The following is a 49,756-nucleotide window of genomic DNA, read 5'->3' as shown; positions in this document are numbered from 1 at the left end:
CGCGCTCGGCGACGACGGCCCGCAGCGCGGCGGGCGCGGCGAGCGCCGCGGGCCCGGTGTCGAATACCCACCCCCCCTCGTCGATGCGGTCGTCGCCGGGGAACGGGCTCTCCCAGGCGACCCCCTTGCGCACGAGCAGGATCCCCACGCCGGCCGGCCCGCCCCACTTGTGCGCGCTGCCCGCCACCGCCGACCAGCGTGCGGGCAGCGGAATCCGTCCCAGGGAGGCGCAGGCGTCCACGAAGACCGGCACGCCCGGCCCGGCGACCGCCTCCGCCACCTCGTCGACCGGCTGCAGCGTGCCGACCTCGTGGTTCGCGTGCTGGACGGCGACCACGGCCGCGTCGCCCGCGCGCCGTCGTACGCGCTCGGGGTCGACCCGTCCGAGATGGTCGACGGCCACGACCGACGGCTCGCCCCACCAGTGGGCGGCCTGGAAGACCGCCTGGTGCTCGACCGCGGTGTGGACGACCTGCCGCCCGGCGGCGGCTCCGCGTGCCTGGGCCAGGCCCAGGAGGCCCCGGTGGACCGCCTCGGTCCCCGACGAGGTGAAGGTCACCTCGTCGCGCCGGACTCCGAGTGTCGAGGCCACCACCTCGCGGGCGTTGTCGAGCAGGAGCCGCGCGTCGCGGCCCGGTCCGTGGAGGCGGCGGGGGTCGGCGTACCCCCGCTCGTAGGCCGCCATCAGGACCTCGCGCGCGGCCGGGTGCAGGGGCTCGGAGGAGGCCGCGTCGAGGTACACCGGAGGAGCCGCCACCGGGCAAGAGTAGTTCGCCGACACAGCCTCGATTCGGGGTACCCGATGGGCCGCGACCTCTCAGGTTCCGCTAATGTGCCAGTCGTGGAATGGAGTGCTGTGCGACGAGGATCGCGGCGCCGTCTGGTGGGCTCGAGCCTGCTGGTCCTGGCGGCCGTGTCGCTCACCGGGTGTTCGTCGGAGACCGCTGGCGAGTGGAAGCGCATCGCGATGCCTCCCGCGGCCACCGAGGAGGGCACGCACAACCTCGCGTTGTGGCAGGGCGCCTGGATCGCCGCGATGGTCACCGGCGTGATCACCTGGGGCCTGATCTTCTACGTGCTGTGGCGCTTCCGCCGCCGCAGCGCCGACGAGGTGCCGGTGCAGACCCGCTACAACCTGCCGCTCGAGATCTTCTACACCATCGCCCCGGTGCTGATGTGCATCGTGTTCTTCACGCACACGGTCACCACCGAGAACAAGCTGCTCGACGAGAGCAAGGCCACCAACACGATCGAGGTCGTGGGCCAGCAGTGGTCGTGGACGTTCAACTACGGTCTCGGCGAGCGCGATGCCGCCGCCGACGACTTCACCAGCGTGCAGAAGTCGTTCCCCTATGACGACTACGTCTACGAGGCGGGCACGGCGTCCTACATCCCGACCATCTACCTGCCGGTGAACGTCACCACCCGCTTCAACCTGCACAGCCCCGACGTGATCCACGACTTCGGCGTGCCCGCGTTCCACATGCGCATGGACGTCGTGCCCGGCCGGGTCAACCACTACGCGGTGACGCCGACCAAGATCGGCGACTACGACGGCAAGTGCTACGAGCTCTGCGGCGTCTCGCACTCGCGGATGCTGTTCAAGGTCAAGGTCGTCAGCCAGGCCGACTACGACGCCTACCTCCAGAAGCTCGAGGACGAGGGTCAGACGTCGGAGACCCCGCTGCTCGGCGGCGAGGACGCCTACACCCAGGCTGGCCTGGAGGGAGAATCAGAGTGACCGCCACCGCGACCCCGTCGACGGCGACCCCCAGCGGACGCCGCCCGCTCGGCCAGCAGGTCTACCGCCTGCTCACCACGACCGATCACAAGCTGATCGGCAAGATGTACTTCGTCACCGCGTTCTCGTGGTTCATCATCGGCGGCATCATGGCGCTGCTGATCCGCGCCGAGCTCGCCTTCCCCGGCTCGCAGGTCGTCAACGACGAGCTCTACAACCAGCTCTTCACGATGCACGGCACGATCATGCTGCTGCTCTTTGCGACGCCGCTCTTCTTCGCCTTCGGCAACGCGATCATGCCGCTGCAGATCGGCGCGCCCGACGTCGCGTTCCCGCGACTCAACATGTTCAGCTACTGGCTGTTCCTCTTCGGCGGCCTCATCGCCGCCTCGGGCTTCCTGACCCCACTCGGCGCCGCCGACTTCGGCTGGTTCGCCTACACCCCGCTCTCGGATGCCGTGCGCTCCCCGGGCGCCGGCGGCGACCTGTGGATCATGGGCCTGTGGATGGCCGGTCTCGGCACCATCCTCGGCGCGGTCAACTTCATCACCACGATCATCTGCATGCGCGCCCCCGGCATGACGATGTTCCGGATGCCGATCTTCACCTGGAACACGCTCATCACGTCGCTCCTGGTGCTCATCGCCTTCCCGGTGCTCGCCGGCGCGCTGCTCTCGCTCGAGGCCGACCGGCAGATCGGCGCCCACGTCTTCGACGCCGCCCACGGCGGCTCGGTGCTGTGGCAGCACCTGTTCTGGTTCTTCGGGCATCCGGAGGTCTACATCATCGCGCTGCCGTTCTTCGGCATCGTCTCCGAGATCCTCCCGGTCTTCAGCCGCAAGCCGATCTTCGGGTACGTCGGCCTCGTCGGCGCCACGCTCGGCATCGCGATCCTCTCGGTGGCCGTGTGGGCCCACCACATGTTCGTGACCGGCGCCGTCGACCTGCCCTTCTTCTCCGGCATGACGTTCCTCATCGCGGTGCCGACAGGCGTGAAGTTCTTCAACTGGATCGGCACGATGTGGGGCGGGTCCATCTCGATGGACTGCGCGATGCTCTACTCCATCGGCTTCCTCGTGACATTCCTCTTCGGCGGCCTCACCGGCATCATCCTGGCCAGCCCGCCGCTGGACTTCCACGTCTCGGACTCCTACTTCGTGGTGGCCCACTTCCACTACGTCGTCTTCGGCACCGTGGTGTTCGCGATGTTCGCGGGCTTCTACTTCTGGTGGCCCAAGATGACCGGCAAGATGCTCAACGAGCGCCTCGGCAAGATCCAGTTCTGGCTGCTCTTCATCGGGTTCCACACCACCTTCCTCGTCCAGCACTGGCTGGGCGTGGAGGGCATGCCCCGCCGGTACGCCGACTACCTCCCGGACGAGGGCTTCACCACTCTCAACCAGATCTCGACCGTGGGCGCATTCCTGCTGAGCCTCTCGATGATCCCGTTCTTCGTCAACGTCTGGATCACCCGGAAGTCGCCCAAGGTCACCGTCGACGACCCGTGGGGCTGGGGCCGCTCGCTGGAGTGGGCCACCTCCTGCCCGCCGCCGCGGCACAACTTCAACACCATCCCGCGGATCCGCTCGGAGTCCCCGGCCTTCGACCTGCACCACCCGGAGATCGCGGCCCTCGAGCTCGAGGACAACCTGGACGAGCCCGGCAACCTCGACGACGACGGCATTCCGCAGAAGGGTGACGCCCGATGAAGTCCATGAAGATCGAGACCTGGATCTTCATCTCCTGCACGATCTTCCTCGTGCTGGTGACCCCGGCCTACTACTTCGTCACCTCCGCCTCGGACCACGGCACGGACTGGACCGGCACCTCGGCGCTGACCATGTGCACGCTCCTCGTGGCGATGGTGTCGTTCTACCTCGGCTTCCACGCCGTCACCGACCCGCCGCGCCCCGAGGACCTCGAGGACGCGGAGATCGCGGACGGCGCCGGCGAGCTCGGGTTCTTCCCGCCGTACTCCTGGTGGCCGCTCTGGGCCGCTCTGACGCTGAGCGTGATCACGTTCGGCGGCGCCATGGGCGCCTACTGGCTGATGATCATCGGCGGTGTCCTCGGCGCCCTCGCGGTCTCCGGCTGGATCTACGAGTTCTACCGCGGAGAGCACGCGCACTGACGCTGTCTCGTCCCATACGACGAAGCCCCCCGGTCGCCTGGCCGGGGGGCTTCGTCGCCTCCTCGGCGTGTCACGATCGTGCATTTGCTCGACGACACGCCGGCGAGTGCCCTCAGCCGAGCCAGCTCGCGGACGCGGGGGACGACCTCGGGAAGCGGTACTCGGCGGCGGGCACGACGCTCTCCGGAGAGCCGCCGACGGCCACCCAGGCCGTGAACGGCGTCTCGGGCGGGGGATAGACCACCGCGTCCACCAGAGGACGCACCGAGCCCTCCCAGCGCACCCGGCCCTCGGCGACGACGTCGCGGATCACCTGGGCATGCGACGGCGGGGCCCCATCCGTGCCGGATGGGACCCCGCTCGATGCGTGGCGAGCCCGAAGTCGATCAGTGGTGGTCCCGATCGCTTGGCGGCAGCTCGTACGCCGCGTCGTCGCCGTCGAGGATGTGCCCGTCGTGGGCGCTGTCGTGGCCGTGCGCGAGGTGCGCCTGCGCCTCGTCGTACTCCTCCAGCGTCGGCTTGTCGACGTCGTCGGCGTAGTAGATCTCGCGCAGCTTCCCGCGGAGCTTGCCCAGGCGGCTCTCGTCGGTCCCGTCCTCGGCCTCGAGCGCCTCCAGCGTCGCGGCGCTGTCGTCACGGACCGTGATCGCATAGGCCTTGTCGGTCGGCAGCGGCAGGTGCTTCTCGTAGTACTCGCCCTCGGCCGTCCGCATCAGCACGCCCGACTCGTAGCCGTGGAGCAGCATCTCGTTGTCGTGACGCTGCAGCGAGATGCACCAGCGCCTGGCGATGATGAACGCGATCAGCGGGCCCACGAAGACCAGCACCCGCAGGTAGTAGGTGATCTGGTTGATCGAGGCGTGCAGCTTGATGGCGATGAGGTCGTTGCCGCCGGCCATCCAGGCCATCGCGTAGAAGGTCATCAGCGAGACCATGAACGCGGTGCGGGTGGGGGCGTTGCGCGGCCGCTGGAGCAGGTGGTGCTCCCGCTTGTCGCCGGTGATCCAGGACTCCACGAAGGGGAGGAGCAGCAGGAGCGTGAACATGATGCCGGGCGTCAGGATGACGGGCACGAAGACGTTCCACGACCAGGTCGAGCCCCAGAAGTGGGACTCCCAGCCCGGCATGATGCGGAGCAGGCCGTCCGGCCAGCCCATGTACCAGTCGGGCTGCGAGCCGGCCGTGACCTTGGTGGGATCGTACGGGCCGAACTTCCACACCGGGTTGAGCGTGAGGATGCCGCCCATGATGGCGGTGACGCCGAAGACGATGAAGAAGAAGCCGCCCGCCTTCGCCGCGTAGACCGGGAGCATCGGGTAGCCGACGACGTTGGTCTCGGTGCGGCCGGGGCCGGGCCACTGCGTGTGCTTGTGGTAGACGAGCAGCAGCATGTGCGCGGCGATCAGCGCGAGCAGCAGGCCCGGGATCAGGAGCACGTGGATCGTGTAGAGCCGGGGGATGATCGACTCGCCCGGGAACTCACCGCCGAAGAGGAAGAACGAGACGTACGTGCCGACGACCGGGATCGACTTGATGAACCCGTCGGCGGCGCGGATGCCGGTGCCCGAGAGCAGGTCGTCGGGGAGGGAGTAGCCGGTGAAGCCCTCGAGCGTGCCGAGTAGCAGGAGGAGCGAGCCGATCACCCAGTTGAGCTCGCGGGGCTTGCGGTGCGCGCCGGTGAAGAACACGCGCAGCAGGTGGATCATCATGGCCGCGATGAAGAGCATCGCCGCCCAGTGGTGCATCTGCCGCATGAGCAGGCCGCCGCGGACGTCGAAGCTGATGTGCAGCGCCGACGCGAACGCCTGCGACATCTCGATGCCGCGGAACTGGTCGTAGGAGCCCTGGTAGGTCACCTCGGCCATCGACGGCTGGAACCACAGCGTGAGGAACACGCCGGAGAGCAGCAGGACGACGAAGCTCCAGAGCGCGATCTCACCGAGCATGAACGACCAGTGGTCCGGGAAGATCTTGCGGAGGTTCTTCTTGCCCATGGCCGCCAGGCCGAGGCGGTCATCGGCCCATTCGGCGGCCTTGCCGACCTTGGTCGTGGGGGTGCCCGCGGAGGCGCCGTGCGGTGCGGTGGTGGTCATCAGATGCCCGCCTTCTTCTGGACCTCGTCAGGGGACTCGGTGTTGCGCTGCCAGTACGACGGCCCGACAGGCTCCGGGAAGTCGCTGAGCGCCACGAGGTAGCCCTCGTCGTCGACCCCGAGCGGCAGCTGCGGCAGATGGCGGCCGGCCGGGCCGAAGACGACCTTGCCGGCGTCGGCCAGGTCGAAGGTCGACTGGTGGCACGGGCACAGCAGGTGGTGGGTGGTCCGCTCGTTGAGCGAGATCGGGCAGCCCACGTGGGTGCAGATCTTGGAGTAGGCGACGATGCCCTCGACCGACCAGTTGCGGGTCGCGTCGCTGACGATGTCGTCCGGGTCCATGCGGAGCATGACGATGGCGGCCTTGGACTTGGCGATCTGGAGCTCCGCGCCCTCGAGCTCGGGCTGGCCGTTCTCTTCGGTGGGGAAGATGGCCTCGGGCTCGGCGTTGAAGAGGTCGCCGATCTCGACGTCGGAGACCTTGATCGGGGTCCCGACGACGTCGCGGACGACGCGCATGTTCTTCTTCCAGACCGTGTGCTCGAGTCCGGCGCCGTCGTACTCGCCGACGACCTGGTTCGGGAGGGGGCCGAGGTCGCGCAGCATGACCACCGCGGGGGCGGCCAGCAGGGTGACCGCGCCGAGCAGCGAGTTGCGCACGAGCGGCCGGCGGCCGATGCCCGACTCCTCGAGGCCGGCCTCGAGCGCGGCCAGGGTCGCCGAGCGGTCGGCGGCCGACGAGGCGGCCGGGTGGCGCTCCTCGGCCAGCTCGACGTCGGCCATGAGCTTGCGGGCCCACTGGATGATGCCGATGCCGATGAAGAGCAGCGCCAGGCCGAGGAAGACGCCGAGGGCGACGTTGGAGGCGCCCAGGCCGATGAAGGTGTCGCCGCCGACGCCGTTCTTGATCGCGAAGTAGGAGACGACGAAGAGGACGGTCGACAGCGCGGACAGACCGAAGAGGACGGCGACCTGGCGCTCGGCCCGCCGCTCGGCGTACGGGTCGACGTCGGTGGGCCGCCACACGTGCTCGTGCAGGCCGGGGTCGGGGAGCAGCGCGTCGGTCGACGCGTTGATCTCCTGGTGTGACTCGGTGTGCTCGTCGATGCTCACGCGATGGTCCCCTTCCGCTTGCTGGAACGCGTGGTGTGGGCCGCGATCCAGACCGCGAACCCGACCAGGATCCCGATCCCGAAGAGCCAGGCGAACAGGCCCTCGCTGACCGGGCCGAGGTTGCCGAGGCTGAAGCCGCCGTAGCCCGGCTGCTCCTTCATCGACTTGACGTAGGCGATGACGTCGCGCTTCTCCTCGGGCGAGAGGTTGCCGTTGGAGAAGGTGTCCATGGACTGCGGGCCGGTGAGCATGGCCTCGTAGATGTGCTTCTCGGAGGTGTCGAGGATCTTGGGCGCGTAGCCGCCGCGCGGCATGGCGCCGCCCTCGCCGGTGAAGTTGTGGCACGCGGTGCAGTTCGTGAGGAAGATCTGGCCGCCGCGGACGATCGCCTCCTGCTTCTCGTCCTCGCTCAGGCCCTCGGTGGAGTAGTCCTTCGCGGTGGGGATCGACGGGCCGGGCGCCAGGGAGGCGACGTAGGCGGAGATGTCGGCGATCTCCTCGTCGGTGTAGACCTGCTTCTTCTTCGCCGGCGCCTGCTGGCCGGGGGCGGCCAGCGGCATCCGGTTGGTGCCCATCTGGAAGTCGACCGAGGCGGCGCCGACGCCGATCAGGCTCGGGCCGATGTTCTGGCCCTTGTCGTCCTTGAGGCCCTCGGCGTTCTGGCCGTGACAGAAGGCGCAGCCGACCAGGAAGAGCTCGCGGCCCTTGAGCGCGTCGCCGGTCGACGCCGTGTCCTCCGCGGACGAGGCGGGGGAGAAGGCGGCGTAGAGCCCGCCGGAGAGCAGCAGGGCGCCGAGCAGCAGGACCAGGCCGGCGAGGCGACCGCGGCGGTGCCGCGAGAGACGACCGGCTGAGCGGTTCAGGCTGCGCTTGAGGAGGTGCACGTTCGTTCGATCCTTGCTTCTCATCGACATGATCTCGTCGGCCGGGTCACTTGAGGATGTAGATCGAGGCGAAGAGCCCGATCCACACCACGTCGACGAAGTGCCAGTAGTAGGACACCACGATCGCACTGACAGCCTGCTCGTAGGTGAAGCGGCGGGCGATGTAGGTCCGGCCGAGCAGCAGCAGGAAGGCGATGAGTCCGCCGGTGACGTGGATGCCGTGGAAGCCGGTGGTCAGGTAGAACATCGTGCCGTACGCCGAGGAGGGGATCGTGATGCCCTCCTGGATGAGCGTCGCGTACTCCGTCGCCTGACCGGCGATGAAGATCGCGCCCATGACGTAGGTGAGGACGAACCACTCCCGCAGGCCCCAGGTCAGCGGGTTGAGCACCGATCCGTCGCGGCCGACCTTGCCCGCCTCGGCCTTGAAGACGCCCATCTGGCAGGTCACCGAGGACAGCACCAGGATGATCGTGTTGGTCAGCGCGAACGGCACGTTGAGGTGCTCGGTGTTCTGCGGCCAGAGCTCCGGGCTCACCGAGCGGATCGTGAAGTACGCCGCGAAGAGCGCGGCGAAGAACATCAGCTCCGAGGAGAGCCAGATGATCGTGCCGACCTGGACCATGCTCGGTCGATCGTGCTGCCCGTGTAGCCGGGATGCCGGGAGTGCGGAAGCTGTGGTCGCCACGAGGCTCATTATGTCGGTAGTTCTCAGGTTCGCCATGTCGACCCCCCGTTCCGGCGATCTCCCGCGGCGGCTCCTACAGTGGAGGCGTGCCCGATCTGCCCCCCTTCGGCTGGGCGGCCCTCTTCACGCAGTGGGGACTGGCGCCGATCCCGTTCGTCGTGACCGCCTGGGCGGCCGGTCTCTACCTGTGGGGAGTCGCCGTGCTGCGGCGTCGCGGGGACCGCTGGCCGGTGGGCCGCACGCTCTCCTTCGTGGTCCTCGGCATGGGCAGCTTCTACCTCGTCACCTGCTCCGGATGGGCTGCCTACGACACCACGCTGCTGTCGGTGCACATGGGCCAGCACATGGTGCTCTCCATGCTCGTCCCGCTGGCGCTGGCCCTCGGGGCGCCGGTGACCCTCGCCCTGCGGACCCTCCCGCCGACGCCGCGGCGCTGGCTCCTCGGCGTCCTGCACTCACGGGTCGTGAAGGTGCTCAGCTTCCCGCCGCTCACCTTCGCGCTCTACGTCGTGTCGCCGTGGGCGCTCTACTTCTCGGGGTGGTATTCCGCCTCGCTCCACCACGAGTACGTCCACGAGATGATGCACCTCCATCTCGTCCTGGTCGGGTCGCTCTTCTTCTGGCCGCTCATGGGCGTCGACCCGGTGCCGGGGCGGGTCAGCCATCCCTTCCGGGTGCTGCTCACGGTGCTGACGCTGCCCTTCCACGCCTTCCTGGGCATCTCGGTCATGAGCCTCTCCACGCTGCTCGGCGGCTCGTGGTACCCGTCCCTGCACGACGGCCCCATGGGCGCCTGGCTGCCCGACCCGATGGCCGACCAGCAGCTGGCCGGCGGCATCCTCTGGGGCGCCGGCGATCTCGTCGGGCTGGTCTTCTTCGGCGTGCTGTTCACCCAGTGGGTGCGGGCCTCGATGAGGGAGGCGGCGCGGGAGGACCGGAGGCTCGACCTCCTCGAGGCGCGCGAGGCTGCGCGTGAGCGCGCCGCCGCCGAACAGGCCGCTGCCGAGCGGGCCGCGGCGGAGTAGAGTCCGCCGGGTGACCGCAGCGAAGGCATCGTCGGGAGCGCGCGAGACCTTGAGGGTGCTCGTCTACAGCGACGACATCGACACCCGCCAGCAGGTGATGCGCGCCCTCGGGCGCCGGCCGCATCCGAGCCTGCCCGAGCTCGAGTACCTCGAGGTCGCCACCGAGCCCGTCGTGATCCGGTACGCCGACGAGGGGGTCGACCTGATGATCCTGGACGGCGAGGCCGTGCCCGCCGGGGGCATCGGGATCGCCAAGCAGCTCAAGGACGAGCTCGAGAGCTGCCCGCCGATCGTCGTCCTGACGGGGCGGCCGCAGGACTCCTGGCTGGCGTCGTGGTCCCGCGCGGAGGCGGCGGTGCCGCAGCCGATCGACCCGCTCGAGCTGGCCCGCACCGTCGTGGCGCTCCTGCGCTCGAAGGTCCCAGCGACGGCATGAGCGACGCCGTCACCTGGCCCGACGTCCTCGGGTCCCTCCTCGCGCGCACCGACCTGACCTCGGCCCAGGCCGAGTGGGCGATGGGCGAGATCCTCGCCGGCGAGGCCACCCCCGCTCAGATCGCCGGCTTCGCCGTCGCCCTGCGCTCCAAGGGCGAGACCGCCGCCGAGCTCGGCGGGCTCGCCTCCGGCATGCTGGCCCGCGCCACCCCCATCTCCGTCGCCGGGCGGCTGCTCGACATCGTCGGCACCGGCGGCGACCGCTCGATGTCGGTCAACATCTCCACGATGTCGGCCCTCGTCGCCGCGGGCGCCGGCGCGAAGGTGGTCAAGCACGGCAACCGCGGCGCGTCGTCGAAGTCCGGCTCCGCCGACGTGCTCGAGGCGCTCGGGATCCGGCTGGACCTCCCCGTCGCCCGGGTGGCCGAGCTGGCCGACGAGGTCGGCATCACCTTCCTCTTCTCCGCCGCCTTCCATCCGGCGATGCGGCACGCGGCGGTGCCACGACGCGAGCTGGGCGTGGCCACCTCCTTCAACCTGCTCGGCCCGCTGACCAACCCGGCGCGGCCGGGAGCCTCGGCCGTCGGCTGCGCCGACGCCCGGTCGGCCCCGATCATGGCCGGCGTCTTCGCCGACCGCGGGGTCGACGCCTGGGTCTTCCGGGGCGACGACGGGCTGGACGAGCTCACCACGACGTCGCTGTCGACCGTGTGGGCGGCGCACGGCGGGGTCGTGGCGGAGCACCGGATCGACCCGGGCGACTACGGGATCGCGCTCGCGACGGCCGACGACCTGCGCGGGGGCGAGCCGGCGTACAACGCCGCGGTGGTCCGCGCGGTGCTCGCCGGCGAGAGCGGGGCGGTCCGCGACGCCGTACTCCTGAATGCGGGGGCGGGCCTGGCCGTCCACGCCGCCGAGGGCCTGCCGCCCGAGGAGGCGCTGGCCGCCGGGATCGCCCGCGCCGCCGAGTCGATCGACTCGGGGGCCGCTCAGGGCGTGCTCGACCGCTGGGTCGCCGCCTCCGCCTGAGCGCGCCGGTCCGGCTGCTCCGGTGCGGCCAGGCTCAGTCCAGTCCGAGCGAGAACGCGGACTCCAGGTCGTGCTTGGAGTAGGCCCGATAGGCGATGTGGGTCTCGGTGTCGACGATGCCCGGGACCTTGTTGAGCCGGTCGGCGACGACGAGGGCGATCTCCTCGTGCGTCCGCACCCTCACCATGACGATGAGATCGGTCCGGCCGGTGGTGGAGTAGACCTCGCTCACGCCCTCGAGGTCCGCGATCGCCTGCGCGACCTCGGGAATCCGGGCGGTCTCGGCCTGCACGAACACGATGGCGGTGATCACAGGCTCACCGTAGCGGCTGGTGCATGGTCGGGAGCGCTCGTCGGTCGCCGAAGGGGACGAGCGTGCGCCGCGACTCCTCGACCGCGTCGTGGGCGGCGAGATGCCGGCCGGCGCCGCGCACCGGGCAGGTCCACTCGCCGTCGACGTCGACCAGCCGGACGCCGTCCGTCTCCAGCCATCGCAGGATGAGATCGCTCTCCTCGGCGGAGGCGGCCGGCGCGGGGCCGAGCCCGCCGAGCACCGTCTCCGCGCCGGCGCAGAGCTCACGGACGAAGTCGTGGGCGTCGGCGCCGCGGGGGATGACCCCGGCGGCCGCCAGCCGGCCCCGGCGGACCACGTGGACCACCCAGCGGCCGTCCTCCTCGCGGCGCGCGGCGACGAGCTCCGGGCACGCGGTGAGCGCGGCCAGGCGCTGCCCCTTGGCGGCGCTGCGGACGAAGGTCGCCAGCCGGTCGCGCTGGAGCCCGGCCTCCTCGAATCGCTCCTCGGCGGCCAGCGTCACCATCCGGGCGGCGAAATGATCGACCAGTGGGTCGGCGTCGAACCGCATCGCCGCCCGCACCCGGCCGACGACGCTCGCGTAGTCCTCCGCGCTCGCGGTGCCGTCGCAGGGGGAGAGGCAGCGCGCCATCTCGGCGAGCACGCAGGCCGAGCGCGACGGCTCGCGCCCCATGCGCTCCGAGCACTGCCGGATCGGGAACGCCTCCTGCAACGCCTCCAGCACCCGCTCCGCCGTACGCCGGGAGCCGAACGGCCCGAGATAGTCGGCGCCGTCGTCGAGGACCCGCTTGACCAGCGACAGGCGGGGCCACGGCTCCACGGTCAGCTTGACGTAGTGCACGCGCTCGGGGAACCGCGAGCGGCGGTTGTAGCGGGGCTTGTGCTGGGCGATCAGGCGCAGCTCGCGGACCTGCGCCTCGAGCGTGGTCGCGCAGGTCACCGACTCGACCCGCTCGGCCAGGTTGACCATCTCGCCCATGCGCGTCCGCGTCTCGGACGCGGTGAAGTAGGTGCGCACGCGCGTGCGCAGGTCGCGGCTGGTGCCGACGTACAGCACGCGACCCTCGGCGTCGGTGAAGAGGTAGACCCCAGGAGCGTGGGGGAGCGCCTCGGCGAGGTGGCGCTTGCGCCGCTGAGCCGTGGAGACCTTGCCCGAGAAGGTCTGCAGCTCCTCGATGGTGTGGACCCCCAGGCCGCCGAGGCGCTCCATCAGGCCGTGGAGCACGTCGACCGTCGCGCGGGCGTCGGAGAGCGCGCGGTGGTTGGGCGCGGTGGTCGCGTGGAAGAGCTGCGCGAGCGAGGACAGCTTGCAGTTGGGCGCGTCGTCGCGGGTGATGACGCGGCGCGCGAGCTTGGCGGTGTCGAGCACCTCGAAGTCCGGCCAGCGCAGCTCCTGCCGGGCCGCGAAGTGCTTGAGGAAGCCGACGTCGAACGGCGCGTTGTGCGCGACGAGGATCGACCCGGCGGCGAACTCGAGGAACGCGGGCAGGGCGGACTCGATCGGTGGCGCGTCGGCGACCATCGGGTTGCTGATGCCGGTGAGGACGGCGATGAAGGCGGGAATCGTCGTCCGCGGGTTGACCAGGGTCTGGAACTCGCCGAGGACCTCTCCGCCGCGGACCTTCACGGCGCCGATCTCGGTGATCATCGACCCGCCCTCGGCCGATCCGCCGGTGGTCTCGAGGTCGACGACGCAGAACGTCAGGTCCCGCAGCGGCCGGCCGAGCTCGTCGAAGCTGCGCTGCGACTCCCACCGGCCCGGGGCGGGAGTGCCTGCGCCGACGGTGCTGCTCATGTCCACGACGCTAAGCCCGGTCGCCGACAAAACCCCTCAGGCATGCCGGACGTGGTCTTGAATGAGCCCGTGGGGAGGTCGCGGTCGTGGTGGTGGATCCCGGTGGGCGTCTTCGGCCTCAGCCGGGTCGTGGACGCTGTGCTGCTGATCGTCCTCGGCCACCAGCAGCTGGCCTTCCACGACGGCATGGGGGCCTACGTCTACGCCGACAAGCCCGCCGACCCGGGCTACTGGTCGCTGCTGACGAACTGGGACGGCCAGTGGTACCAGGAGATCGCGTCCGAGGGCTACCCGGGCGAGCTCCCTCGTGACGGGTCGGGCGCCGTCGTACAGAACGCGTGGGCGTTCTACCCGCTCTACCCCGCGCTCGCCCGGCTGGTCATGGAGGCGCTCGGGCTGTCGTTCCCCGTGGCGGCGTCGCTGGTGAGCCTGGCCTTCGGCGCGGGTGCCATGGTGGTGCTCTTCGACCTCGTCAGGGAGACCGGCGGGCGGCACACGGCCGCCGTCGTCGTGCTGGCCCTGTGCTTCTATCCGGCCGCCCCGGTGCTGCAGGCCGCGTACGCCGAGAGCCTGGCGCTGTTCCTGATCCTGAGTGCCCTCTGGCTGCTGCGCCGCCGCCGCTACGGCGCCGTCGCCGTCGTCGGGGTCCTGCTCTCGCTGGCGCGCCCGATCGTGCCGGCGCTGGCCGCGCTCATCCTCCTCCATGGCGTCATGCGGTGGCGGGGTCGCCACCGGGAGCCGTTCCCGGCCCGTGAGCGCGTGCGATGCCTCCTGGCTGCGCTCGTCGTCGGGACCAGCTTCCTCGTCTGGCCGCTGGCGGCGGCCGCGGTGACCGGGGAGATCGACGCCTACCCGCTCACCCAGCGCGCGTGGATCCTGGACGGCTCGCACGGCTGGTCGACGTGGCTCACGGCCCTGGTGGGCCTCGACGGGGTGCTGCCGGTGCTGCTGGTCGTCGTCGCGGGCGGCCTGCTGCTGTTCGTCGTCCTGCGCCCGCAGGCGAAGCTCTGGGGATCGGATCTACGCGCGTGGGCCCTGCTCTACGTGCTCTTCCTCCTCGGCTCCGCCCGGATGACGAGCAGCATCATCCGCTACGCGATGGTCGCCGTCGTGCCGTGGTGGCCGTTGCCGGAGGTCGCATCGCAATCGCGGCTCGCCCGGTGGTCCGTGATCGGGTGGATCGTCGTCGCGGGGACGATCGGGCAGCTCTGCTGGCTGCGATTCTTCTTCGTCGTGACCGAGGCGAGGGTGCTGTACCCGTAGGAGGCGGCGATCAGGTGCTCGGCCAGTCCGCCGGGGCGCGCAGCATCTCCAGGTGCTCCGAGCGATGGACGACGCTCCAGCCCTTCTCGTGGGCGAGGCCGTAGGCCAGCGACGAGTCCGGGGCGAGGAAGGCGACGCGCGCGCCGGTGGCGACGACGGTCCGGTCCCATCCGGGCGCCATCCGGGTCATCGCGTCGATCGCGGCGAGCTCGCGGTCGGTGTAGACGTCGAAGTAGCCGTGGGGGACCACGTCGAGCTGCGGATAGCGCCACAGGACGTAGCCGCCGAAGGCGACGTCGCCGAGGATCGGGGTGCCGCGCGGAAGTCCCGACAGCTCGCTGCTCACCCACGCCGGAGTCGGGTGCGGTCGAGCGGCGGTATGGGGGACCACCGCCGTGAACACGGTCAGCCCGACGGCCACGGCGGCGGCGATCGTCACGACCTCCGCCCTCCCGACGGCGGCCCTGGTGCGGAGCATCCTCTCCAGGCTCGTCGCCGCGAAGGGGACGAGCGTGACCATGGCGAGCGCGACGGTTCTCTGGGAGTAGACGCTCAGCCCGAGGACCGCCACCAGCATGAGCACCTCGAACCAGCTCAGCCGGTCGCACCTGAGGGCCGCGACGAGGGTGATCACGACGATCGCCAGCAGGGCCGCAGGGCCGTACGACGTGAAGTCGGGCGGACTCCACTCGGGCAGGTAGTGCCCGCGCGAGCCGACGAGGAGGGCGGCGGCGTACAGACGCGGGCCGACCGGCGTGAGCCCGGCCGCGACGAGCTGGGCGACCGGGACGAGCGCGAGCGGCAGCAGGCGGCGCGCGACGTCGCGGGCTCCCGTACTGCGGTCGGCGGCGATGCCGACGGCCGCCACGAGGCCGGTCGCGACCCCGACCGGCCAGAAGCCGTGCACCGTCGCCCACACCCAGGTGACCGGGATCAGCGCCCAGGGTGGGCGACCCGTCCGCCGCGCGCGGAGCCACGCCACGACCACCAGAGCCTGCAGGACGAACGAGACCGTCTGCGGACGCATGCTGAGATTCGGTCCGAGCGCGAGCATGGTGAAGGCCATGATCACCGCGGCCACCAGGGTGCTCGTCTCACGTCGCGCGACGACGTACGCCAGCAGGGCGAGGCTCACGAAGAGGACGCCCTGGAGCCAGGCGACGCCCGGCAGTCCGAAGTGCCGCTCCAGCCAGGCGAGCACGATCTCGGTCGACCACTGGGTGGGCACCCAGCGGTTGTGCTCGAAGGAGCTGATGTGTCCGGGATGCCACGGACGCCAGGCACCGCTCAGGAACTCCTCCCCGAACCGGAGGTGGAAGAAGACGTCGGCGTTGGCGATGGGGAGCGAGGCGTTGCGCAGCAGGTTGGCCACCACCCCCACGACCATGAGCAGCGGGACGACCGTCCGGACCAGGCGGGTCACGAGGTCGGCTCCCGGCTCCACGTCGGCCTCGCCCGGATCCGTGGGTGGGGTCCTCGTGGTCATCTCGCCTCCAGACTGAGCGGTCGAAGGCTATCCCGCCCCGGCCGAACATCGGCCATAGTCCGTTCGGGCCAGTCGACGCCGTACGGGCGACGGTGCCCGTGCGGACCACGCCCGCCCTAGCCTCGCATCGTCGCCACGGAGGTGACCTCGAGCGAGCCCGGGGGTGCGCATGCTGCTCCAGATGAAGCCGGACGTGGTTGACGTCTCGTTCCTGATCCCCTGCCTGGACGAGGCGGAGTCGCTGGAGCACGTCATCGGCGAGATCCGTGCGGCCTGTGCCTCGTCGGACCTCTCCTACGAGGTCCTCGTCGCCGACAACGGCTCCAGCGACGGCTCCCAGGAGATCGCCCGGCGCTGTGGCGCGAGGGTCGCCGACATCGAGGAGCGTGGGTACGGATCGGCGCTGCGAGGCGGGATCAAGGCGGCCGCCGGCGAGTGGGTCGTCATGGGCGACGCGGACGGCAGCTACCAGTTCGCCGATGCCCTGCCGATGCTCGACCGACTGCGCGACGGCGCGGACGTCGTGATGGGCAACCGCTTCGACGGGGGCATCGAGCGGGGTGCGATGCCTCCCCTGCACCGCTATCTGGGGAACCCCGTCCTCTCCTGGCTGGGGCGGTTGCTGTTCGGCGTGCCGGTCCGGGACTTCCACTGCGGACTGCGTGCCTTCAATCGGTTCGAGATCGAGCGGCTCGGCCTGGAGTCCGACGGGATGGAGTTCGCCAGCGAGATGCTGGTGCGGGCGCACAAGGCCGGGTTGAGCATCGAGGAGGTGCCGGTGCGGCTGCTTCCCGACCTGCGCTCCCGCCCGCCGCATCTCCGGTCATGGCGTGACGGCTGGCGCCATCTGCGCTTCCTCCTGCTTCACGCGCCGGCGTGGACCTTCGCCCTGCCGAGCTCCCTCGCGGGGTCGTTGGCCGTCCTGCTCGCGCTGCTCGGTCCGCTCCACCTGGGCTCGGTCGAGTTCAGCTACCGGACGGGAGTCCTCGCCTCCGCGCTCGCCGTCGTCGCCCTGGTCGGAGGGTGGTCGGCCCACCTCGCGCACATCGTCCTCGGGCAGGCTCGGCGGGTGTGGTCGACCGAGGCCATGCTCGCGGTGTCATGCTCGCTGCTGGCCGTCGGCGTGGTGGTCGTCGGCGCGCAGTTCCTCAGCTGGGAGCAGTCCGGATTCGGCGAGCAGCCCGTCGGTCGCGCCACCCTCGGTATGATCACGGGGTCGCTGGCCCTCGCCGCTGGAGGCATCTCCTTCTTCTTCTCGCTCTTGGTTGGAACGGTCAGGAACCTGCGGTGACGACATGGGTCGACGGTCCGGTGATCGTCGGCTCCGGACCTACCGGCGTGGCCGTGGCCGCTGCCCTGATCGCGCGCGGGCTCACTCCGGTCCTGCTCGACGGAGGCCTGACCGCCGACCGGGTCGCCCGCGACCGTCAGGACGCCCTCCGCCACGGCGCGGACCCGAGTGCGGTTCCCGCGGCGCACCGGGCCGACGACCCCGGCCGCAAGACCTGGTTCGGCTCGAACTTCGCCCTGGACCCCGCGGAGCCCTCGCTGCTCCTCAGAGACCCTCGCGTGCTCGCCCACGAGAGCTACGCCGTCGGCGGTCTGAGCCGGATCTGGGGCGGCACGTTCGCCTTCTTCTCCCGGATCGGCCGATGGGACCGGGCCGTGCGACCCGAGGAGCCGGACCTGGCGGCGATCCGGCAGCTGGTTCCTCACGCGCGGACGTCCTTCGGCGACGGCGGACTCGCCGGGGACGCGGCCTCGGCGGCCGCCTTCGAGAGGTTTCGGCGCTCCGCCGGGAAAGCGTGGTCGGTGACGCCCTCGACGGTCGCGATCGACACCGAATCCGGTTCGGCCCAGCGCTGTCGCTTCGCGGGCGTGTGCCTGGACGGCTGCCCCCACGACTCCGTCTGGTATGCGGGAGACCAGGTCCGTCGCTGGGCGCGATCGGGCCGCGTGCGGCATCTGTCCGGGCACGTGGTCACCGAGATCCGGGAGTCGAGGGACCGCGTGGCGCTCCTCGTCCGAGCAGGCGGTCGTGACTCCACGATCGAGACCGGCGCGGCGTTCGTCGCTGCCGGGTCACTGGCCACCGCAGGCCTCCTGGTCCGGTCCGGGATCCGCGATCGCATCGCCGTGCGGGACACGGCCACCGCGTTCGCGGCCGCGATCCAGCTGCGACGCACGGGGGTGAGCGCACGACCCGCGCACGGACTCTCGCAGTGGTGGGCGACGCAGGCGGACGGCGGCTTCGCGGCTCAGTTCTACCCTCCGACCGCCGGCAACGCCGACCGGCTCGTGGCGAGGCTCCCCGCGCTCGCGCGCTCGGGGAGCCTGGTCGACTCCCTCGCTGCCCGGCTGCACCCGGTGGTCGCCTATCTCGACCCGGCGCTCTCCGATCCGATGCTCGTCGTGAGACGCGGCTCGGAGGTCGTGATCAGTGCCGAGCGCACACGGGCGGCACGAGGCGCGATGCGACGCCGGCTGTCGGAGCTGGCTCGGCCGCTCGTGCGGGCGGGATATCTCCTCCCCACCCTGGCCGCCGAGATCAGCCCACCCGGGACCGGCTACCACAGCGGGGCGTCGATGCCGCACCTCCGGCAGACCGACCCCTGGGGCCGGCCGAGCGGCCTGCGACGGGTGATGCTGGCCGACGCCTCGGTGCTCCCCGAGCTGGAGGTCGGCAGCATCACCCCGACCGCGATGGCCAACGCCCACCGCATCGGCCGCACGTGGAGCCAGGAAGCATGACGACGATCGGCATCACCGGCTTCACCTCGGGGATCGGCCGTGCCGTCGTGGCGGAGGCGGTCGCCCGAGGGCACGAGGTGGTGCGTCTCGGACGCGGCGCCTCCGCGGATCGCGGGTACGACCTGGCGGCCCCTGAGGCCACCGGCTCGGTCGACGGGCTCGACGCCGTCGTCCACCTCGCCTGGTCGTGGTCCGAGGCCGAGCTGAACGTCCCGGCGGGGGAGCGGCTGGTGCGCGCCTGCGCCGCCGCCGACGTACGGCCGGTCCTGCTGTCCACCTTCTCGGCCTTCGCCGAAGGCTCGCGGTACGGCGCGGACAAGTCGCTCCTCGAGCGGCGCGTCGCGGGGGTCGGCGGAGCGTCCGTGCGCGCCGGGCTGGTCTGGGGCGCCGAGCCCTCGGGCATCGTCGCGACCTTGCTGCGCCTCGCGGGCGCCCCCGTCCTCGCTCCACGGCTCCGGCCCGACCCGGCGCTGTACCACACCTCCCTCGCTCGGCTCGCCCGGGCGCTCGTCGCCGAGGCGGCGGGCGCCGACGAGGCGACCGGGAGCGTCGCGTTGGCCGCCTACCCCGTGCCCGTGATGCTCTCGACGCTCCTCGATGGGCTGCGCGCCGGTCCGGGGCTCGCCCTTCCGGTGCCGATCCGGAGCGCGACCGCCGTCGCCCGGGCGGCCGAGCGCCTCCGCCTGCCCCTCCCGGTCAGGTCCGACTCCCTGGCGGCCCTCGGACCGGGGGTGGACGGCGCGCTCGCAGCCTCCACGCTGCCGTGGCTCGACGGGTTCGAGCCGACCGAGCAGTTCCTCCGGTGGGCTCGGAGCGTGGCCTAGGAGTCCCCTGACGCCACCCGGCAGGTCATCAGGGCCACTCCGTCCTGCTCGCTCTTGCCGGCGCAGTCGATCCCGTGCTTGACGAGCTCGGTGGGAATCGCCGCGATGCGCTCGAACAGGACGTCGTAGCCCCAGTCTGCGGGGTCTCCGGTCGCCTTGGTGGGTCGAGGCAGTTGCGCGAAGGCGTAGAGGAACAGACAGGGCTCTCGGAGCTGGCGAAGGTCATCGGCCAGGGACGCGACGTACCCGTCGTAGTCGACGAAGATGGCGCTCGTCACCGAGCTGGCGGCACCCGAGCGCGACGTGTCGTCCGTGAGATCGACGAGTGGTGGCATCCCGCTGATGGTGGGCGCGTAGATCTTCGCCATCGCGTCGGTGTTCTGCACGACCACGACGCCGGAGCAGTGGCCGACCGCGTGGGCCAGCACGGGCCTCGGAGAGTTCACCACGACGGCGCCCCCCAGAGGCGCCAGCAGGGCGGCCACGGCTCCGAGCGACCATGCGAGACGACGCTGCGGACGTGCCCCGGCACGCCACAAGGACAGCAGGGCGCCCAGCGTCTCGCCCAGCGCCATCGCGAGGAGGGGGAGCACGAACAGGAGGTGGCGGCCCTTGTCGAAGGAGACGAACCCCGAGGCCATGAACAGTCCGAGCGTCGCCGTGGCGGCCACGACCGCATGCCGCGGGAACCGACCGAGCCGCCGAGACGACCAGGCCACGGCGTACGCGAACCACCCGAGGAGCACCAGGGTCACGATCAGCCCCGTCCTGGTCTTCACTCCCAGCAGGTCGATGTAGGCCAGGAGAGTCGGCCCGAGCCCGGGCGACTCGTACAGGGGCACGGTCTGGTTGATGGCCAGCGCCGGATGCGCGACCGTGGCGTACCAGGCGCCGAAGACCGCGGCCATGATCGCGGCGGACGTGAGCGCAGGGACCGAGGACCGCAGCCATGCGCCTCGCCTCGCGACGAGCTCTCGCAGCACACCGGTCGCCGCCACCGCCAGGCCGGCGAAGATGACCGTGTTCGAGAAGGGGATGAGCGCCACCGTGAGCGCGGTCAGCACCGCGGCACCGCGCCAGCCGCGGTCCATCGCGCGGTAGCCGACGACCGCGACCACGGCGGCGGCGAAGGCCTCGTAGCCGTAGTGCTTGAAGCTCGTCATCTGCTCCGTGAGCGTCGGGTTCACACACAGGAAGGTCACCGCCGCGAGGGCCGCGACGGCGCCGGCGATCTTCGCCGTGTGTCGCCAGGTCACCCACGCGGTCACGACCAGCAGCAGGTACTCGGGCGTGCGCAGCACCCGCTCATGGAGGCCGAAGGCGGTCACGAGGAGCTTGTCGATGACGTAGTCGCCGTACGGCAGCACCTGCTCGTAGTGGGCGAGGGGGACGCCGGGCCTGACCCAGCCCTGGTCCTTGAGGGCGACGAAGAGCATCGCCTCGTCCGTCCAGAAGTTCCGGTTGACGAGGAGCGCCAAGGCGATGACCAGGGCGACGGCCGCGATGGCGAGGTAGCGCGCGATCCAGCCGGTCGACTCCTCGTAGCGATCCTCGTCGTCCACCGGCGGGAGACTACCCAAGAGGAGCGGCCATGTCAGACGAACCGAGCTGATGCCACCGGCCTCCGGAGTCGGTCGCCCCGGTTCTGTCGGTGGCGGCTGCCAGTCTCGTCGCATGACGACACGGATCGACTGCGACTCCTGCGTGGTGCGGGGGCTCGCGTGTGATGACTGCGTGGTGACGGTGCTGCTGGGTCCACCTCCGGAGCTGGCCTTCGACGACAACGAGCGCCGGGCGCTCGACGTCCTCGCCGCCGGTGGACTGGTGCCGCCGCTGCGGATGGTGGACCCCCGTCCCGGCCCGGTGATCGAGTCGGCATGACCCGGATCACCCCGAACCACCCGAAAGGCGGATTGGCCTGGCTCCGGATGGCTGGGTAGGGTGCCCGGGTGCTTGTCGCAAAGGTTCGCCATCGCGCGGTCGCGGCGGTGGCGGGTCTGACGCTCGCCGGATCGCTGGGCCTCGCCTCGGTGACCCCTGCCGACGCGGAGCCGGACATCAAGGACGTCCAGGCCAAGGTCGACAAGCTCTATCAGGAGGCCGAGCAGGCCACCGAGGACTACAACGAGGCCACGATCCGGCTCGACAAGCTCCAGACCGAGCTCGTCGGCCTCCGCGCCGACGAGGCGCGCCAGGACACCGCGCTCGCGGCGGTGCGCGACCAGCTCCGCGAGTCGATGCTCCACCAGTTCGAGGGCTCGAACCTCTCGGCCGTGGGCGAGGTGGTGCTCTCCGACGACCCGCAGGCCTTCCTCGGGCAGCTGAACACGATGTCGGCGTTCCAGGACCTCCAGAGCGGCCTCTACGACGAGTACGCCACGCAGGCCGAGGCACTCGATCTGCGCCGGGAGGCGACCGCCGCCCGCGCCGAGCAGGTCTCGACCACCAAGAAGAAGCTCGCCTCCGACAAGGCGGACATCGAGGCCAAGCTCGCCGACGCCAAGGAGCTGCTGAGCAAGCTGCAGGCCGAGGAGCGCGAGGCGATCCTGTCGCGTGGCGACATGCGGATGCCGACCTCCGTCCCGGCCGAGGGCCGAGCCGCGGCCGCGATCGCCTACGCCCAGGCCCAGCTCGGCGACGCCTACGTCTGGGGTGCCGCCGGCCCCGACGCCTTCGACTGCTCCGGCCTCACGATGATGGCCTGGGCGGCGGCGGGCGTCTCGCTGCCGCACTCCTCGCGCGCGCAGTACAGCTCTGGGCCCCACGTCGCCGAGGCCGACCTCCAGCCCGGCGACCTCGTCTTCTACTACAGCCCGATCAGCCACGTGGGCCTCTACATCGGCAGCGGCCTGGTGCTGCACGCCGCGCGTCCGGGCGAGGGCGTGAAGATCTCGGCGCTGCACTCGATGCCGTACTCCGGCGCCGTCCGGCCCGGCTGACCGGCCCGGCCCGCGAGCAGCGATGTTCCGGCCGCGTCGCCGGTGGTGGATCGCCGGAGCCTGCCTGCTCGCCGCGCTCGCGGTGGCACTGCTCGTCCGCCCGGGCGCCTACGTCGCCGAGCCGAGGACGACCACGCTGCCCCAGGCCCGGGTCGACCTCGCCGACGCGGCGTTCGCCGACTGGCTGGCGGAGCGGGCGTCGGACCCCGGCCTCGCCGCGCTCCGGATCACCGCGCTCGACTCCGACGTCGTGGCCCAGAGCGGGGCGATGCAGACCGACGGCACCTGGACCGCCAGCGCGTCCGTCACCTGGCAGTACGCCGGCGCCGACCCGAGCCCGGCGACGGTCGACCTCACGGTCGGCCTGCGGACGTCGGGCGAGGACGGCGACCACGTGAGCGTCACGGGCGTCACGGGGCCCGGACGGGTGCCGCTGTGGCTGGCCGGCCCGCTGACGGTCACCCGGACCGCGACCACGCTCGTCGCGACCGGCTCGGGGATCGATCACGCCGCCTACGCGGGCTGGGCCGCTGAGGCCGTGCGCGTGGTGCGGCGGGTGATCCCCGACTGGAACGGACCGCTCGTGGTCGAGGTGCCCGCCTCGTCGGCCGCGCTCGACGCCACCCTCGCGGCCGACGACGGCACCTACGCCAACATCGCCGCGGTCACGGCCTCGGTGGACGGCTCCTCACGCGCCGACAGCCCGGTCCACGTCTTCGTCAACCCGGAGGTGATGTCCGGGCTGGTCGCCTCCAGCGCCCAGATCGTGCTGAGCCACGAGGCCACGCACGCGGCCACCGGGGCGGTCCTGACCCGGTCGCGGCCCATCTGGCTCACGGAGGGATTCGCCGACTACGTCGCGCTGCGCGACGTGGACGTCCCCCTGAGCACGAGCGCGGGCCAGATCGCTGCCGTCGTACGGAAGGACGGAGTGCCCGGGCACCTCCCGGACGAGGACGACTTCGACGCCTCCTCGGACCGGTTCGGCGCCGAGTACGAGGCGGCCTGGCTGGCCGTCGTGCAGCTGGCCGACGACGCGGGCGAGGGGGCGCTGGTCCGGTTCTACGACGACGTCGGCGCCGGCGCGGCTCTCGGGAAGGCCATGCGCGCCGACATCGGGTACGGCGTCGGCACGCTCACCCGGAAATGGCAGCGGCGCCTGTCAGGGCTGGCGAACCAGTCCTGAACAGGCGCCGTGTCGGCCAGGTGGTGGTGTCAGATGCTGGTGGCGGTGTCGTTGAACAGGCCGCTGATCTTGCCGCCGAGGAAGAAGACGGCGGCGACGATCACCACGGCGATGCCGGCGATGAGCAGGCCGTACTCGACGGCGGACGCGCCGCGCTCCTCCGACTTGGCGAGGTGGGCGCTGAGGAGGATGCGGAGGTAGTCGATCATGGTGGTTTCTCCTGAGGATGGTGTTAGTCCGAGAGCCTGAGCTCCGTGTGACGCGGAGCCCCATGCCCCACGACGGTCATCCTGTCGCGTGCGTCACAGGCGCCGGATCGGCAGAGCGATCCGAGCCGAGTAGTCATTTCGGGCTATGCGGTCCCGGCGAGGGTCACGGTCGCTGGACGCTGGACAGGAGGCCGATCCGCATGGCGGTGACGAGTGCCTGCGCGCGGTTGGCGGCGCCCAGCTTCTGGTAGATCCTCGCGATGTGCGACTTGGCGGTGGACTCGCTCAGGTAGAGCTTGTCGCCGATCTCCTTGGCGCCCAGGCCGTCCGCGAGCAGCAGGAGGACCTCGTGCTCGCGGTCGGTGAGCCGGGTGGACTCGGCCGAGGCGCGGCGCATCATCGCCTGCGCGAGGCCCGCACAGACGAAGGAGCGCGGCGACACCGACGAGTGCCGTGCCGCTCGGACGACCTCGCCCGAGGGCGCGTCCTTCCCGACGAACCCGGAGGCGCCGGCCTCCATCGCGGCGAAGATCTGGTCGTCGCCCGAGTGCATCGTGAGCACCACCAGGCCCGCCCGCTCGTCGGCTCGGCGGATCGAGCGCACGATGTCGAGCCCGGTGCCGTCGGGCAGCTGCAGGTCGGTCACGACGACGTCCGGCCGCAGCGCGGCGTACGACGTCATCGCCTCGGCCACGCTGCCCGCCTGGCCGACGACGGCCATGTCGGGCTCGAGGTCGAGCACGCCGGCCAGGCCGTCGCGGATGAGCTCGTGGTCGTCGACCAGGAGGACCCTGATCGACGCGCTGGTGGCTTCCTCGGGGTTCATGCTTCCACTCTCGTCTCGCTGTCGAACGGCGCGCCGATCACCGTCACCTCGGCCGGCCGGCTCTGGACATTGTCCTCCTGGATCGTCACCGACACACGCACCCCGCCGCTCGGCGCCTCGCCGATCTCCAGGACGGCGTCGACGAGCGCCGCCCGCTCGCGCATGATCTCGAGCCCGTGGGAGTCCTCGCGCGTCGTCCCCATGCCGCGGCCGTCGTCGGTCACCGTGATCGTGGCGGACGGCGCGCGAACCTGGCAGTGCACGTCCACCTCCGTGGCCTGCGCGTGCTTGAGCGCGTTGCTGATCGACTCCTGGACGATCCGGAAGAGCTCGGCCTCGACCTCGGGGCGCAGGCGCTCGGTGGTCTCGTCGGCGCTCACGTTGATCGCCACGCCCGACGCGTTGGAGAGGCTGCGCGCCAAGGTGGCGATCGCCGCTCCCAGGCTCTCGCTCTCCCCGATGTCGGTGCGCAGGTTGACCAGCGACCGGCGGACCTCCGCGACGATCGCGGAGATCCGCTCCCGCAGGACCACGATCCGCTCCTGTTGACGGGGCACGGCCGCGTCGCCGGCGATGGCGTCGACGAGATAGCCGAGGGAGGCGATGTCCTGGGCCACGCCGTCGTGCATCTCCCGCGCGAGACGACGACGCTCCTCCGCGCTCGCGTGCTCGCGGAACGTACCGAACAGCAGCGCGGTGTCGAGGTGGACCACCGCCGGGCGCAGGTCCTCGACCAGCGCCGCGATCCGCTCGTCGGAGGCGAGGCTGCCCGCCTCGAGCCGCGAGGGCAGCTGGACGGCGAGGATCGCGGTGATGCCGCTGCCGGCCTCCAGCGGGATGGCCACGCCCGGCGCCTGCCGGATGGCGCGCTGGAGCGCGAAGGCGCGTCGAGCGAGCCCCTCGAGCGCGTCGAGGTCGCCGTCGGCCAGGCTCTTGGCCACCAGTGGAGTGAGCCCGTCGCCGCGCGGGACGTAGAGCGCGATCGCCGAGCCGGGCAGCTTCTCCCGCGCGTCCCAGAGCAGCTGTCCGCCGAGCGTGACCGGATTGAGGCCGCTCTCCAGCCCGTCGGCGATGTCGATGAGCTGGCGCAGCAGGCCCTGCGCGTAGTGGTAGGGCGTCAGCGCGGACCGACGCTCCTGCAGCGCGCCGTAGATGAAGCATCCCACCAGCCCGAGGCCCAGCCCGAGCACCAGGCAGCTGAACCCGGAGTAGACCTGCTCGGCGGTGAACTCGCTCTGGACGAGGTACGCCGTCGTCACGAGCACGACGATCTCGCAGCTCAGCACCCGGGCGACGCCGACGGGACCGCGGTAGAGCGAGGCCGTGAAGGGCGGGACGGAGACGGCGGCCAGGATGATCGGGGCCGTCCCGGCGCAGACGCCGCAGATCGCGGCGACGAGGAGGGCCTCGCCGAGCGTGACGCCGCCGAGGGGAAGGCGGCCGCGGAACTCGAGCGCGGTGGTGAGCAGCCACACCACCGAGAGGGTGACGAGGGCGAACATCCCGGAGACGTCGCGTGCCCAGAGGACCGGCGCGCCGAGGGCCAGGAGGACCACCGCGCGTACGACGAGGGCGACCCTGAAGGGGAGCCGGTCGGAGAGCGAGAGGAGCACCGCCCCGACGCTACAAGAAACTGTCCATCATGTGGATCACCGCCGGCCCCATGATGGCGACGAACAGGGCGGGCAGGATGCAGAAGATCAGCGGGATGGTGATCTTGACCGGCACCTGCTGCGCTCGCTCCTCGGCGCGCTGGCGCCGCTTCGTCCGCATCTCGCCGGACTGGACGCGCAGGACCTGGGCCACCGGGATGCCGAAGGCGTCGGCCTGGACCATGGCGGAGACGAAGGAGCGGATGTCGTCGAGATTGGTGCGGTCGCCCAGCGAGCGGAGCGCCTCGCTGCGGCCCATGCCGAGCTGCATCTCGCGGAGCATGCGGCCGAACTCGTCGGCGAGCGGGCCGACGGTGTTGGTCGCCACCTGCTGCACGGCCGCGTCGAAGCCGAGACCGGACTCCACGCTGATCGTCATGAGGTCCAGGGCGTCGGGGAGCTCCCGCTGCAGGCGCTGCGTCCGGTCGTAGGCCACCTGGTAGAGGTAGAGGTTCGGCGTGAAGAATCCGAGGAGGAAGCCTCCGACGACGAAGAGCAGCCGGTAGGTCAGCGAGTCGGCGATCAGGAGGCCGATCAGCAGTCCCACCACGAACCCCACGCCGGCCCCGAGCACCTTGCCGGCCATGACGCGGTCGACGTTCCAGCCGGCCGGGTTGCCCGCGAGGTCGAGCTTGGCTCGGATGCGATCGGTCGCGTCGGCGCCGGTGATCCGGCGGCCGAGCGCGAGCGCCCGGCTCCGCAACGGGCTGAGGACACGGTCGGCGAACGGCTTGTCGAGCTCCTTGGTGAGCTCCTTGGGCGCGTCGGTCATGGCGCGGAGGACGGCGAGCGACTTGTTGATCGAGCTCGCCTCCTCGACCGGACGCAGCGCCATCGCGAGCAGCGCGATCGCCACGCCGACCAGCAGGAAGCCGAGCACGAAGAGCATCGTCATGTCACAGCTCCACCCGGATCAGGCGGCTCATCCAGAAGACGCCCAAGGCCAGCCACAGCGCGCCCCCGATCAGCATGACGAGACCGCGGGGATCGGTGAAGAGGACGTTCACGTAGGACCAGTTCGTCAGGCTGACGTAGAGCAGGAAGAGGGGCGGGAGGAGGGCCAGCACCAGCGCGGACAGCTTGCCCTCGGCGGCGAGGGCGTTGACCTGGCGGCGGACGTACTCACGCTCGCGCATGGTCGCCGCGACCGTGTCGAGCAGCTCGGCGAGGTTGCCGCCCACCTGGCGCTGGATCCGGATGGCCATGACCACCCAGTGGAAGTCCTTGCTGTTGAACCGGACGGCGACGTTCTCCATCGCGTCGTCGACCGAGACGCCCAGCCGGGTCTCGACGAGGACCCGGCGGAACTCGCCCGCGACCGGCTCGATGCCGTCGCGGGTCACCACGTCGACCGACTGCTGCAGCGAGAGGCCGGCCGCGAGCGACCCGGAGATGAGCTGGAGCGTGTCGGGCAGCGCGCGGTCGAAGGCCTTGCGGCGGCGGCCGACCCGCAGCCCGAGCCAGATCCACGGCATCACGATCCCGAGCGCCAGGAAGACGAGCCCGAGGACGATGTTGCCGCGGCCCAGGAGCAGGCCGACCAGGGTGACGGCCAGCGCGGTCCCGGTGTGGACCAGCAGCCACTCCGCCGGCTTGAGCTGGCTGCCGGCGGCCTCGAGCCGCGCGGCGATCTTCTGCTCGAGCCCCTGGTTGCGCTTGAGCAGGTCGGCGGCGACGTCCTTGGCGACGGCCGCGACCTCGCTGACCTCCGGAGCGCGCGACGAGGCGGCCGGCGCCGGGGCCTTGCCCGTCGCCGTCGTGTAGTCGACCACGCGGTCGGCGGCGGTGAGCGAGCCCCGAGCCCGCGGAACCAGCGCGAAGAGCAGGCCGAAGAGCCCCAGGAACACCGCCGCGATCGCGACGTAGGCGAGCCAGTCGGGGAGCGTGCCCATGGTCAGCGGTCCACGAAGAGCAGGGGGTCGACGGTGACGTTGGCGTCGGCCATCTTCTCGAGGAACTTCGGGCGCAGCCCACTGGCCCGGAGCCGCCCGAGCGAGCGACCCTCCGCGTCGAAGCCGGCGCTGGTGTCGTAGAGGAAGATGTCCTGGAGCGTGATCACGTCGCCCTCCATCCGCTCCACCTCGGTGATGTGGGTGATCCTGCGGGTGCCGTCCTTGAGGCGCGTCTGGTGCACGATCAGGTCGACCGCGGAGGCCACCTGCTCGCGGATGGCGCGCATCGGGAGGTCCATGCCCGCCATGAGGACCATCGTCTCCATGCGCGCGAGCGTGTCGCGCGGGCCGTTGCTGTGCAACGTGCAGATCGAGCCGTCGTGGCCGGTGTTCATGGCCTGGAGCATGTCGAGCGCGGAGGCGTCGCGGACCTCGCCGACGATGATCCGGTCCGGACGCATGCGCAGCGAGTTCCTCACCAGGTCGCGGATCGTGACCGCACCCTTGCCCTCGATGTTGGCGGGCCGGGACTCCAGGCGCACGACGTGGTCCTGCTTGAGCTGCAGCTCGGCGGCGTCCTCGATTGTCACGATCCGCTCGTCGGCGGGGATGAACGAGGAGAGCACGTTGAGCGTGGTCGTCTTGCCGGCGCCGGTGCCTCCGGAGACGATCACGTTGAGCCGGCCGCGCACGCAGGCCTCGAGGAACCGGCGCGCGGCAGGCGTCAGGGAGCCGAAGCGCTCCAGGTCGTCGGCGGTCAGCGGGTCGGCGGAGAACTTGCGGATCGTGAGCGCGGAGCCGTCGATCGCCAGCGGCGGGACGACGGCGTTGACGCGGGAGCCGTCCTGGAGGCGGGCGTCGACCATCGGGCTCGACTCGTCCACGCGCCGGCCGATCCGCGAGACGATCTTGTCGATCGTGCGGCGCAGGTGGGCCTCGTCGCTGAACGTGGCCTCGGCATGGACGAGCTTGCCCCTCCGCTCGAGCCAGATGTCGTCCGCGCCGTTCACCATGACCTCGGAGACCTCGGGGTCGCGGAGGAAGGGCTCGATCGGGCCCAGGCCCAGGATGTCGTCGGAGATCTCCTGGGTCACCCGCTGACGGTCGGCGCTCGAGAGCGGCCGCTCCTGGGTCGCGAGCACCTCCTGGAGGACCGAGCGGACCCGGGTCTCCAGCTCGCGGGCGTCCATGTCGGTCGCGTAGAGCTGCGGCCCGAGCTGCTTGAGCAGCTGCTCGTGGACGTGGGTCTTGATCTCCTCGATCCGGTCCTGCTGCGTGCCGACGAGCGTACGACGCGGGGCCGGTGGCGTCGCCGTGTGACTGGCCGGCTGGGGCGGCGCCGTCTGCGGGGCGGGCGTGGTCGCCGGAACCTCGGCCCGGCGCTTGCCCGCACTCTCGTCGCTCGGGAGCACCGTCTCGTCGACGGGGGTCGGTGCCGCGTGCAGGGGGCTGCTCTCGACGGGAGCGGCCGGCGTGGCCGGCGTGGAGGGTGTGGCGGGGGCCGGAGGAGTGGTGGCCTCCGGGGTGCGAGCGGCCGCGATGCGGTCGGCGAGGGACATCTGGTTCACCTGCGCTTCCGGTGTCGGCGCCCGAAGAGGCCGGACGGCGCCGGCTCGACCTGGTGGGGCGCTCCCGTGGTGGGTGCCGCGATGTCCTGGCCTGCGAGGAGCGAGGCCAGGCCGATGATCGCGGTGCTGGAGGGGTGGTAGGGGTTCTTCACGACGATGGGGTTCCCGGCGTTGGTCGACGCGGCCACCTCGATCGAGGTGGTCACCTGGGCCGCCGGCCGCATGCCGAGGATGCCCTCGACCCGGTCGGGGCTGATGCCGACCTCGTCGTCGGCCCGGTTGAGCAGCAGATGACGATGACCGGGCGCGATGTTGAGCATGTCGAGCGTCTCGAGCGCCACCTTGACGTTCTTGAGCGTCGGCACGTCGAGCGTGGCCACGATGACGATCTCGTCGGTCTCGTCGAGCGCGGTCAGCGTCTGCTCGTCGAAGGCCGGCGCCGTGTCGATGACGACGTAGTCGAAGGTCTGCTTGAGGGTGCGGATGATCTGGGAGACCAGCGTGGGGGAGACGCGGTCGCGTACGTCGGGATGCGACGGCGCGGCGAGGATCATCAGCGTGTCCTGGTGCCGGGTGAGCAGACCGTCGAGGAGCTCCGCGTCGATGTTCCCCTCGGAGCCGATCGCGTGCTCGATCGAGTGCGCCGGGAAGAGCTGCATCGTGATCGCCACGTCGCCGAAGGCGAGGTCGAGGTCGACCAGACAGACCTTCCGCGCGCCGCCCTCGGACAGGGCCAGCCCGAGGTTGACCGAGATCGTGGTCTTGCCGACGCCGCCCTTGGGCGACCAGACCGTGATGATCTTCCCGGTCTGGCCGACGCCGCCCGGGCCGCGCAGCGCGCTGTAGAGCTGGAAGGCCCGCGCGACCGCCGAGCTCACGGCCTCGCTGGAGCCGCTGGGGATGACGTCGCGGGCGCCGGACTGCATCGCCCGCGTGAGCACCTCGGTGGTCAGCTCGTCGCGCACGAGCACCACGCTCACCGTGGGGCGGCTGGTGCGCAGCGTGTCGCAGAGGGCCAGCGCCTCGGGCAGGGGCACGTGGGGGCCCAGGACGACGACGTACTCGTCGCTGTGCTGCTCGAGCCACGCGCGGGCCCGATCCATCGTCGCGACGCCCTGCGACCCTGCGGGCAGGGCGCGGAGCAGGACGTCGACGACGTCGTGGTCAGGCTCGACGAGCACGGGCATGGATCAGGCCGATCTCACTTGAAGAGGTTGTCGAAGTCGGTGGCGGCGCCGGCCTTGATGCTGGTGCTGCCGTCGGCCGGGAGGAGCGCGAAGGCGAGCTCGCCGTTGCCCTGGGCGAAGAGGACCTTCTGCGCGTTCGCGGGGGAGACCGCCAGCGTGAGCAGGGTCCGCGGGAGCTGCTCGGTGGTCTGGTCCCCGGTCGACTGGTCGGTCGTGGTGGTCGAGACGGGGGTCGTCGAGCCGACGCCGATGACGGTGATGTCCGGCAGCAGGACCTGGGCGAACGGCTTGCCGGTCTCCGGGTCGATGCCGGTCATGTAGATGCCGACGTGCGAGCCCGGGTTGACGAACCCGGCGACGCGGGCGGGGTCGGTCAGGTTGACCGAGACCGCCACCTGGTCCTTCGGGATCTGGAGGCTGCTGCTCGGCGCCTGCGTGGCGCCGAACTTCGAGGCGACGATCTGCTCGCCCGGGTAGATCGTGGTGAGCGCGACCTGTCCGGACAGGTTGCTCGCGTCCGTCTGGTAGTCGGCGAGGAGCGAGCCGTTGGCCACGGCCTTCTTCACGATCTTGTTCGCGCCCATCGCCGCGTCGATCGTCTCGCCGGGGTCGATCTGCACGGTCGCGACCAGCACGTCGGTCGTCTGGTACTGGTCTTCCGCCCGGGTGTCCGCGCTGCGCACGTAGAGGAACACCAGCACCGCGCCGAGCGCGGCGACCACGGCTGCGGCGACAATCAGGATCCTGCGTCGGTCCATCGACGGCCTTTCCGTCACATGCCGGGGCATCCGCGCGTCGGACCCGGCAGGAGCCCGGTGGCTCCGGGAGGTAACTCTAGGGATTCGCGGCGCTCTGCGGGCATCATCCGAAAGGTTGGTGTGACTAGTCCACCCCGAGGACCGGCGGTCCCGGATCGGCGAGGGCGCCCGCGTGTCTCCCCGGTGGCGGGATCAGGGGTGGTAGAGGCCCTCGACGGCGTCCCGGAACTCCTTCATCACGACGTTGCGCTTGAGCTTGAGCGACGGGGTCAGCTGTCCGCCCTCCTCGGTCCAGGTGTCCGGGAGGATCCGGAACTTGCGGATCGACTCGGCCTTCGAGACCGCCTTGTTGGCGTCGTCGACCGCCTTCTGCACCTCGGCGAGGACGTCGGGGTCCTCGACCAGGGCGGCGAGGTCGAGGGTCTTGCCGTTGGCCTCGCACCAGGCGGGCAGGGCCTCGGTGTCGAGGGTGACGAGCGCCGCGATGAACGGCTCGCCGTCGCCGACGACGAGACACTGGTCGACCAGCGCGTGGGCGCGCAGCCGGTCCTCGAGCACGGCCGGCGCCACGTTCTTGCCGCCGGCCGTCACGAGGATCTCCTTCTTCCGCCCGGTGATCCGGATGAAGCCCTCGGCGTCGATCTCCCCGACGTCGCCGCTGTGGAACCAGTCCTCGGCCTTCGCCTCGGCGGTGGCGTCGGGGTTGTTCCAGTAGGACTGGAAGATCTGGCCGCCCTGGAACAGCAGCTCGCCGTCGTCGGCGACCCGGACCGCGGTGCCCTCGATCGGCCGGCCCACCGTGCCGATCTTCACCGCGCCCGGGACGTTCACGCTCAGGGCGCCGGTCGACTCGGTGAGGCCGTAGCCCTCGAGCACGGTCAGGCCGATGCCGCGGTAGAAGTGCCCGAGCCGCTCTCCCAGGGGAGCCCCGCCCGAGACCGCATAGGAGCAGTTGCCGCCGAGCGCGGCGCGCAGCTTGGAGTACACGAGCCGGTCGAAGACCGCGTGGGCGGCCTTGAGCGGCAGGGTGCGGATGCCGGTCGCGCCGGACTCGCTGGCACGCGACCAGGCGATGGCGGTGGCCGTCGCCTTGTCGAAGATGGCGCCCTTGCCGTCGGCGTGGGCGCCCTGCGAGGCCGAGTTGAAGACCTTCTCGAACACCCGCGGCACGGCGAGGATGAAGGTGGGCTGGAAGGCGCCCAGGTCGGCGACGAGGTTCTTCACGTCGGGGCTGTGGCCCAGCCGGGTGCGCGACTTGATGCAGCCGATCTGGATGATCCGCGCGAACACGTGCGCCAGCGGGAGGAAGAGGAGGGTGCTGCGACCCTCGACGTCGAAGAGGTCGTCCAGCACGTGTACGGCGACGCCGAGCTCGAACATGAAGTTCCCGTGCGTCAGCACGCAGCCCTTGGGGCGGCCGGTGGTGCCGGAGGTGTAGATCAGGGTCGCCGTGGAGTCCGGGCCCGCCGACGTACGCCGCTTCTCCAGCTCGTCGTCGGCGATGTCGGCGCCGAGCCGGGACAGGATGTCGACGCCGTTGTCGGCGAAGGACCAGACCTGGTTGAGGTGCGGGAGGTCGCCGCCCGCCTCGCGGATGCGCGAGAGGTGCTCGGGGCCCTCCGCCATCACGGCCCTGGCGCCGGAGTCCTCGAGGATCCAGTGGACCTGCTCGGCGGAGGAGGTCTCGTAGATCGGCACGGTGATCGCGCCGGCGAACCAGATCGCGTAGTCCAGGAGCGTCCACTCGTAGCGGGTCTTGGAGAAGAGGGCGACCCGGTCGCCGGCCTCGATGCCGGCGGCGATGAGGCCCTTCGCCACGGCGGACACCTCGGCGAGGAACGCGGCCGAGGTGACGTCCTCCCAGCCGTCGGCGCCCGGCCGCGAGAGCACGACGGCCTCGGGGGCCTCCTGGGCGTTGACGACCACGTCGTCGGTGAGGTTGCCGGTGGCCGGCAGGTCGATCGTCAGCGGCGTCGAGAACTCGCGCACGGAGGGGCCCCCTTGGGAGTGAGCTGGGAGTGCGGACAGCGGTGGACCGCGGTTACCGGGCAGTAATCCAACCGACAGGCTATCCCCGACGGCCGGGCCGCCAGGAGCGGGTCGGGCCACCGGCGTCATCCGGTAGTGTCCGGCGAGTGGCCGAACAGACCAGCTCGTCGATCGTCGTCGCCGCCCAGCCCGCCGCCGTCATGGACGTCATCGCCGACTTCCGGGCCTATCCCGCGTGGATCAAGGGCATGACGTCGGCCGAGGTGACGGTCCCCGGCTCGACCGGCCAGCCGCCCGCGCAGGTGCGCTTCTCCCTGGACGTCCCGCCGATCAAGGACAGCTACACCCTGGCGTACGACTGGAGGAGCGGGACGGAGGTCTCCTGGACGCTCGTCGAGGCGACCCTGCTCCGCTCGCTGGACGGCGTCTACCGCCTCCGGGACCTCGGCAACGGCACCACCCAGGTGACCTACGAGCTCACCCTCGACCTCACCGTCCCGATCATCGGCATGCTCAAGCGCAAGGGCGAGAAGGTGCTCATCGAGACGGCGCTCAAGGGCCTCAAGCGCCGGGTCGAGTCGCTCGCCTGACCCTCCCGACCACCGTGCGCATTCTCCTCTTCACCGGCAAGGGCGGGGTCGGCAAGTCGACGGTCGCCGCCGCGACCGCGTCCCTGGCGGCCTCCCAGGGCCTCCGCACCCTCGTCCTGTCCACGGACGCCGCCCACTCGCTCGCCGACGCGTTCGGCGCGTCCTTCGACGAGATCGGCTCCGAGCCGACCGAGATCGCGCCGCTGCTCTTCGTGGAGCAGGTCGACGCCCAGCGCCGCTTCGAGGAGTCGTGGGCCGACATCCAGCGCTATCTCCTCGCGGTCCTCGACGTGGCGGGCATGGACCCGGTGGCCGCCGAGGAGCTCACCGTCATCCCGGGCGCCGAGGAGGTCCTCGCCCTCTTGGAGCTGCGGCTCCGCGCGCGGTCGGGGGAGTGGGACGTCATCGTGATCGACTGCGCCCCGACCGCGGAGACGCTCCGCCTCCTCGCGCTGCCCGAGGCGCTCGGCTGGTACATGGCACGCATCTTCCCCATGCAGCGCCGGCTCGTGAAGCTGCTCGGCCCGGTGCTCACCAAGGCCGCCGGAGGCGTGCCGATGCCCGGCGACACCGTCTTCGACGCGATGCAGCGTCTCCACGACGAGCTGCTCGAGGTGCACGACCTGCTGGCCGGGCCCGACGCCTCGGTGCGGATCGTGCTCACGCCGGAGAACGTCGTCGTCGCCGAGGCGCGCCGCTCCTGGACGATGCTCTCGCTCTACGGCTACCGCGTCGACGGCGTCGTCGCCAACCGGATCTTCCCCTCCGACGGCGCCGACGACTGGCGGGCGGGGTGGGTGAGGGCCCAGCAGGCGATCCTCGCCGACGTCGAGTCGTCCTTCGCGGGCCTGCCGGTGTGGCGGTCGGTCTACCGGGCGCAGGAGCCGGTCGGCGTACGGGATCTCGTGACGCTGGCGGAGGACGTGTTCGCCGACGCCGACCCGTTCGCGGCCCCCGAGGGCGAGGGCCCCTTCCGGGTGAGCCGTACGCCGTCGGGAGCCGTCGCGCACCTCGCGCTGCCCGGCGTGACCCGTGAGCAGGTCGACCTCGCCCGGAACGGCGACGACATGGTGGTGACCGTGGGGTCGTATCGTCGGCTGCTGACCCTGCCCGCGGGCCTGGCGCGGCTGCGGATCGCGGGCGCGCGCGTCGAGCAGGGAGAATTGCAGGTGCGCTTCGTGGACCCCGCCGCGACGCCGGCAGAGGAGGACGCGTGAGCGAGGGAACGCAGGGCGAGCAGGGCCACCAGCACGGTCACGAGCCGGTGGGGTCGGCGGCCGAGGAGGCCGCGCGGCTCTTCGCCACCCTCACCGACTGGGCCCAGGGCCAGGTGGCCGAGGCGAGCGAGCACTTCGCCAACGGCTCGCCCGAGTGCACCTACTGCCCGATCTGCCGCACCGTCCACGCCGTCCGCGAGGTGAGTCCCGAGGTGCGCGATCACCTCGCCACGGCCGCCGCCTCGCTCATGCAGGCGGTCGCGGGGCTGCTCACCTCGGTGGCCACGCCCGCCCGCACCCCGGAGCGCGGGCCGACGGTGCAGCGGATCGATCTGGACGACATCGAGAACGATTGGCCGGACGCATGAGCGAGCCCACCCCGACGAGCCTCACCTGCGGCGTCGACGTCGGCGGCACCAAGATCCTCGCCGGCGTCGTCGACGAGAAGGGCGCGATCCTCGAGCAGGTGCGCGTCACCTCGCCGGCCGCCGACGCCTCCGCGATCACCTCCGCGATCGTGGACCTCGTCCGCGAGCTCGATGAGCGGCACGACATCGAGGCCGTGGGCGTCGGCGCCGCGGGCTATGTCGACTCCAGCCGCAGCACGGTGATGTTCGCGCCCAACATCGCCTGGCGCGACGTGGACCTGCGCAGCCCGATCGAGCAGGCCACGGGCCTGCCCGCCGTCATCGAGAACGACGCCAACGCCGCCGCGTGGGGCGAGTTCGTCCACGGCGCCGCCGGCGAGGTCGACAGCGCGCTCATGGTCACCGTCGGCACCGGCGTCGGCGGCGGCATCGTGCTCGACGGGGCGCTCCAGCGCGGCGCCTTCGGCGTCGCCGCCGAGATCGGACACCTGCGCGTCGTCCCCGGCGGGCTGCTCTGCGGCTGCGGCAACCACGGCTGCCTCGAGTCCTACGCGAGCGGATCGGCCCTCGTGCGCTACGCCCGCGAGGCCGCCTCGGCCGGCCAGGCGCCCGGCCTGGTCGAGCGTGCCGGCGGCTCGGTCGAGGACATCACGGGCCCGCTGGTCACCGAGGCGGCGCGCGCCGGCGACGCCGCCGGGGTCGCGGCCTTCGCCGAGCTCGGCCACTGGCTGGGCGAGGGCATCGCGTCCCTCGTCGCTGTCCTCGACCCGGCGATGATCGTGCTCGGCGGTGGCGTCTCCGAGGCCGGGGACCTGCTCCTGGATCCCGTGCGGGCCGCCTTCCGAGCCCAGCTCACCGGCCGTGGCCACCGTCCCGAGGCCGAGCTGCGGCTCGCCACCCTGGGCAACCAGGCCGGGCTCATCGGCGCCGCCGACCTCGCCCGCCACCGCTAGCCGCGCCCCGGCACGCACCAGGACGCCGCTAGTCTCGCCGGATGGCTGTGACGATCGGCGTCGACATCGGGGGCACGAAGGTGCTCGCCGCCGAGGTGCTGCCCGACGGGACCGTCGGCCGCGTGGCCCGCCGCTCGACGCCGGGGCGGCTCGTGCCGGTCGAGGTCGTCGAGGACGCGCTCACCGACGCCGTGCAGGAGGCGGCGGACGGGCGCCGGATCGACGCCGTCGGCCTGGCCGCGGCGGGCTTCGTGGACGCCGCCGGCGAGCGGGTGATGTTCGCGCCCCACCTGCCGTGGCGGCTCGACCCCGCCCGCGCCCGGCTGGAGGCCCGCTGGGGAGTGCCGGTCGCGCTCGACAACGACGCCAACTGCGCCGCCCGCGCCGAGTTCTCGTACGGCGTCGCCCGCGGCCACCACGACGTCGTCATGGTCAACCTCGGCACCGGCATCGGCGGCGGCATCATCCTCGGCGGCACCCTCATGCGCGGCCACAACGGCATGGCGGGGGAGTTCGGCCACATGCGGGTGGTGCCCGACGGCCACGAGTGCGAGTGCGGCCGGCGCGGCTGCTGGGAGCAGTACTGCTCGGGCAACGCCCTCGTCCGGGAGTTCCGCCGGCTCGGCGGCTCCACCGAGCTGAGCGGCCCGCGGATCACCGCGGCCGCGGAGTCCGGCGACCCGGTCGCGCTCGCCGCCTTCGCGACGATCGGCCGCTGGCTCGGCGTCGGCCTGGCCGACCTCACCGCCGCCTTCGACCCCGAGCTGCTCGTCGTCGGCGGCGGCGTCAGCGCGGCCGGCGAGCTGCTGCTCGGCCCCGCGCGGCAGGCGTTCGAGGAGTCCCTCGTCGGCGCCGGCCATCGCGACCTTCCCCCACTGGTCAAGGCCCGCTTCCTCAACGACGCCGGGGTCATCGGCGCCGCCGACCTGGCCCGCACCGAGGCGGTCCGGCCGATCTTCCGGCGCCGTCGCGGCGAGCTGGTCAAGCGTGCCCGCCGCCGCGAGCGGCTGCGGCGCTTCCTCGCTCCGCTGGACGGGCTGGACCCGCTCGACACGGGAGCGTCGGCTACAGGCGCGCGCCGTCGTCCCAGGGGTCGTCGCGCTCCTTAGGCATCGTCGCCACGAGGTAGGCGAAGCCGCCGAGGAATCCCGCCCCGAGGAGGTAGACCAGCCATGTCGGCGCCTGCCACGAGGTCACCTGGACGAGGAACGTCCACAGCAGCGCGACGGCGGGCGAGCCGAGCACGCCGATCCAGGCCACCGAGCGCCAGCCGTGCCAGCCGATCGGCTCCGGCTCGGGCGTGACGAAGGCGCCCGGCAGGAAGACGTCGTCGTCCTCGTCCGCCGCGTCGGACCACGCCGGCCCGTCGTCCACGTCGTCGTCGAAGACGTGGGCCACCACCGGCTCCGGAGCGGGCTCGAACTCCGGGTGCTCGCCGTAGTTGGCGACGATCGAGGCCCAGGCCTCGTCCTCCGAGACGCGATCCCGTGAGTCGCCGGGCTCGCCTGGCTGGTCGGGCTCGCGGGAGGACATGCTGCTGAGACTACTCGCCCGCCCCGAGGCCGCACACCCGTCGGATGAAGGCCGCCGACTCGTCGAAGATCTGCTGCGCGTCGTTGTCGACCGTCGCCACGTGGTAGCTGTCCGTCAGCGGCGTGAACGTGATGTCCTTCGACGAGACGCCCTCGAGGATGAGGGGCTCGGAGAGCCCGTCGACCACGTGGTCGACCGTCGAGCGGAAGTAGAGCAGCGGCACTGTGATCCTGCCCAGGTCGCGCACGATGGCCGGCCACGCCTTGAACATCGTGTGCGCCGCCTTCAACGGGGTCCGCGAGTACGCCGACTCCACGACGCCCGTCCTCTTGATGTCGGAGGCGATGCCGGGGAAGGCGCCGACGAGGTGCTTGACGAGGGGCAGCAGGAGCGCGTCCTTGCGACCGCTGGCGACGGCGGGATTGACGACGATCAGGCCGGCCAGGCCGTCGCCGTGCTCCTCGGCGAGGCGCAGCACGAGCGCGCCGCCCATCGACAGGCCGCCGGCCACGACGACGTCGTTCTCCGCACGCAGCCGCTGGTAGGTCGCCGCGATCTCGGCGTACCACTCCTCGAAGGTGGTGGTGTTCATGTCCTGCCAGGTGGTGCCGTGGCCGGGGAGGCGGGGCACCTCGACGCCGAAGCCGCGGGCGGCCAGCGACTCGCCCCAGGCGCGCATCGACCCCGGAGATCCGGTGAAGCCGTGGGAGAGCAGTACGCCGACCCGGACCCCTTCGGTCAGCTCGGGCCTCGCGGGCTGGGACAGGGGAGTGGCGGTCTCGAGGACCGGGGGATGAGCCGGGCGCGGCGGGGTGGTGGGCATGGGGCCATTCTGCAAGGATCGGGGGCGTGTTCGAGAGGCTCTTCTACGGTTCCCTGAAGTGGTTCTGGCTCGGTCCCCTGCTGCGGCTGGTGTTCCGTCCGGAGTGGAAGGGGCTGGACAACCTCCCGAAGGACGGCCCGGCCATCATCGCGCTCAACCACCTCTCCTACGCCGACTGGCTGTTCGTCCCGCTGGGCTCGCCGCGGATGATGCGCTTCGTCGCGAAGGCGGAGTACTTCACCGAGCCCGGTGTGAAGGGCTGGTTCAAGAAGCTGTTCTTCGGCGGCACCGGCAACGTCCCGATCGACCGTGCCGGCGCGTCGGCCGCCGAGGGTGCGCTGCTCGCCGCCAAGAAGGTGCTGGCCGAGGGCGAGCTCTTCGGCATCTTCCCCGAGGGCACCCGCTCCCACGACGGCAAGCTCTACCGCGGCCGGACCGGCGTCGCCCGCCTCGCGCTCGAGACCGGTGTCCCCGTGATCCCCGTCGGTATCACGGGGACGAACATCATCGCGCCTCCCGGCAAGGCCTTCGGCAAGGTCCACAAGCCGGTCATGACCTTCGGCAGGCCGCTGGACTTCTCCCGCTACGAGGGCCTGGAGAACGACCGCTTCATCCTCCGCGCCATCACCGACGAGATCATGTATGAGATCCTCGAGCTCACCGGCCAGGAGTACGTCGACATGTACGCCTCCGACGCCAAGAAGGCGTCCAAGGGAGAGAAGAGCGCCAAGGGCGACAAGGCCGCCTGACCCACCGGGGTCGCGCTCAGGCCCAGTCGCGGGACCGGCTGACGGCGTCCTGCCAGCGGGCCCAGGCGGCGTCGGCGGCCTCCCGCGCGCCGGAGCCGGCGGCGGGGGCGAACTCGCGGTCGACGTCCTTGGTGCGGCGCAGCTCGTCGAAGGACGTCCACAGCCCGACGCCCAGCCCGGCGAGGAACGCGGCCCCCAGCCCCGTGGTCTCCACCTGCGTGGGCCGCGACACCGGGACGCCCAGCTGGTCGGCCTGGAGCTGGCAGAGCAGGTCGTTGGCGGCCGCGCCGCCGTCGACCCGCAGCGACGTCGGCCGGACGGGCAGCGTCTCGAGCACGTCGCGGACCTCGAAGGCGATCGCCTCGAGCGTCGCGCGGACGAGGTGCGCCCGCGTCGTGCCCCGCGTGATGCCGACGATCGTGCCGCGCGCGTGCGGATCCCAGTAGGGCGCGCCCAGGCCGGTCAGCGCGGGCACGAAGACGACGTCGCCGGAGTCCTCGACCGAGGAGGCGATGGCGGCCGTCTCCGCGGCGGAGCCGATGATGCCGAGCCCGTCGCGCAGCCACTGGACGGCGGCGCCGGTCACGAAGATCGCGCCTTCGAGCGCGTACGTCGTCTCGCCGGCCGGCGAGCGCCAGGCGGCGGTCGAGAGCAGCCCGGCATCGGACCGGACGATCTCGGAGCCGGTGTTGGTGAGGATGAACGACCCGGTGCCGTAGGTGCACTTGGAGTCGCCGACGTCGAAGCACGCCTGGCCGAAGAGCGCCGACTGCTGGTCGCCCGCCTGCCCCGAGATCGGCAGCGTCAGCCCGAGGAACGTCCGCGGGTCGGTCTCGATCGCGCTGCCCCAGTTGGGGATCAGCTCCGGCAGCGCGTCCCTCGGCACGCCGAAGAGCCCGCACAGCTCGTCGCTCCAGTCCCCGGCGGCGAGGTCGAAGAGCAGCGTCCGCGAGGCGTTCGAGACGTCGGTGACGTGGTGCAGCCCGCGCGTCATCCGCGCGATGAGGTAGGAGTCGACCGTGCCGATCGCGTAGCGCCCGGACTCCACGAGCGCCCACGTGTGCGGCTCGTTCTCCTGGATCCACACCAGCTTGGTCGCCGAGAAGTAGGGGTCCAGCCGCAGCCCGGTCAGCTCGGTCACGCGCTCCTCGTGGCCGGCCTCCTTGAGCCGGTCGCAGATGTCGGAGGTCCGCCGGTCCTGCCACACGATCGCGCGCCGTGGCGCGCCGAGGGTCTCGCGGTCCCACAGCACGATCGTCTCGCGCTGGTTGGTGATCCCCAGGGCCTCGAGCCTGCCGTCGTACGCCGACAGCGCCTGCCCCACCGACGCCAGCGTGGCCGCCCAGATCTCCTCGGGAGAGTGCTCGACCCAGCCCGGCCTGGGGAAGTGCTGGCCGAACTCCTGGTAGCCGCGCGCGACGATCCTCCCGTCCGCGTCGACCACCAGCGCCGTCATGCCGGTGGTGCCGGCGTCGATCGCCAGGACCGCCATCAGTCGGCCTCCCCGCGCACGATCGCGAGGATCCGCCCGTCGATCCAGGCGAGGTCGTCGGCGACCCGCATCTCGTAGTTCTCCGTGCCGACCCAGGCATGGAAGTCGCGCGCTCCCCGGGCCTGCGCGAACTCCTCCAGCTCGGCCCGCAGGCCGGCGTCGACGGGCACCTTCTCGTCCTCGGTCGAGGCGGTGAGGTAGAGCTCGTTGAGGTCGAGCAGCCGCGCCAGCTCGGCGACGGGGTCCTCGTGGTCGTCGACGCGCAGGTCGGCGGCGACGTCGTCCCCGCCGTCGTACCCCGCTCCCTCCCGTACGACGACGAGCGCCGCGCTCTGCCGGCCGCGGGAGTCGCCGCCGGCCGCGTCACCGGCGGCCAGCGCGACCAGCAGCGCGGAGGCGAGGTCGTCCTCGGGATCCGTGCCCAGCCAGGCCTCCTCCATGGCGTCGACGACCTCGGGGCCGGTGAGGATGTTGCCCTGGATCGCATAGCCACGGCCGGTGCGCGACCCCGCCCACGACAGGCAGCCCTGGCCGGTGTGCGAGGCGGATCCGCCGGCGGCGTCGACGATCCCGACCTGCCGGACCGCGGCGCGGTCGTCCTCCTCGAGGAGGCGCTGCAGCGCGACCGGCGCCGTGGCGCCGGCGTCCAGATAGGCCAGCGCGAGGCCTTTGAAGGCGACGTTGGCGTGCGCCTGCGTGGCGATGGCGCCGACGCCGGCGACGGCGGCCGGGACCACGTTGCCGACCGCGAGGAACTTCGAGGCGACGGCCACGCCCCATGACTGCCCGTCGGCGGAGCGGGCCACGATCGAGAACGTCATGCCCCGACCCTAGTGACACGGTCGTGACGCGACGACCCTCGACTTCGCGCGCCGTCCCGGGTTCTGATGGAGTCCCACCAGGACTCGGACACGGAGGCAGGCCGATGAGCCAGACGATGAGCCAGACAGCGGACGATCACCACGAGCTCAAGCGGGTCATGGGGCCCGGGCTTCTGCTCCTCTTCATCGTCGGCGACATCCTCGGCGCCGGCATCTACGCCGTCACCGGCCAGATGGCGGGCTATGTCGGCGGCATCCTCTGGCTGCCCTTCCTGCTGGCCTTCGTGGTCGCGGCGATGACGGCGCTCTCCTATCTGGAGCTGGTGACGAAGTACCCCCAGGCGGCCGGCGCCGCGCTCTACACGCACAAGGCGTTCGGCATCCACTTCCTCACCTTCATGGTCACCTTCGCCGTCGCCTGCTCCGGCATCACGAGCGCGTCGACCTCGGCCAACACGCTGGCCCAGAACCTGTTCGGCGGCCTGGTGGTCAACGGGTGGATCGACGAGGAGGTCGGGACCGGCACCATCACGCTCGTCGCGATCGGCTTCATGGTGCTGCTGGCGCTGATCAACCTGCGCGGCGTCGGGGAGAGCGTGAAGTTCAACATCGCGCTCACCCTGGTGGAGGTGACGGCCCTGTGCATCGTCATCGGGGTGGGGTTCTGGGTGATCGCGCAGGGAGACGCGGACATGTCCGAGCTGGCCGACTTCAGCGACTACGAGGGCATGGGCGCCGTCTTCGCCGTCACGGCCGCGACCTCGGTGGCGTTCTTCGCGATGGTCGGCTTCGAGGACTCGGTCAACATGGTCGAGGAGACCAAGAGCCCGGAGCGGATCTTCCCGCGCACCATGCTCATCGGGCTCGGCGTCGCCGCCGTGCTCTACATCCTGGTCGCCGTCTCGGTGGTCAGCGTGCTCACCCCCGGCGAGCTCGAGGCGATCAACGAGGCCGAGGGCCGTGCCCTGCTCGAGGTCGTCGGGAAGGGCGCACCCGACTTCCCGATCGACAAGGTCTTCCCCTTCCTCGCCGTCTTCGCCGTCGCGAACACCGCGTTGATCAACATGCTGATGGCGAGCCGGCTGATCTACGGCATGGCACGCCAGCGGGTGCTGCCGCGCCAGCTGGCCGCCGTCCTGCCCGGGCGGCGGAGCCCGTGGGCGGGCATCGCCTTCTCCACCGTCCTGGCGGTGCTCCTCATCTGGTACGTCGCCAGCGACCCCGACAGCGACATCGTGGCCAACCTGTCCGCGGTCACCGCGTTCCTCCTGCTGTGCGTGTTCGCGATCGTGAACGTCGCCTGCATGGTGCTGCGCGGGCGGCGGGGGGAGAACGTGAGGACCTTCTTCACCTCACCGGGCGCGCTGCCGGTCGTCGCCTCGCTGCTGTGTCTCTACCTCGCCGGCCCCTGGGTCGACCGGGAGCCGGTCGTCTACCGGATCGCCGGCGCCCTGCTCGGCGTCGGCGTGCTGCTGTGGGTGGTGACGTTCGTGGTCAACCGCGCCACCAACGCCGACGAGCCGCCCCACTTCGCCGACATCGAGCACATGGACGTGGACCCGAGCGACGACGAGCGATGAGACGCTGAGACGAGCGGCCGAGGACCGCTCAGGGGAGCAGGATGACCTTGCCGGCGGCGTGGCCCTCGCCGACGAAGCGGTGCGCCTCGACGGCGTCGGTGAGCGGGAAGGTCCGGACGACGGGCACGTGCAGGCGGCCCTTGCCGGCGAGCATGACGAGGTCGCCGCGGGCGGCGGCGCGCAGCTCGGTGCCCGGGTCCGATCCCGGCCCGCCGCCGATCTTCTGGATGCCGGCCGCCTCCGCGTGGGGGCCGCCGATGATGGTGGTCACCCGCGCCTTGTCGGGCACGAGCGCGAGGGAGACGTCGAAGGCCTCCTCGGTGCCGGCCAGGTCGATCGCGGCGTCGAACGGTCCCGCCGCGCGGGCGCGATCCAGCAGCCCGTCGCCGTACGCCATCGGGGTGGCGCCGAGGCCGCGCAGCAGCTCGTGGTTGCGCTCGGACGCGGTGCCCACGACCGACGCCCCGCGGGCGCTCGCCAGCTGGATGAGCAGCTGGCCGACGCTGCCGGAGGCGCCGTGGACGAGCACATGGTCGCCCGATCCGACGCCGACCTTCTCCAGCGCGTGCACGGCGGTGACGCCCACCAGGAGGAGGCCGGCGGCCTCCGGCCACGACAGCGTCGCCGGCTTCTGGAAGACGTCGACGGCAGGCACGTTGAGCGCGCTGGCGTAGCCGCCCTTGACCCGGAAGGCGAGCACCTCGTCGCCCACCTTCAGCCCGGTCACGTGCTCGCCGATGGCGACGACCACGCCGGCCACCTCGCTGCCCGGCGTCAGCGGGAGCACGGCGGCCTCGGAGTAGGGGAATCCCGAGCGCATCTTGAGGTCGATCGGATTGACGCCGATCGCGCGCGTCTCGATGGTGACCTCGTCGGGTCCGGGGTCGGGCAGGTCGACGGTCTCGACCTGCAGCACCTCGGGTCCCCCGAGCTCGTGGGCGATGACGGTCGTCGCTGTGCGTTGAGCCACGCGTTCACCGTACCCTTGACCGGTGAGCACCGTCCCGTCCCTCGAAGACCTCCACGCCCTGCGTCCCGCCCAGCAGCCGTCCTACCCGGACGCCGCCGCGGTGGACAAGGTCGTCGCCAAGCTGCGGACCGCCCCGCCGCTGGTCTTTGCCGGCGAGTGCGACGAGCTCACCGACAAGCTCGCGGCCGTCACCCGCGGCGAGGCCTTCATCCTCCAGGCCGGGGACTGCGCCGAGACGCTCGAGGGCGCCACGGCCGACAACGTCCGCGCCAAGCTGCGCGTCATCCTCCAGATGGCCGTCGTGCTGACCTACGCCTCGTCGGTCCCGGTGGTGAAGATCGGCCGGCTCGCGGGGCAGTACGCCAAGCCGCGCTCCAAGGACACCGAGACGCGTCTGGTCGAGGGCGTGGAGGTGACGCTGCCGGCGTACCGCGGCGACGCCGTCAACGGCTTCGACTTCACCCTCGAGGCGCGCGAGCCCGACCCACAGCGGCTGCTCGACGTCTACCACGCCTCCGCGTCGACGCTGAACCTCGCCCGTGCCTTCGTCACGGGCGGGTACGCCGACCTGCGCCAGGTGCACACCTGGAACCAGGACTTCATCAAGGACAGCCCGTTCGCGGCGAAGTACGAGCGTCTCGCCGGGGAGATCGACCGCGCCATGGCGTTCATGCAGGCGATCGGCGTCGCCGACGCCGACGAGTTCCACCGCGCCGACTTCCACTCCTCGCACGAGGCGCTGGTGCTGGAGTACGAGCACGCCCTGACCCGCATCGACTCGCGGACCGAGCAGCCGTACGACGTCTCCGGCCACTTCGTGTGGATCGGGGAGCGCACCCGGCAGCTCGACGGCGCGCACGTCGAGCTGCTGTCGCGGATCAAGAACCCCATCGGGGTCAAGCTCGGCCCGACCACGACGCCCGACGACGCCATCGCGCTGGCGGCGAGGCTCAACCCGGCCAACGACCCGGGCCGGCTGACCTTCATCACCCGCTTCGGCGCCTCGAAGATCCGCGACGGCCTGCCGCCGATCATCGAGAAGGTCCAGGCCGAGGGCCTCCAGGTCGCCTGGATCACCGACCCGATGCACGGCAACACCTTCGAGGCGTCCTCGGGCTACAAGACGCGGTCCTTCGACGACGTGCTCGACGAGGTGCAGGGCTTCTTCGACGTGCACCGTGCGCTGGGCACCTGGCCCGGCGGGCTGCACGTCGAGCTCACCGGCGACAACGTCACCGAGTGCGTCGGCGGCGGCGAGCAGCTCTCGGCCGCCGATCTCGCGACCCGCTATGAGTCGGTCTGCGACCCGCGTCTCAACCGTGTCCAGAGCCTCGAGATGGCGTTCCTCGTGGCGGACATGCTGCGCAAGGCATGATCGACCTCCGCTCGGACACCCTGACCCAGCCGACCGAGGCGATGCGGGCCGCGATGGCGGTCGCCCCGGTGGGCGACGACGTCTACGGCGAGGACCCCACCGTCCGGGCGCTCGAGGAGCGGGTCGCGGGGCTGTTCGGCAAGGAGGACGCGGTCTTCACACCGACCGGGTCGATGGCCAACGTGCTCGCGGTCCGCACCCTCGTCGGCGTCGGCCAGGAGGTGCTCTGCGAGTCGCTCGCCCACATCGCCCGGGCCGAGCTCGGCGCCCACGCCGCGTTCACCGGCCTGACGATGCGCACCTGGTGGCACCCCCGCGGTGGCGTGGACCTCCCGCAGATCCAGCGGCTCTTCGCGCCGGACATGGGCGTCTACTTCGTCCCGACCCGCGCCGTCTCGGTGGAGAACACGCACAACTTCGGCGGGGGCTCGATCGCGCCCATCGAGGACCTGCTCGCGCTCCGGTCCTGGGCCGACGAGACGGGCATCGGCGTCCACATCGACGGAGCCAGGATCTGGAACGCCCACGTCGCGTCGGGCACCCCGCTGACGGCGTACGGCGACGTGGCGGACGTCCTCGCCGTGTGCCTCTCCAAGGGCCTCGGCGCCCCGGTCGGCTCGCTCGTCGTCGGCTCGCGGGACGCGATGGCCGAGACGCGGGTGTGGCGCAAGCGGATGGGCGGCGGGATGCGGCAGGTCGGCATCCTCGCGGCGGCCGGGCTGCACGCCCTCGACCACCACGTCGAGCGCCTCGCCGAGGACCACGCCCACGCCCGGCTGCTGGCCGAGGCGATCGGCGTCGACCCTGCCGGCGTGGAGACGAACATCGTCGTCGCCGAACGCGAGGACGCGCCGTCGTACGTCGCCCGCGCCGCGGAGGCCGGAGTCAGGATCAGCGCCGTCGGCCCGCGCACGGTCCGCCTCGTCACCCATCTCGACGTCCCCCGCGCCGACGCCGAGCGCGCCGCCGCGGTGCTCTCGGGCCTCTGACCCGTCCTGCCCCTCCCGGCCGCCGGCCGAGCGGTCAGCGCGACCAGAGCAGCTGGCGGATCTCCTCGCCGTCCTGCAGGTGGCTGATGTTGCCGACGTCGACGAAGCCGCACGATCGGTAGAGCCGCTCGGCCCGCCGGTTGTCCGGGCGCACCCAGACCGAGAGCCGGGGCCAGCGCTGCTGGAGGTCGCGGATCAGCTTGGTGCCGACGCCCGACCCCCACACGGCCGGGTCGACGGAGACCATCGACACGTGTCCCGTGGACGGGTCGGCCTCGGCGCCCTCGTGGAAGGTCTCGGCGAGCGCCATCCCCGCCGGCCGGTCGCCGTAGCGCGCGATCAGCACGAGCTGGCCCTCGGCGACCTTCTCCCGCACCCGCTCGGTGCGCAGCGGGCCGGCGGGGCGGCGCTTCGTCTGGTTGGCCGCCGTCCAGATCTCCATGACGAGGTCGAGCTCGGCGGGGGAGCTCACTTCCGTCACGGAGATGCGGGGCACGCGCCCAAGGTTAGGGTGTGTCTCTCAATTCGGACGGCGCCCCGACGGTGCCGCATCCCGGCCGGCTTCGTTGTCGGCGCTCGGCGCAGCACGCTGCGCTCTCGCGCCTCCGCCTCGCCGGACCGGGCGCGGACGCCCCCGGATGCGCTTCGCCCGAATGGAGAGACACACCCTAGGGCGTGAGGCGAGCCGCGGCCTCGGCGCGCAGCCGGCGCAGGGTGTCGAAGTCGGGGGTCTCGCCCTCGGCCGACCCCGGCGTCTCGAGGATGAACGGGACGCCCTCGGTGGCGGGATGGGCGAACAGCTCGGCGAACGCGGTCTCCCCGATGTGCCCCAGCCCGATCTGCTCGTGCCGGTCGAGGTTGGCGCCGCGGACGTCCTTGGAGTCGTTGGCGTGGATCAGCCGCAGCCGGCCCTCGCCGCCGATCGCCACCAGCCGGTCGAGCGTCGCGGTCGTGCCCCCGGGCTCGTCCAGCGGGTCGCCGGCGGCGAACACGTGGCAGGTGTCGAGGCAGATGCCCGCCTTGGGGTGGAAGTCCAGCGCCGCTAGATAGGCGTCCAGGTCGTCGACCACGCCGCACAGCGACCGGCCCTGCCCCGCGGTCGGCTCGAGCAGCAGCCAGGGGGCGTCCTCGCTGTCCAGGGTGTCCAGCAGCGGCAGCAGGGCCTCGCGCACCTGGCCCATCGCCACCGCGAACCGTGCGGCGCCGTCGTCGGCGCCGGCCGCCGGGGAGACGAACGAGCCGGTGTGCATCACGACGCCCGCCGCCCCGATCTCGGCCGCGCGACGGAGGTTGTGCGCCATCGACGCCGCGCTCTTCTCGTAGGTCGCGGGCGTCGGGGAGCCGAGGTTGACGAGGTACGGCGCGTGCACGAACGCCCGCATCTCGCGCTGCTCCAGCTCGACCCGGAAGGCCTTGTCCTCGTCGGGCTTGCCCGCCGACAGCGCCCAGCCACGGGGGTTGCCGACGAAGATCTGCAGCGTCTCGCAGCCGAAGCGGTCGGTGTCGGCCAGTGCTCCCTTGACGAGCCCCTTGCCGACCTTGACGTGGGTTCCGATGGGGTTGCGCATGATGCGCGCCACGCTAGTCGTTCAGACGAGGTAGAGCGTGATCGTCGAGCCCTTGGGCAGCATCGTCCCGCTGCCGGGATCGGTCGAGGAGACGTAGCCCAGGCCGAGGTACATCGACGAGTGCGCCGTCTTCACCTTGAAGCCGAGCGCCTCCAGCTTGGCGGTGGCGGAGTCGACGCCGCTCGCGCGCAGGCCGCCGGGCACCTCGACCAGCTCCGGCCCCTTCGAGACCAGCAGCGAGACGCCGTCGCCCTGATAGAGCGTGCCGGTCTCCGGGGTCTGCGAGATCACGAGGCCCTTGGCCACGGAGTCGTCGTACCGGCTGTCGGAGGTGACCTTCAGGCCGGCCTTCTCGAGCGCGGCCTTGGCGTCGGAGCCCTTCTTCCCGACCCAGCTCGTCACCTCGATCGGCTGGCGGCCCTTGCTGACCCACACGTCGACGTTGCTGCCGGGGCGCAGCTCGGTGCCGGCGGCCGGGTCGGTGCGGATGACCTGGCCCTCGGGCACGGTCTCGCTGAACTTCCTCACCGCCTTGCCGAAGCTCAGCTTGAGTCCCGCGATGGCGTCCTGCGCCTCGTCGAGGCTCTTCCCGGCGAGGTCGGGGAGCTGGTAGATCTCCGGGCCCTTCGAGAGCGTGATCGTGACGGTGCCGCCGTCCAGCACGCGGTTGCCGCCGTCGGGATCGCTGCTCATCACGCGTCCTGCCGCCACCGTGTCCGACCAGGCCGGGTCGCTCACCTCGACGTGCAGCCCGAGCGCCTCGAGCTTGGCGGTCGCCTTCGCCTGGGTGAGGCCGAGGACGCCGGGCGTCGTCGTGTAGCGGGCGAAGCCGACCCACCAGGCGCCCGCTCCGACGGCGGCGATGAGCAGGACGGCCAGCAGCACGCCGAGGGGTCCGCGCCGACGGCGGCGACGTTCGCGGGGGGCCGGCGCGGGCACGGGCACCGGCGTG

49 protein-coding genes are annotated in these 49,756 nt (G+C 71.6%); 22 read left to right on the top strand and 27 right to left on the bottom strand.

Annotation, left to right across the window (positions count from 1 at the left end; translation table 11 throughout):
* The coding region (locus QM572_RS16145; RefSeq protein ID WP_415094939.1) for an aminotransferase class V-fold PLP-dependent enzyme at positions 1-757 on the bottom strand (757 nt) is incomplete at its 3' end.
* A gap of 84 nt (positions 758-841) precedes the next feature.
* Here QM572_RS16145 and coxB point away from each other — a divergent pair.
* Genes coxB through QM572_RS16130 form a run of 3 tightly spaced genes read left to right on the top strand, consistent with a single transcriptional unit; the run spans position 842 to position 3,872 of the window.
* The gene (coxB, locus tag QM572_RS16140) at positions 842-1,741 is read left to right on the top strand and encodes a cytochrome c oxidase subunit II (RefSeq protein WP_415094937.1); all 900 of its coding nucleotides are present in this window, start codon (positions 842-844) and stop codon (positions 1,739-1,741) included.
* The gene (gene ctaD, locus QM572_RS16135) at positions 1,738-3,450 is read left to right on the top strand and encodes a cytochrome c oxidase subunit I (RefSeq protein WP_415094935.1); all 1,713 of its coding nucleotides are present in this window, start codon (positions 1,738-1,740) and stop codon (positions 3,448-3,450) included. The genes coxB and ctaD overlap by 4 nt, the downstream gene beginning before the upstream one ends.
* Positions 3,447-3,872 carry a cytochrome c oxidase subunit 4 gene (locus tag QM572_RS16130; RefSeq protein WP_415094933.1) on the top strand — a complete coding sequence of 142 codons (426 nt, stop codon included), beginning with the start codon at positions 3,447-3,449 and terminating at the stop codon, positions 3,870-3,872. The genes ctaD and QM572_RS16130 overlap by 4 nt, the downstream gene beginning before the upstream one ends.
* 112 nt (positions 3,873-3,984) lie before the next feature.
* On the opposite strand, the gene QM572_RS16125 is transcribed toward QM572_RS16130, so the two are convergent.
* The 5 genes from QM572_RS16125 to QM572_RS16105 all read right to left on the bottom strand — a co-directional run bounded on the left by QM572_RS16125 (position 3,985) and on the right by QM572_RS16105 (position 8,658).
* Entirely contained in the window at positions 3,985-4,185 is a 201-nt protein-coding gene (locus QM572_RS16125) for a hypothetical protein (RefSeq protein ID WP_415094931.1), read from the bottom strand.
* Positions 4,186-4,258: 73 nt separating this feature from the next.
* Entirely contained in the window at positions 4,259-5,965 is a 1,707-nt protein-coding gene (locus QM572_RS16120; protein ID WP_415094929.1) for a cytochrome b, read from the bottom strand.
* On the bottom strand, positions 5,965-7,071 hold the full coding sequence (locus QM572_RS16115) for a Rieske 2Fe-2S domain-containing protein (protein WP_415094941.1): 1,107 nt from the start codon (positions 7,069-7,071) through the stop codon (positions 5,965-5,967). Before QM572_RS16115 ends, QM572_RS16120 begins: the two co-directional genes overlap by 1 nt.
* 2 nt (positions 7,072-7,073) lie before the next feature.
* Positions 7,074-7,961, bottom strand: a complete 888-nt coding sequence (locus QM572_RS16110; RefSeq protein ID WP_415094927.1) for a c-type cytochrome — start codon at positions 7,959-7,961, stop codon at positions 7,074-7,076.
* A gap of 46 nt (positions 7,962-8,007) precedes the next feature.
* Positions 8,008-8,658, bottom strand: coding sequence for a cytochrome c oxidase subunit 3 (locus QM572_RS16105; RefSeq protein WP_415094925.1), 651 nt, complete (start codon positions 8,656-8,658; stop codon positions 8,008-8,010).
* 77 nt (positions 8,659-8,735) lie between these two features.
* Between QM572_RS16105 and QM572_RS16100 the strand changes: the two genes are divergently transcribed.
* The 3 genes from QM572_RS16100 to trpD are packed head-to-tail and all read left to right on the top strand — an operon-like array spanning position 8,736 to position 11,138.
* Positions 8,736-9,674: a cytochrome c oxidase assembly protein gene (locus tag QM572_RS16100; RefSeq protein WP_415094923.1), complete on the top strand. Its 939-nt coding sequence runs from the start codon at positions 8,736-8,738 to the stop codon at positions 9,672-9,674.
* A gap of 10 nt (positions 9,675-9,684) precedes the next feature.
* On the top strand, positions 9,685-10,110 hold the full coding sequence (locus QM572_RS16095) for a hypothetical protein (RefSeq protein WP_415094921.1): 426 nt from the start codon (positions 9,685-9,687) through the stop codon (positions 10,108-10,110).
* Complete coding sequence (gene trpD / locus QM572_RS16090) at positions 10,107-11,138, top strand: anthranilate phosphoribosyltransferase (protein ID WP_415094919.1); 1,032 nt, start codon at positions 10,107-10,109, stop codon at positions 11,136-11,138. The genes QM572_RS16095 and trpD overlap by 4 nt, the downstream gene beginning before the upstream one ends.
* Positions 11,139-11,172: 34 nt before the next feature.
* Here trpD and QM572_RS16085 read toward each other — a convergent pair whose 3' ends face one another.
* Positions 11,173-11,451: an Lrp/AsnC family transcriptional regulator gene (locus tag QM572_RS16085; RefSeq protein WP_415094917.1), complete on the bottom strand. Its 279-nt coding sequence runs from the start codon at positions 11,449-11,451 to the stop codon at positions 11,173-11,175.
* Positions 11,452-11,455: 4 nt separating this feature from the next.
* Positions 11,456-13,246 carry a DEDD exonuclease domain-containing protein gene (locus QM572_RS16080; protein ID WP_415094915.1) on the bottom strand — a complete coding sequence of 597 codons (1,791 nt, stop codon included), beginning with the start codon at positions 13,244-13,246 and terminating at the stop codon, positions 11,456-11,458.
* 69 nt (positions 13,247-13,315) lie between these two features.
* On the opposite strand from QM572_RS16080, the gene QM572_RS16075 reads away from it, so the two are divergent.
* Positions 13,316-14,509, top strand: a complete 1,194-nt coding sequence (locus QM572_RS16075; protein ID WP_415094913.1) for a hypothetical protein — start codon at positions 13,316-13,318, stop codon at positions 14,507-14,509.
* Positions 14,510-14,519: 10 nt separating this feature from the next.
* On the opposite strand, the gene QM572_RS16070 is transcribed toward QM572_RS16075, so the two are convergent.
* The gene (locus tag QM572_RS16070) at positions 14,520-15,995 is read right to left on the bottom strand and encodes a hypothetical protein (protein WP_415094911.1); all 1,476 of its coding nucleotides are present in this window, start codon (positions 15,993-15,995) and stop codon (positions 14,520-14,522) included.
* Positions 15,996-16,164: 169 nt separating this feature from the next.
* On the opposite strand from QM572_RS16070, the gene QM572_RS16065 reads away from it, so the two are divergent.
* Genes QM572_RS16065 through QM572_RS16055 form a run of 3 tightly spaced genes read left to right on the top strand, consistent with a single transcriptional unit; the run spans position 16,165 to position 19,570 of the window.
* Positions 16,165-17,286: a glycosyltransferase family 2 protein gene (locus tag QM572_RS16065; protein WP_415094909.1), complete on the top strand. Its 1,122-nt coding sequence runs from the start codon at positions 16,165-16,167 to the stop codon at positions 17,284-17,286.
* Positions 17,283-18,746 carry a hypothetical protein gene (locus QM572_RS16060; RefSeq protein ID WP_415094907.1) on the top strand — a complete coding sequence of 488 codons (1,464 nt, stop codon included), beginning with the start codon at positions 17,283-17,285 and terminating at the stop codon, positions 18,744-18,746. Before QM572_RS16065 ends, QM572_RS16060 begins: the two co-directional genes overlap by 4 nt.
* Positions 18,743-19,570, top strand: a complete 828-nt coding sequence (locus tag QM572_RS16055) for an NAD-dependent epimerase/dehydratase family protein (RefSeq protein ID WP_415094905.1) — start codon at positions 18,743-18,745, stop codon at positions 19,568-19,570. Before QM572_RS16060 ends, QM572_RS16055 begins: the two co-directional genes overlap by 4 nt.
* Here the strand turns inward: QM572_RS16055 and QM572_RS16050 are convergent.
* A complete protein-coding gene (locus QM572_RS16050) occupies positions 19,567-21,132 on the bottom strand; it encodes a hypothetical protein (RefSeq protein ID WP_415094903.1) in 1,566 nt (521 codons plus the stop codon). The two genes, QM572_RS16055 and QM572_RS16050, sit on opposite strands and share 4 nt — an antisense overlap.
* Before the next feature lie 112 nt (positions 21,133-21,244).
* On the opposite strand from QM572_RS16050, the gene QM572_RS16045 reads away from it, so the two are divergent.
* The 3 genes from QM572_RS16045 to QM572_RS16035 all read left to right on the top strand — a co-directional run bounded on the left by QM572_RS16045 (position 21,245) and on the right by QM572_RS16035 (position 23,695).
* Positions 21,245-21,451 carry a hypothetical protein gene (locus QM572_RS16045; RefSeq protein WP_415094901.1) on the top strand — a complete coding sequence of 69 codons (207 nt, stop codon included), beginning with the start codon at positions 21,245-21,247 and terminating at the stop codon, positions 21,449-21,451.
* 68 nt (positions 21,452-21,519) lie between these two features.
* Positions 21,520-22,509, top strand: a complete 990-nt coding sequence (locus QM572_RS16040) for an NlpC/P60 family protein (RefSeq protein WP_415094899.1) — start codon at positions 21,520-21,522, stop codon at positions 22,507-22,509.
* Between the two features lie 22 nt (positions 22,510-22,531).
* Positions 22,532-23,695, top strand: a complete 1,164-nt coding sequence (locus QM572_RS16035; protein WP_415094897.1) for a hypothetical protein — start codon at positions 22,532-22,534, stop codon at positions 23,693-23,695.
* Between the two features lie 29 nt (positions 23,696-23,724).
* Here the strand turns inward: QM572_RS16035 and QM572_RS16030 are convergent, their stop codons facing one another.
* The 9 genes from QM572_RS16030 to QM572_RS15990 all read right to left on the bottom strand — a co-directional run bounded on the left by QM572_RS16030 (position 23,725) and on the right by QM572_RS15990 (position 33,776).
* Positions 23,725-23,904 (bottom strand): Flp family type IVb pilin, encoded by a 180-nt coding sequence (locus tag QM572_RS16030; RefSeq protein ID WP_415094895.1) that lies wholly within the window; start codon positions 23,902-23,904, stop codon positions 23,725-23,727.
* Positions 23,905-24,067: 163 nt separating this feature from the next.
* Positions 24,068-24,730 (bottom strand): response regulator, encoded by a 663-nt coding sequence (locus QM572_RS16025; protein ID WP_415094893.1) that lies wholly within the window; start codon positions 24,728-24,730, stop codon positions 24,068-24,070.
* The gene (locus QM572_RS16020; RefSeq protein WP_415094891.1) at positions 24,727-26,343 is read right to left on the bottom strand and encodes a sensor histidine kinase; all 1,617 of its coding nucleotides are present in this window, start codon (positions 26,341-26,343) and stop codon (positions 24,727-24,729) included. Before QM572_RS16020 ends, QM572_RS16025 begins: the two co-directional genes overlap by 4 nt.
* Before the next feature lie 10 nt (positions 26,344-26,353).
* Positions 26,354-27,277 carry a type II secretion system F family protein gene (locus QM572_RS16015; protein ID WP_415094889.1) on the bottom strand — a complete coding sequence of 308 codons (924 nt, stop codon included), beginning with the start codon at positions 27,275-27,277 and terminating at the stop codon, positions 26,354-26,356.
* Between the two features lies 1 nt (position 27,278).
* The gene (locus tag QM572_RS16010; protein WP_415094887.1) at positions 27,279-28,274 is read right to left on the bottom strand and encodes a type II secretion system F family protein; all 996 of its coding nucleotides are present in this window, start codon (positions 28,272-28,274) and stop codon (positions 27,279-27,281) included.
* Between the two features lie 2 nt (positions 28,275-28,276).
* Positions 28,277-29,833, bottom strand: a complete 1,557-nt coding sequence (locus QM572_RS16005; RefSeq protein ID WP_415094885.1) for a CpaF family protein — start codon at positions 29,831-29,833, stop codon at positions 28,277-28,279.
* A gap of 5 nt (positions 29,834-29,838) precedes the next feature.
* Entirely contained in the window at positions 29,839-31,029 is a 1,191-nt protein-coding gene (locus QM572_RS16000; protein WP_415094883.1) for an AAA family ATPase, read from the bottom strand.
* 14 nt (positions 31,030-31,043) lie between these two features.
* On the bottom strand, positions 31,044-31,787 hold the full coding sequence (gene cpaB, locus QM572_RS15995) for a Flp pilus assembly protein CpaB (RefSeq protein WP_415094881.1): 744 nt from the start codon (positions 31,785-31,787) through the stop codon (positions 31,044-31,046).
* Between the two features lie 192 nt (positions 31,788-31,979).
* Positions 31,980-33,776, bottom strand: a complete 1,797-nt coding sequence (locus QM572_RS15990) for an AMP-dependent synthetase/ligase (RefSeq protein WP_415094879.1) — start codon at positions 33,774-33,776, stop codon at positions 31,980-31,982.
* A 146-nt stretch (positions 33,777-33,922) separates the two neighbouring features.
* On the opposite strand from QM572_RS15990, the gene QM572_RS15985 reads away from it, so the two are divergent.
* Genes QM572_RS15985 through QM572_RS15965 form a run of 5 tightly spaced genes read left to right on the top strand, consistent with a single transcriptional unit; the run spans position 33,923 to position 38,013 of the window.
* Positions 33,923-34,366: an SRPBCC family protein gene (locus tag QM572_RS15985; protein WP_415094877.1), complete on the top strand. Its 444-nt coding sequence runs from the start codon at positions 33,923-33,925 to the stop codon at positions 34,364-34,366.
* Positions 34,367-34,380: 14 nt separating this feature from the next.
* Positions 34,381-35,583, top strand: coding sequence for an ArsA family ATPase (locus QM572_RS15980; RefSeq protein ID WP_415094875.1), 1,203 nt, complete (start codon positions 34,381-34,383; stop codon positions 35,581-35,583).
* Entirely contained in the window at positions 35,580-35,951 is a 372-nt protein-coding gene (locus QM572_RS15975; RefSeq protein WP_415094873.1) for a hypothetical protein, read from the top strand. Before QM572_RS15980 ends, QM572_RS15975 begins: the two co-directional genes overlap by 4 nt.
* Positions 35,948-36,904, top strand: coding sequence for an ROK family glucokinase (locus tag QM572_RS15970; protein WP_415094871.1), 957 nt, complete (start codon positions 35,948-35,950; stop codon positions 36,902-36,904). The genes QM572_RS15975 and QM572_RS15970 overlap by 4 nt, the downstream gene beginning before the upstream one ends.
* A 41-nt stretch (positions 36,905-36,945) precedes the next feature.
* Positions 36,946-38,013, top strand: coding sequence for an ROK family protein (locus tag QM572_RS15965; RefSeq protein ID WP_415094869.1), 1,068 nt, complete (start codon positions 36,946-36,948; stop codon positions 38,011-38,013).
* On the opposite strand, the gene QM572_RS15960 is transcribed toward QM572_RS15965, so the two are convergent.
* Together QM572_RS15960 and QM572_RS15955 are read right to left on the bottom strand one after the other, a co-directional pair.
* The gene (locus tag QM572_RS15960) at positions 37,970-38,437 is read right to left on the bottom strand and encodes a hypothetical protein (protein ID WP_415094867.1); all 468 of its coding nucleotides are present in this window, start codon (positions 38,435-38,437) and stop codon (positions 37,970-37,972) included. The two genes, QM572_RS15965 and QM572_RS15960, sit on opposite strands and share 44 nt — an antisense overlap.
* 10 nt (positions 38,438-38,447) lie before the next feature.
* Positions 38,448-39,260, bottom strand: coding sequence for an alpha/beta hydrolase (locus tag QM572_RS15955; protein WP_415094865.1), 813 nt, complete (start codon positions 39,258-39,260; stop codon positions 38,448-38,450).
* Between the two features lie 26 nt (positions 39,261-39,286).
* On the opposite strand from QM572_RS15955, the gene QM572_RS15950 reads away from it, so the two are divergent.
* Positions 39,287-40,009: a lysophospholipid acyltransferase family protein gene (locus tag QM572_RS15950; RefSeq protein WP_415094863.1), complete on the top strand. Its 723-nt coding sequence runs from the start codon at positions 39,287-39,289 to the stop codon at positions 40,007-40,009.
* Between the two features lie 16 nt (positions 40,010-40,025).
* On the opposite strand, the gene QM572_RS15945 is transcribed toward QM572_RS15950, so the two are convergent.
* On the bottom strand, positions 40,026-41,501 hold the full coding sequence (locus QM572_RS15945; RefSeq protein ID WP_415094861.1) for an FGGY family carbohydrate kinase: 1,476 nt from the start codon (positions 41,499-41,501) through the stop codon (positions 40,026-40,028).
* A complete protein-coding gene (locus tag QM572_RS15940; protein WP_415094859.1) occupies positions 41,501-42,322 on the bottom strand; it encodes a DUF1028 domain-containing protein in 822 nt (273 codons plus the stop codon). The genes QM572_RS15945 and QM572_RS15940 overlap by 1 nt, the downstream gene beginning before the upstream one ends.
* 116 nt (positions 42,323-42,438) lie before the next feature.
* Between QM572_RS15940 and QM572_RS15935 the strand changes: the two genes are divergently transcribed.
* On the top strand, positions 42,439-43,902 hold the full coding sequence (locus QM572_RS15935) for an APC family permease (RefSeq protein ID WP_415094857.1): 1,464 nt from the start codon (positions 42,439-42,441) through the stop codon (positions 43,900-43,902).
* Positions 43,903-43,930: 28 nt separating this feature from the next.
* Here QM572_RS15935 and QM572_RS15930 read toward each other — a convergent pair whose 3' ends face one another.
* Positions 43,931-44,872 carry an NADP-dependent oxidoreductase gene (locus QM572_RS15930; protein ID WP_415094855.1) on the bottom strand — a complete coding sequence of 314 codons (942 nt, stop codon included), beginning with the start codon at positions 44,870-44,872 and terminating at the stop codon, positions 43,931-43,933.
* A 22-nt stretch (positions 44,873-44,894) separates the two neighbouring features.
* Between QM572_RS15930 and QM572_RS15925 the strand changes: the two genes are divergently transcribed.
* Positions 44,895-46,247, top strand: coding sequence for a class II 3-deoxy-7-phosphoheptulonate synthase (locus QM572_RS15925; protein WP_415094853.1), 1,353 nt, complete (start codon positions 44,895-44,897; stop codon positions 46,245-46,247).
* Positions 46,244-47,236 carry a threonine aldolase family protein gene (locus QM572_RS15920; RefSeq protein WP_415094851.1) on the top strand — a complete coding sequence of 331 codons (993 nt, stop codon included), beginning with the start codon at positions 46,244-46,246 and terminating at the stop codon, positions 47,234-47,236. Before QM572_RS15925 ends, QM572_RS15920 begins: the two co-directional genes overlap by 4 nt.
* A gap of 34 nt (positions 47,237-47,270) precedes the next feature.
* On the opposite strand, the gene QM572_RS15915 is transcribed toward QM572_RS15920, so the two are convergent.
* From QM572_RS15915 to QM572_RS15905, 3 genes are all read right to left on the bottom strand, one after another.
* The gene (locus QM572_RS15915) at positions 47,271-47,732 is read right to left on the bottom strand and encodes a GNAT family N-acetyltransferase (protein WP_415094849.1); all 462 of its coding nucleotides are present in this window, start codon (positions 47,730-47,732) and stop codon (positions 47,271-47,273) included.
* Positions 47,733-47,904: 172 nt separating this feature from the next.
* On the bottom strand, positions 47,905-48,804 hold the full coding sequence (locus QM572_RS15910; protein WP_415094847.1) for a deoxyribonuclease IV: 900 nt from the start codon (positions 48,802-48,804) through the stop codon (positions 47,905-47,907).
* A 21-nt stretch (positions 48,805-48,825) separates the two neighbouring features.
* Positions 48,826-49,756, bottom strand: a 931-nt coding sequence (locus tag QM572_RS15905) for a PASTA domain-containing protein (RefSeq protein ID WP_415094845.1), incomplete at its 5' end; no start/stop codon positions are given.

The sequence above is a fragment of the Nocardioides sp. genome (assembly GCF_047607365.1).
Classification (GTDB): Bacteria; Actinomycetota; Actinomycetes; order Propionibacteriales; family Nocardioidaceae; genus Nocardioides.
The sequence above is the reverse complement of the archived record's forward strand: the minus strand, read 5'-3'. Positions and strand labels throughout refer to the sequence as shown.

Coding starts and splice junctions, on each gene's coding strand:
- trpD (WP_415094919.1), top strand. CDS start 10,107: ATGAGCGACGCCGTCACCTGGCCCGACGTCCTCGGGTCCCTCCTCGCG.
- QM572_RS16065 (WP_415094909.1), top strand. CDS start 16,165: ATGCTGCTCCAGATGAAGCCGGACGTGGTTGACGTCTCGTTCCTGATC.
- QM572_RS15965 (WP_415094869.1), top strand. CDS start 36,946: ATGGCTGTGACGATCGGCGTCGACATCGGGGGCACGAAGGTGCTCGCC.
- QM572_RS15970 (WP_415094871.1), top strand. CDS start 35,948: ATGAGCGAGCCCACCCCGACGAGCCTCACCTGCGGCGTCGACGTCGGC.
- QM572_RS15935 (WP_415094857.1), top strand. CDS start 42,439: ATGAGCCAGACAGCGGACGATCACCACGAGCTCAAGCGGGTCATGGGG.
- QM572_RS16055 (WP_415094905.1), top strand. CDS start 18,743: ATGACGACGATCGGCATCACCGGCTTCACCTCGGGGATCGGCCGTGCC.
- QM572_RS16130 (WP_415094933.1), top strand. CDS start 3,447: ATGAAGTCCATGAAGATCGAGACCTGGATCTTCATCTCCTGCACGATC.
- cpaB (WP_415094881.1), bottom strand. CDS start 31,787: ATGGACCGACGCAGGATCCTGATTGTCGCCGCAGCCGTGGTCGCCGCG.
- QM572_RS16045 (WP_415094901.1), top strand. CDS start 21,245: ATGACGACACGGATCGACTGCGACTCCTGCGTGGTGCGGGGGCTCGCG.
- QM572_RS15940 (WP_415094859.1), bottom strand. CDS start 42,322: ATGACGTTCTCGATCGTGGCCCGCTCCGCCGACGGGCAGTCATGGGGC.
- QM572_RS16005 (WP_415094885.1), bottom strand. CDS start 29,833: ATGTCCCTCGCCGACCGCATCGCGGCCGCTCGCACCCCGGAGGCCACC.
- QM572_RS16030 (WP_415094895.1), bottom strand. CDS start 23,904: ATGATCGACTACCTCCGCATCCTCCTCAGCGCCCACCTCGCCAAGTCG.
- QM572_RS15910 (WP_415094847.1), bottom strand. CDS start 48,804: ATGCGCAACCCCATCGGAACCCACGTCAAGGTCGGCAAGGGGCTCGTC.
- QM572_RS16070 (WP_415094911.1), bottom strand. CDS start 15,995: ATGACCACGAGGACCCCACCCACGGATCCGGGCGAGGCCGACGTGGAG.
- QM572_RS16120 (WP_415094929.1), bottom strand. CDS start 5,965: ATGACCACCACCGCACCGCACGGCGCCTCCGCGGGCACCCCCACGACC.
- QM572_RS16105 (WP_415094925.1), bottom strand. CDS start 8,658: ATGAGCCTCGTGGCGACCACAGCTTCCGCACTCCCGGCATCCCGGCTA.
- QM572_RS16035 (WP_415094897.1), top strand. CDS start 22,532: ATGTTCCGGCCGCGTCGCCGGTGGTGGATCGCCGGAGCCTGCCTGCTC.
- QM572_RS16010 (WP_415094887.1), bottom strand. CDS start 28,274: ATGGGCACGCTCCCCGACTGGCTCGCCTACGTCGCGATCGCGGCGGTG.
- QM572_RS15945 (WP_415094861.1), bottom strand. CDS start 41,501: ATGGCGGTCCTGGCGATCGACGCCGGCACCACCGGCATGACGGCGCTG.
- QM572_RS16000 (WP_415094883.1), bottom strand. CDS start 31,029: ATGCCCGTGCTCGTCGAGCCTGACCACGACGTCGTCGACGTCCTGCTC.
- QM572_RS15920 (WP_415094851.1), top strand. CDS start 46,244: ATGATCGACCTCCGCTCGGACACCCTGACCCAGCCGACCGAGGCGATG.
- QM572_RS15960 (WP_415094867.1), bottom strand. CDS start 38,437: ATGTCCTCCCGCGAGCCCGACCAGCCAGGCGAGCCCGGCGACTCACGG.
- QM572_RS15955 (WP_415094865.1), bottom strand. CDS start 39,260: ATGCCCACCACCCCGCCGCGCCCGGCTCATCCCCCGGTCCTCGAGACC.
- QM572_RS16080 (WP_415094915.1), bottom strand. CDS start 13,246: ATGAGCAGCACCGTCGGCGCAGGCACTCCCGCCCCGGGCCGGTGGGAG.
- QM572_RS16015 (WP_415094889.1), bottom strand. CDS start 27,277: ATGACGATGCTCTTCGTGCTCGGCTTCCTGCTGGTCGGCGTGGCGATC.
- QM572_RS16025 (WP_415094893.1), bottom strand. CDS start 24,730: ATGAACCCCGAGGAAGCCACCAGCGCGTCGATCAGGGTCCTCCTGGTC.